Annotated in this window: 57 protein-coding genes, 1 pseudogene and 1 other annotated feature (2 of these 59 only partly in view); of the genes and pseudogenes, 3 read left to right on the top strand and 55 right to left on the bottom strand. The window is 51.7% G+C overall.

Annotated features, from left to right (window positions below; all coding sequences use genetic code 11):
* The 12 genes from ylqF to smc form a co-directional block, all read right to left on the bottom strand.
* A protein-coding gene (gene ylqF, locus ACTRXG_RS05450) for a ribosome biogenesis GTPase YlqF (protein ID WP_474284263.1) crosses the window boundary here: on the bottom strand, positions 1-431 show its 5' portion. The gene continues 433 nt to the left of window position 1, outside the view; 431 of the gene's 864 nt are visible here — the first part of the coding sequence; the start codon lies at positions 429-431; its stop codon lies beyond the left edge, outside the window.
* A gap of 19 nt (positions 432-450) precedes the next feature.
* Entirely contained in the window at positions 451-1,011 is a 561-nt protein-coding gene (gene lepB, locus ACTRXG_RS05445) for a signal peptidase I (RefSeq protein WP_474260464.1), read from the bottom strand.
* A gap of 85 nt (positions 1,012-1,096) precedes the next feature.
* A complete protein-coding gene (gene rplS / locus ACTRXG_RS05440; RefSeq protein WP_022792749.1) occupies positions 1,097-1,441 on the bottom strand; it encodes a 50S ribosomal protein L19 in 345 nt (114 codons plus the stop codon).
* A 125-nt stretch (positions 1,442-1,566) separates the two neighbouring features.
* Positions 1,567-2,265 (bottom strand): tRNA (guanosine(37)-N1)-methyltransferase TrmD, encoded by a 699-nt coding sequence (trmD, locus tag ACTRXG_RS05435; RefSeq protein ID WP_474284262.1) that lies wholly within the window; start codon positions 2,263-2,265, stop codon positions 1,567-1,569.
* The gene (gene rimM, locus ACTRXG_RS05430) at positions 2,262-2,786 is read right to left on the bottom strand and encodes a ribosome maturation factor RimM (RefSeq protein WP_474284261.1); all 525 of its coding nucleotides are present in this window, start codon (positions 2,784-2,786) and stop codon (positions 2,262-2,264) included. Before rimM ends, trmD begins: the two co-directional genes overlap by 4 nt.
* On the bottom strand, positions 2,773-3,201 hold the full coding sequence (locus ACTRXG_RS05425) for a YlqD family protein (protein WP_474284260.1): 429 nt from the start codon (positions 3,199-3,201) through the stop codon (positions 2,773-2,775). The genes rimM and ACTRXG_RS05425 overlap by 14 nt, the downstream gene beginning before the upstream one ends.
* Positions 3,202-3,246: 45 nt before the next feature.
* Positions 3,247-3,486 (bottom strand): KH domain-containing protein, encoded by a 240-nt coding sequence (locus tag ACTRXG_RS05420; RefSeq protein WP_462865291.1) that lies wholly within the window; start codon positions 3,484-3,486, stop codon positions 3,247-3,249.
* Between the two features lie 164 nt (positions 3,487-3,650).
* Positions 3,651-3,923 (bottom strand): 30S ribosomal protein S16, encoded by a 273-nt coding sequence (gene rpsP, locus ACTRXG_RS05415; RefSeq protein ID WP_079476141.1) that lies wholly within the window; start codon positions 3,921-3,923, stop codon positions 3,651-3,653.
* A gap of 90 nt (positions 3,924-4,013) precedes the next feature.
* A complete protein-coding gene (gene ffh, locus ACTRXG_RS05410) occupies positions 4,014-5,357 on the bottom strand; it encodes a signal recognition particle protein (RefSeq protein ID WP_474284259.1) in 1,344 nt (447 codons plus the stop codon).
* The gene (locus ACTRXG_RS05405; RefSeq protein WP_474260453.1) at positions 5,357-5,704 is read right to left on the bottom strand and encodes a putative DNA-binding protein; all 348 of its coding nucleotides are present in this window, start codon (positions 5,702-5,704) and stop codon (positions 5,357-5,359) included. The genes ffh and ACTRXG_RS05405 overlap by 1 nt, the downstream gene beginning before the upstream one ends.
* Positions 5,705-5,793: 89 nt before the next feature.
* The gene (ftsY, locus tag ACTRXG_RS05400; protein ID WP_474260451.1) at positions 5,794-6,873 is read right to left on the bottom strand and encodes a signal recognition particle-docking protein FtsY; all 1,080 of its coding nucleotides are present in this window, start codon (positions 6,871-6,873) and stop codon (positions 5,794-5,796) included.
* Positions 6,874-6,885: 12 nt separating this feature from the next.
* Positions 6,886-10,434, bottom strand: coding sequence for a chromosome segregation protein SMC (gene smc / locus ACTRXG_RS05395; protein WP_474284303.1), 3,549 nt, complete (start codon positions 10,432-10,434; stop codon positions 6,886-6,888).
* A gap of 250 nt (positions 10,435-10,684) precedes the next feature.
* Here smc and ACTRXG_RS05390 point away from each other — a divergent pair, with 250 nt between their 5' ends.
* Positions 10,685-10,909, top strand: a complete 225-nt coding sequence (locus ACTRXG_RS05390; protein WP_298784279.1) for a DUF1128 domain-containing protein — start codon at positions 10,685-10,687, stop codon at positions 10,907-10,909.
* 52 nt (positions 10,910-10,961) lie between these two features.
* Here the strand turns inward: ACTRXG_RS05390 and rnc are convergent, their stop codons facing one another.
* The 9 genes from rnc to ACTRXG_RS05345 all read right to left on the bottom strand — a co-directional run bounded on the left by rnc (position 10,962) and on the right by ACTRXG_RS05345 (position 19,681).
* The gene (rnc, locus tag ACTRXG_RS05385) at positions 10,962-11,645 is read right to left on the bottom strand and encodes a ribonuclease III (protein ID WP_474260828.1); all 684 of its coding nucleotides are present in this window, start codon (positions 11,643-11,645) and stop codon (positions 10,962-10,964) included.
* A 153-nt stretch (positions 11,646-11,798) separates the two neighbouring features.
* On the bottom strand, positions 11,799-12,029 hold the full coding sequence (gene acpP / locus ACTRXG_RS05380; protein ID WP_462865279.1) for an acyl carrier protein: 231 nt from the start codon (positions 12,027-12,029) through the stop codon (positions 11,799-11,801).
* 88 nt (positions 12,030-12,117) lie between these two features.
* Entirely contained in the window at positions 12,118-12,864 is a 747-nt protein-coding gene (gene fabG / locus ACTRXG_RS05375) for a 3-oxoacyl-[acyl-carrier-protein] reductase (RefSeq protein ID WP_474260446.1), read from the bottom strand.
* Entirely contained in the window at positions 12,861-13,808 is a 948-nt protein-coding gene (gene fabD, locus ACTRXG_RS05370) for an ACP S-malonyltransferase (protein ID WP_474277302.1), read from the bottom strand. The genes fabG and fabD overlap by 4 nt, the downstream gene beginning before the upstream one ends.
* An 11-nt stretch (positions 13,809-13,819) precedes the next feature.
* On the bottom strand, positions 13,820-14,800 hold the full coding sequence (gene plsX / locus ACTRXG_RS05365; protein WP_474260442.1) for a phosphate acyltransferase PlsX: 981 nt from the start codon (positions 14,798-14,800) through the stop codon (positions 13,820-13,822).
* Between the two features lie 13 nt (positions 14,801-14,813).
* On the bottom strand, positions 14,814-15,386 hold the full coding sequence (fapR, locus tag ACTRXG_RS05360) for a transcription factor FapR (protein WP_474284258.1): 573 nt from the start codon (positions 15,384-15,386) through the stop codon (positions 14,814-14,816).
* Between the two features lie 68 nt (positions 15,387-15,454).
* Positions 15,455-17,500, bottom strand: coding sequence for an ATP-dependent DNA helicase RecG (gene recG, locus ACTRXG_RS05355; RefSeq protein ID WP_474284257.1), 2,046 nt, complete (start codon positions 17,498-17,500; stop codon positions 15,455-15,457).
* Between the two features lie 132 nt (positions 17,501-17,632).
* Positions 17,633-19,285 carry a DAK2 domain-containing protein gene (locus ACTRXG_RS05350; protein ID WP_474284256.1) on the bottom strand — a complete coding sequence of 551 codons (1,653 nt, stop codon included), beginning with the start codon at positions 19,283-19,285 and terminating at the stop codon, positions 17,633-17,635.
* Positions 19,286-19,312: 27 nt separating this feature from the next.
* Positions 19,313-19,681 (bottom strand): Asp23/Gls24 family envelope stress response protein, encoded by a 369-nt coding sequence (locus tag ACTRXG_RS05345; RefSeq protein ID WP_322524635.1) that lies wholly within the window; start codon positions 19,679-19,681, stop codon positions 19,313-19,315.
* Positions 19,682-19,892: 211 nt separating this feature from the next.
* Between ACTRXG_RS05345 and rpmB the strand changes: the two genes are divergently transcribed.
* Complete coding sequence (gene rpmB, locus ACTRXG_RS05340; protein ID WP_022792731.1) at positions 19,893-20,081, top strand: 50S ribosomal protein L28; 189 nt, start codon at positions 19,893-19,895, stop codon at positions 20,079-20,081.
* 64 nt (positions 20,082-20,145) lie between these two features.
* On the opposite strand, the gene rpe is transcribed toward rpmB, so the two are convergent.
* The 12 genes from rpe to remA form a co-directional block, all read right to left on the bottom strand.
* A complete protein-coding gene (rpe, locus tag ACTRXG_RS05335) occupies positions 20,146-20,790 on the bottom strand; it encodes a ribulose-phosphate 3-epimerase (protein WP_474284302.1) in 645 nt (214 codons plus the stop codon).
* Positions 20,791-20,792: 2 nt separating this feature from the next.
* Positions 20,793-21,674 carry a ribosome small subunit-dependent GTPase A gene (gene rsgA / locus ACTRXG_RS05330; protein ID WP_474284255.1) on the bottom strand — a complete coding sequence of 294 codons (882 nt, stop codon included), beginning with the start codon at positions 21,672-21,674 and terminating at the stop codon, positions 20,793-20,795.
* Positions 21,653-22,873 (bottom strand): Stk1 family PASTA domain-containing Ser/Thr kinase, encoded by a 1,221-nt coding sequence (gene pknB / locus ACTRXG_RS05325; protein WP_474284254.1) that lies wholly within the window; start codon positions 22,871-22,873, stop codon positions 21,653-21,655. The genes rsgA and pknB overlap by 22 nt, the downstream gene beginning before the upstream one ends.
* Positions 22,861-23,601 (bottom strand): Stp1/IreP family PP2C-type Ser/Thr phosphatase, encoded by a 741-nt coding sequence (locus tag ACTRXG_RS05320; protein ID WP_474260827.1) that lies wholly within the window; start codon positions 23,599-23,601, stop codon positions 22,861-22,863. The genes pknB and ACTRXG_RS05320 overlap by 13 nt, the downstream gene beginning before the upstream one ends.
* 5 nt (positions 23,602-23,606) lie before the next feature.
* On the bottom strand, positions 23,607-24,704 hold the full coding sequence (gene rlmN / locus ACTRXG_RS05315; RefSeq protein ID WP_474284253.1) for a dual-specificity RNA methyltransferase RlmN: 1,098 nt from the start codon (positions 24,702-24,704) through the stop codon (positions 23,607-23,609).
* 2 nt (positions 24,705-24,706) lie between these two features.
* Positions 24,707-26,089 (bottom strand): 16S rRNA (cytosine(967)-C(5))-methyltransferase RsmB, encoded by a 1,383-nt coding sequence (gene rsmB, locus ACTRXG_RS05310; RefSeq protein WP_474284252.1) that lies wholly within the window; start codon positions 26,087-26,089, stop codon positions 24,707-24,709.
* On the bottom strand, positions 26,082-27,020 hold the full coding sequence (gene fmt / locus ACTRXG_RS05305; protein WP_474284251.1) for a methionyl-tRNA formyltransferase: 939 nt from the start codon (positions 27,018-27,020) through the stop codon (positions 26,082-26,084). Before fmt ends, rsmB begins: the two co-directional genes overlap by 8 nt.
* A gap of 72 nt (positions 27,021-27,092) precedes the next feature.
* Positions 27,093-29,501, bottom strand: a complete 2,409-nt coding sequence (priA, locus tag ACTRXG_RS05300; protein ID WP_474277276.1) for a primosomal protein N' — start codon at positions 29,499-29,501, stop codon at positions 27,093-27,095.
* A 2-nt stretch (positions 29,502-29,503) separates the two neighbouring features.
* A complete protein-coding gene (coaBC, locus tag ACTRXG_RS05295; protein WP_474284250.1) occupies positions 29,504-30,760 on the bottom strand; it encodes a bifunctional phosphopantothenoylcysteine decarboxylase/phosphopantothenate--cysteine ligase CoaBC in 1,257 nt (418 codons plus the stop codon).
* Positions 30,761-30,798: 38 nt separating this feature from the next.
* The gene (gene rpoZ / locus ACTRXG_RS05290) at positions 30,799-31,053 is read right to left on the bottom strand and encodes a DNA-directed RNA polymerase subunit omega (protein WP_474260418.1); all 255 of its coding nucleotides are present in this window, start codon (positions 31,051-31,053) and stop codon (positions 30,799-30,801) included.
* The gene (gene gmk / locus ACTRXG_RS05285; RefSeq protein WP_474260416.1) at positions 31,053-31,667 is read right to left on the bottom strand and encodes a guanylate kinase; all 615 of its coding nucleotides are present in this window, start codon (positions 31,665-31,667) and stop codon (positions 31,053-31,055) included. The genes rpoZ and gmk overlap by 1 nt, the downstream gene beginning before the upstream one ends.
* Before the next feature lie 26 nt (positions 31,668-31,693).
* Positions 31,694-31,957, bottom strand: coding sequence for an extracellular matrix/biofilm regulator RemA (remA, locus tag ACTRXG_RS05280; protein WP_022792719.1), 264 nt, complete (start codon positions 31,955-31,957; stop codon positions 31,694-31,696).
* A gap of 315 nt (positions 31,958-32,272) precedes the next feature.
* Between remA and ACTRXG_RS05275 the strand changes: the two genes are divergently transcribed.
* The gene (locus ACTRXG_RS05275) at positions 32,273-34,009 is read left to right on the top strand and encodes an Rqc2 family fibronectin-binding protein (protein WP_474284249.1); all 1,737 of its coding nucleotides are present in this window, start codon (positions 32,273-32,275) and stop codon (positions 34,007-34,009) included.
* A 54-nt stretch (positions 34,010-34,063) separates the two neighbouring features.
* On the opposite strand, the gene pyrE is transcribed toward ACTRXG_RS05275, so the two are convergent.
* The 22 genes and pseudogenes from pyrE to ACTRXG_RS05165 form a co-directional block, all read right to left on the bottom strand.
* Complete coding sequence (gene pyrE / locus ACTRXG_RS05270; RefSeq protein ID WP_474277267.1) at positions 34,064-34,690, bottom strand: orotate phosphoribosyltransferase; 627 nt, start codon at positions 34,688-34,690, stop codon at positions 34,064-34,066.
* On the bottom strand, positions 34,680-35,402 hold the full coding sequence (gene pyrF / locus ACTRXG_RS05265; RefSeq protein ID WP_474284248.1) for an orotidine-5'-phosphate decarboxylase: 723 nt from the start codon (positions 35,400-35,402) through the stop codon (positions 34,680-34,682). The genes pyrE and pyrF overlap by 11 nt, the downstream gene beginning before the upstream one ends.
* A 56-nt stretch (positions 35,403-35,458) precedes the next feature.
* Positions 35,459-36,310, bottom strand: a pseudogene (locus ACTRXG_RS05260) (dihydroorotate dehydrogenase); the annotation flags it as partial.
* Positions 36,307-37,089 carry a dihydroorotate dehydrogenase electron transfer subunit gene (locus tag ACTRXG_RS05255; RefSeq protein ID WP_474277262.1) on the bottom strand — a complete coding sequence of 261 codons (783 nt, stop codon included), beginning with the start codon at positions 37,087-37,089 and terminating at the stop codon, positions 36,307-36,309. The gene ACTRXG_RS05255 and the pseudogene ACTRXG_RS05260, both read right to left, overlap by 4 nt.
* Positions 37,086-40,301, bottom strand: coding sequence for a carbamoyl-phosphate synthase large subunit (carB, locus tag ACTRXG_RS05250; RefSeq protein ID WP_474284247.1), 3,216 nt, complete (start codon positions 40,299-40,301; stop codon positions 37,086-37,088). The genes ACTRXG_RS05255 and carB overlap by 4 nt, the downstream gene beginning before the upstream one ends.
* A gap of 13 nt (positions 40,302-40,314) precedes the next feature.
* Positions 40,315-41,403, bottom strand: a complete 1,089-nt coding sequence (locus ACTRXG_RS05245; RefSeq protein WP_474284246.1) for a carbamoyl phosphate synthase small subunit — start codon at positions 41,401-41,403, stop codon at positions 40,315-40,317.
* Positions 41,400-42,683, bottom strand: a complete 1,284-nt coding sequence (locus ACTRXG_RS05240; RefSeq protein ID WP_474284245.1) for a dihydroorotase — start codon at positions 42,681-42,683, stop codon at positions 41,400-41,402. Before ACTRXG_RS05240 ends, ACTRXG_RS05245 begins: the two co-directional genes overlap by 4 nt.
* Positions 42,680-43,603 (bottom strand): aspartate carbamoyltransferase catalytic subunit, encoded by a 924-nt coding sequence (locus ACTRXG_RS05235; RefSeq protein WP_474260826.1) that lies wholly within the window; start codon positions 43,601-43,603, stop codon positions 42,680-42,682. Before ACTRXG_RS05235 ends, ACTRXG_RS05240 begins: the two co-directional genes overlap by 4 nt.
* Positions 43,604-43,779: 176 nt before the next feature.
* The gene (locus tag ACTRXG_RS05230; protein WP_474280360.1) at positions 43,780-45,111 is read right to left on the bottom strand and encodes a solute carrier family 23 protein; all 1,332 of its coding nucleotides are present in this window, start codon (positions 45,109-45,111) and stop codon (positions 43,780-43,782) included.
* 92 nt (positions 45,112-45,203) lie between these two features.
* Entirely contained in the window at positions 45,204-45,740 is a 537-nt protein-coding gene (pyrR, locus tag ACTRXG_RS05225) for a bifunctional pyr operon transcriptional regulator/uracil phosphoribosyltransferase PyrR (RefSeq protein WP_022792708.1), read from the bottom strand.
* 218 nt (positions 45,741-45,958) lie between these two features.
* Entirely contained in the window at positions 45,959-46,861 is a 903-nt protein-coding gene (locus tag ACTRXG_RS05220; RefSeq protein ID WP_474284244.1) for an RluA family pseudouridine synthase, read from the bottom strand.
* Positions 46,842-47,339, bottom strand: a complete 498-nt coding sequence (gene lspA, locus ACTRXG_RS05215; protein ID WP_474260396.1) for a signal peptidase II — start codon at positions 47,337-47,339, stop codon at positions 46,842-46,844. The genes ACTRXG_RS05220 and lspA overlap by 20 nt, the downstream gene beginning before the upstream one ends.
* Before the next feature lie 148 nt (positions 47,340-47,487).
* Positions 47,488-50,262, bottom strand: coding sequence for an isoleucine--tRNA ligase (gene ileS, locus ACTRXG_RS05210; protein ID WP_474260394.1), 2,775 nt, complete (start codon positions 50,260-50,262; stop codon positions 47,488-47,490).
* Between the two features lie 54 nt (positions 50,263-50,316).
* Positions 50,317-50,548, bottom strand: a binding site (T-box leader).
* A 37-nt stretch (positions 50,549-50,585) separates the two neighbouring features.
* The gene (locus ACTRXG_RS05205) at positions 50,586-51,098 is read right to left on the bottom strand and encodes a DivIVA domain-containing protein (RefSeq protein WP_474260392.1); all 513 of its coding nucleotides are present in this window, start codon (positions 51,096-51,098) and stop codon (positions 50,586-50,588) included.
* Between the two features lie 109 nt (positions 51,099-51,207).
* Positions 51,208-51,996, bottom strand: coding sequence for a YlmH family RNA-binding protein (locus tag ACTRXG_RS05200; RefSeq protein ID WP_322524610.1), 789 nt, complete (start codon positions 51,994-51,996; stop codon positions 51,208-51,210).
* A 16-nt stretch (positions 51,997-52,012) separates the two neighbouring features.
* Entirely contained in the window at positions 52,013-52,285 is a 273-nt protein-coding gene (locus ACTRXG_RS05195) for a YggT family protein (RefSeq protein ID WP_022792702.1), read from the bottom strand.
* 18 nt (positions 52,286-52,303) lie between these two features.
* The gene (locus ACTRXG_RS05190; protein WP_474260390.1) at positions 52,304-52,732 is read right to left on the bottom strand and encodes a cell division protein SepF; all 429 of its coding nucleotides are present in this window, start codon (positions 52,730-52,732) and stop codon (positions 52,304-52,306) included.
* Between the two features lie 60 nt (positions 52,733-52,792).
* Positions 52,793-53,470 (bottom strand): YggS family pyridoxal phosphate-dependent enzyme, encoded by a 678-nt coding sequence (locus ACTRXG_RS05185; RefSeq protein ID WP_474260388.1) that lies wholly within the window; start codon positions 53,468-53,470, stop codon positions 52,793-52,795.
* Between the two features lie 19 nt (positions 53,471-53,489).
* On the bottom strand, positions 53,490-54,329 hold the full coding sequence (gene pgeF / locus ACTRXG_RS05180) for a peptidoglycan editing factor PgeF (protein ID WP_474284243.1): 840 nt from the start codon (positions 54,327-54,329) through the stop codon (positions 53,490-53,492).
* An 89-nt stretch (positions 54,330-54,418) separates the two neighbouring features.
* Entirely contained in the window at positions 54,419-55,594 is a 1,176-nt protein-coding gene (ftsZ, locus tag ACTRXG_RS05175; RefSeq protein WP_091610216.1) for a cell division protein FtsZ, read from the bottom strand.
* A 38-nt stretch (positions 55,595-55,632) separates the two neighbouring features.
* Positions 55,633-56,961: a cell division protein FtsA gene (ftsA, locus tag ACTRXG_RS05170; protein WP_322524604.1), complete on the bottom strand. Its 1,329-nt coding sequence runs from the start codon at positions 56,959-56,961 to the stop codon at positions 55,633-55,635.
* 210 nt (positions 56,962-57,171) lie between these two features.
* Positions 57,172-57,538, bottom strand: partial view of a cell division protein FtsQ/DivIB gene (locus ACTRXG_RS05165; RefSeq protein ID WP_474284242.1) — the final stretch only. Its footprint extends 533 nt past the window's final position; only the last 367 of its 900 coding nucleotides appear in the window; its start codon lies off the right edge, out of view — the gene reads right to left on this strand; the stop codon is at positions 57,172-57,174.

The following is a 57,538-nucleotide window of genomic DNA, read 5'->3' as shown; positions in this document are numbered from 1 at the left end:
TTTTTTCCGATCCACTGATTGATGAGCGTCGATTTGCCGACGTTCGGGATGCCGATAATCATTGCCCGTATAGCCCTTGGCTTAATGCCTTTTCTTTTCCACCTGGCCTGGAGCCGTTCCGTCTGCTGAAGTGCCGCTTCTTTAATCACATGCAGGCCCTTCTTGTGCTTGGAATCCACGTCCACCGCCTCAATTCCCTGGTCGCGGTAATACTGCTTCCATTCCTCGGTTACTTTCGGATCAGCCAGATCGGCTTTGGTTAATACGATCACCGATGGCTTATCCTGAATAATCGTTTCAAGCAGCGGATTCCGTGAGGACCGGGGGATTCTTGCATCTGCGAGCTCGATAACCACATCCACCTGCTTTAATTTGCTCTGCACTTCCTTTTGCGCCTTGTCCATATGTCCGGGATACCATTGAATGTCCATATCTCTGCCTCCTTTCAAATTAAAATGGCGATGGCCACATATGAGTAAGCGGCCAGAATGTTATTACCGCTTCCCCGACAATCTCCTCTTCTTCTACGAGTCCGATAGCCCGGGAGTCATAGCTGTTCGGACGGTTGTCGCCCATCACAAACACCTGCCCTTCAGGAATACGGCTCCGGCCCGTTTTCTCCTTCAGGGTGAAATCGGTTGTCGCCGGGATAGGGCCTGCTGCCAGGGTCTTTTTATCAAGAAACGGCTCATCCACCTGCTCCCCATTAATAAAAAGCTTATCGTTCCTGTATTCGAGCGTATCGCCCGGCAGTCCGATGATCCGTTTAATGTAATCATCTTTATTATTGGCGTGGAAAACGACCACATCAAACCGGTCCCACTCGTGCAGCCATTTGCTTGATTTATTCAACAGCATCCGGTCTTCGTCATGAATGGTCGGCTCCATTGATTCGCCTTTCACAACGACTGGAGCTACAAACAGCCAGCGTGCTGCCAATGCAATAAGTAATGCAATCATAATCACTGTCAGAAGATGCAGCCAATTGATGGGAAAACGGCGTTCATTCATGCGGTCGATTCCTTTCTTTATATAGTTTATCCGTATGAAAAAAGCTGCAGACGGAATACTCCGCTGCAGCTTTTTCTCCTGTGTCTTATCGAAGTTCTTTGATACGCGCAGCTTTTCCACGCAGGTTACGGAGATAGTACAATCTAGCTTGACGTACTTTACCGCGGCGTTTCACTTCAATCTTATCGATTCTTGGGGAATGAAGCGGAAGAGTTCTCTCCACACCAATTCCGTAGGAAACCTTACGCACGGTGAAAGACTCGCTGATGCCTCCGCCGCGACGTTTAATAACGACGCCCTGAAACACCTGTACACGTTCACGGGAGCCCTCGACAACTTTCAAGTGCACTGCTACAGTGTCACCTGGGCGAAAGTCCGGGAGATCCGATTTTAACTGTTCCTTCGTTATGTCGCGAATAAGTTGTTGCATTTGTATTCGCCTCCTTCTCTCGCATGCTCTTGTCCACGATGAAAACAGCGGAGCACCGTAATTGATGACTATTCAGTCACAAAATGAATCATAGCACATTCCACGGGTGGAATCAACCGCCGGATTTACGTCTGATCGGTATATTTTTCCCAAAGATCCGGCCGGCGTTCTTTTGTTCTCTTTATTGCCTGGCTTTGCCGCCATTCAGCGATTTTTCCGTGGTCGCCGGACAGCAGAATGTCCGGCACCGTCATGCCGCGGAAGTCCGCCGGACGGGTATACTGCGGATACTCCAGCAGCCCGTCCTCAAACGAATCTGTATGGGCGGACTGTTCATTGCCGAGCACTCCGGGTAAAAGGCGCGTAATGCTGTCTGCCATAACCATCGCGCCTAGTTCACCGCCGGTCAGCACAAAATCGCCGATCGAGTATTCATCCGTAATTAAATGCTCGCGGATCCGTTCGTCATAGCCTTCATAATGACCGCATATAAACATCAGCCGGTCTTCGCCGGCAAGCTCCCGGGCGTCCTCCTGCTTAAACGGCTTTCCCTGTGGGCAGAGAAGAATAACCCGGTCCGGCGGAGCATCACCTGCGCTTTTGACCTGGGCAGCAGCGTCAAATACCGGCTGCGGCTTCAATACGAGACCGGCACCCCCGCCGTACGGGTAATCATCCACCTTGTTATGCTTGTCGTCTGTATAGTCCCTTATGTCATGGGTGTGAAAGGAGACGTGCCCTCTCTCAGCAGCACGGGCAAGAATGGAGTGGCCGAACACACTTTCAAACATACCCGGAAACAAGGTTAAAAAATCCATTCTCATTCCGGCAGCATTCCCTTCATTACCCTTACGGTAATACGTTTTTCGGCAACGTCCACATGCCGGACGACTTCTTCAATATAAGGAAGCAGAATGTCCTGCCGCCCTTCTGCCGGCTCCACCACCCACACGTCATTGGCTCCCGGGGTCAGGATTTCTTTCACATAACCGAGGCGGGTGCCTTCTTCCGTATAGACGTCTGCATCGATGATTTCATGAAAATAATATTCCGTTTCTTCAAGCGGGGCAAGCGCCGTTTCCGGTACAAAAAGCGCCGCATTTTTCATCCAGTCCACATCATCAATCGAATGAAACCCTTCGAATGTGAGCAGAATAAACTGCTTATGCGGACGGGAGCTTTTAATGACCAGCGGTTCATGGTCTGCTTCTGCCTCCGGCTTCTCCACGTATACCTCCTGCCCGGGCTGAAAACGCTCCTCCTCAAAGTCGCTGACGGATTTTACCCTGACTTCCCCCCGTACGCCGTGCGTATTTACAATCGTGCCTATATTAAACCATTCCATCTTCGTCACTCGCTTTGTGTTTTGATCTGATTTCTTTTACAATGCCCTCTTCCACTACAATGGTCCCCCAGTGCTCGCCTTCATGCCACGCGCTCCCCACCTCGATATCAAACATCACTTCCGTCGTGCCAAATGAAAGCTCCGAGCCGATCGGAAGATGCTCGAGCTGGTTCTGCAAGAAATAAAGCTGCTGCAGCTCTTCCTTTCGTTTTTCAATTTCCTTGTTGAATTTATCCATGGCCGACCAGCGGCCGTTCTCGGTCTCCCGTTCCTTGTTCTGCTTCTGCTTTTGAAAACGAAGCTGCTCCGTTTCCTCCAGCAGCCGGGATTTCTGCTGCTCGTATTTTTCCTGCAGCTCCTCTTTCAATGTTTCCGTCAGAATATGGTGAACGTTCATTTTTTTTATTACACGCACTTTATCACCTCTTCAAGAGCCCCGAAGCGGCAGCTAAACAGGGAGCTATTTTTGATCGTTCAACAAGGTAAGACGGACGTTTTTTCCTTCAGCCGAGGCTTTCGCCTGCAGGAGCGTTCTCACCGCCTGAATCGTTTTGCCCTGCCTGCCGATTACTTTCCCCGCGTCCTCCGGATGAACCCTCACTTCAATAAGCACCCGTCCGTTCTCTTCCGATTCCGTCATATTTATATCATCCGGATAATCCACGATCCGCTCCAATATTATGTAGGCAAAAGATTTCATCCACTCATCCTTTCCTGATATGTATTATTTTATCACAAACAAGCGGCCCCCGGGTCTTTCTCCGCAGGCAGAGGGTATAAAGGCATGCCGCTGCATAAAAAAAGACCGCCTCGCCCTCTTCATTCCCTAAGGAAATGACGGGCACAGACGATCTTTTTAGCTTATTACTTTGCGTGCTTTTCGTTGTGCAGACGGGTCATAAGACCTTCCTGCGAAAACAGGTTACGAACAGTATCCGATGGTTTAGCACCGTCGAGCATCCACTTAAGAGCCTTCTCTTCGTTCACGTGGAACTCGGCAGGGTTAGTCAGCGGGTTGTACGTACCGATTTCTTCGATAAAACGTCCATCACGTGGTGCCCGGGAATCCGCTACTACCAAACGGTAGAAAGGACGCTTGTTCGAGCCCATGCGCTTTAATCTGATGCGCGTTGCCATATGCAAACACCTCCATTTTTTTCTCACATTTGCTTATTATAATAGCTTCTTTACGTGCTGTAAAGTGTTTTTCCTTGCCATACAAAAATTTTACATGAATGGCATCGAAAAATTGCCTTTTTTCTTGCCCTTCTGCTGCGAAGTCATCTGCTTCATCATTTTTTTCATGTCCTCAAACTGCTTGAGCAGACGGTTTACGTCCTGGATCGTCGTGCCGCTTCCTTTGGCAATCCGGCGCTTACGGCTTGCGTTCATCAAAGATGGATGCTGGCGTTCCTCTCTGGTCATGGAACGAACGATTGCCTCCACCCGTGTAATCTGATTGTCATCCATCTGGACATTTTTAAGGCCTTTCATTTTGCCGGCGCCAGGGATCATGCTCATAATATCTTCCATCGATCCCATGTTACGCACCTGGCCGAGCTGTTCGAGAAAGTCGTCGAACGTGAGATCCTGCGACCGCATTTTCTTTTCAAGCTCTTTGGCTTTGTCTTCATCCACATTGGTTTGTGCTTTTTCAATCAGGGAGAGCATATCGCCCATGCCGAGAATTCTTGAAGCCATCCGTTCCGGGTGAAACGGTTCAATGGCGTCAATTTTCTCTCCGGTACCGGCGAATTTGATCGGTTTATCCGTCACCGATTTAACCGACAGCGCTGCCCCGCCGCGGGTGTCCCCGTCAAGCTTCGTCAGCGTCACGCCGGTAATGCCGAGCTGTTCATTAAAGCTTTCTGCCACGTTGACAGCGTCCTGCCCGGTCATCGAGTCCACCACGAGCATGATTTCATCCGGATTGACTGCTTCTTTCATACGCTGCAACTCGTCCATCAAAGAATCATCCACGTGCAGACGGCCTGCTGTATCAATAAACAGATAATCGTAATGCTCTTCTTTAGCTTTTACGAGCGACTGTTTGGCAATATCAACCGGGTCTGCTTCGGTTCCGAGAGAGAAGACGGGCATGTTCAGCTGCCGGCCCAGCGTCTCGAGCTGATCAATCGCTGCCGGCCGGTAGACGTCCGCTGCCGCCATCAGAGGCTGGCGGTTTTTGTTTTTCCGCAAATAATTCGCAATTTTTGCGGATGTCGTCGTTTTCCCGGCGCCCTGCAGCCCGACCATCATTACTACCGTCGGCCCTTTAGCCGCTTTTGCAATTTCCGCCTGTTCGCCGCCCATCAGCTGGGTCAGCTCTTCGCTGACCACCTTGACCACCTGCTGGCCGGGCGTTAAGCTCTTCATCACTTCCTGGCCGGTCGCACGATCTTTTACGCTGTTGACGAACTGCTTTACGACTTTGTAGTTGACGTCTGCTTCAAGCAGCGCGAGCCGTACTTCGCGCATCATTGCTTTAACGTCTTCATCCGTAACTTTCCCACGGCTCTTCATATGGTCAAACGTGGACTGCAGACGTTCGCCTAATCCTTCAAATGCCATTACGAAACCCCTTCCTCTTCTAAATTTTCCAGCGTCTCTACCGCTTCAAGCAGCTGCGTTTTTTCCGGGAAATCGTCCGGAGCCAGCGCCTTTAACTGCTCGTACAGCGCCAGGCGCTTCTGGTATTTTTTATATAATCCAAGTTTTTCCTCATATTCCTCAAGCATCGTCTCGGTGCGCCGGATATTGTCGTACACCGCCTGACGGCTGACGTTAAATTCCTCCGAAATTTCACCCAGCGAAAAGTCGTCTAAATAATACCTTTCCAAATAGAGCCGCTGCTTGTTTGTCAGCAGCGGCTGGTAAAAATCAAACAGTGAATTCATCCGAACTGTTTTTTCGAGCATGCATACCACCTCTGGCGTTAAGTGCAATTACTTTACAGTTCATCTTACGAACCACAGCGGTTCTTGTCAAGAAATTGCGTAACCGGATGCTACCGCTCCTCTGCATCGGCCGGCGTCTGTTCAATCATATCCTTAAACAGCCCGTAAACGAAATCCTCCGCTTCGAATGGCTGCAGATCATCCAGCTTTTCCCCGAGCCCGACCATTTTTACCGGAATGTTCAATTCGTTGCGGATCGCCATTACAATACCGCCCTTCGCGGTACCATCGAGCTTCGTCAAGATGATGCCGGACACCTCCGTTGCCTCCCGGAAGGTTTTTGCCTGGCTCATGGCATTCTGGCCGGTGGTAGCGTCCAGGACGAGAAGCACTTCGTGAGGCGCCTCGGGAATTTCCCGCGTAATTACACGCTTTACTTTCGCAAGCTCATTCATTAGATTGACCTTGTTCTGCAGACGGCCTGCCGTATCGCAGAGAAGCACATCTGCCTGTCTCGATTTGGCTGACTTGATCGCATCGTAAATGACCGCCGCCGGGTCACTTCCGGCCTGCTGCTTGATAACGTCCACTCCGGCACGCTCTCCCCAGCCCTCGAGCTGCTCAATTGCTCCGGCACGAAACGTGTCCCCGGCTGCGAGAACAACTTTTTTTCCTTCTGCTTTCATTTGATGGGCCATTTTCCCGATCGTGGTCGTTTTACCTACGCCGTTCACGCCAACAAAAAGCATGACAGTCATTCCGTCCGGATTCATGTTCAGCTTGGAATCTTCTCCGGTGCGGTCCAGCTTTTCCGCCATTTTCTCTGTGATCAGCGGAGTGAGTTTTTCCGTCGTCCGGATATTTTTCAGGAGCGATTCGTTTCGCAGCTCGTCGATGATTTCCATCACGGTTTCCACCCCGACGTCTGAGCTGATCAAAATTTCTTCGAGTTCTTCAAAGAAATCTTCATTTACTTCGCGGTACTGGGCAAACAGTTCATTCATCGCTTCGGAGAAAGAAGATCTTGTTTTTGCCAGCCCTTCACGGAAACGGCTCGAAAGCGAGACGCGCCGTTCTTCTTCGGGCTCTTCTTTGCCTGATTCCTGTGCTTCCTGCTTCGCTTCTTCCCTGGCTTCTTCTTCCGCCGCTTCGCCGGCCATTCGTTTTTTTAATCGTTGAAAAAGACTCATGCTTTTCACTCCTTACACTTCCAGTAGTTCATCCGCTTCTTCCAGGCGGACAGATACCATTTTTGATACGCCTGATTCTTCCATTGTAATTCCGTAAAGTACGTCGGCTTCCTCCATGGTAGCCTTGCGGTGGCTGATCACAATAAACTGAGTCGTTTCACTGAACGAGCGCAGGTATTTCGCAAAGCGTACGAGGTTCGCTTCATCAAGAGCGGCTTCCACTTCGTCCAGTACGCAGAACGGAGCCGGTTTTACTTTGATAATGGCAAACAGAAGCGCTATGGCTGTCAGCGCCTTCTCCCCGCCGGATAAAAGAGACAGGTGCTGCCTTTTTTTACCGGGCGGCCGGGCGGAAATATCCACTCCCGTATGAAGCAGATTCTCCGGATCTGTAAGCACCAGATCCGCTTCCCCGCCGCCAAACAGCTTCGCAAAGACGTGCTGAAATTCTTCGCGGATCGCATGATACGTAGCGGCAAAACGCTCCGTCACTTCTGTGTCCATTTCATCGATCACATCCTGCAACGACTGTCTTGCCTCCATCAGATCCTCCTGCTGGCTGCTTAAAAACCGGTGACGCTCCGTGACCCGTTCGCATTCTTCAATCGCCCCGAGATTCACAGTTCCGAGCTCTTCGATGCCAAGCTGAAGCAGGTGCACTTCGTCTTTTGCCTGCTCCGGGCTTACGGACAGCGTATGCTTCTGTTTCGCCCGTTCAAACGATAATTCATATTCTGACTGCAGGTAGGTGATTTTATTTTCGAGCGTCACATCGAGACGGTTCATGCGCACCGTTGTTTCATGAAGACGGTCCCGGCTTTCCTGAAAGCGGTCATTCTGAACTGAGGCTGTTGCTTCGATTTGTTCTGCAGCACGGGCTGCACGATTCTTTTGTTCATTCAGCTGCTCCTGCAGCCGCTCAATCTTTTCCTTAGCAGCTTTCGCTTCTTCGACCAATTCATCCCAGTCCTGGCTGCTATGGTCGTTATTTAAATGCTCTTCCCAGGCAGCTGCCCGCTCTTTACGCGCGGAGACGACCTGTTCAAGTTCTTCTTTTTCCCTGTGCAGCCGTTCTTTTTCTTTATGCTGGGCAGAGACATTTTCCCGGAGAGCTGCCGTCTGCACTTTTCTTTCTGTCTCCTGCTCCCGGAGCAACGCCTCTTCCTCATCCCGCCTGGAATATTCCTGTTCGAGCGCGTCGATCGATGCTTTCAGCTCTGTAATGGCTTTTTCGACTCTTGCCCGGTTTTCTTCAAGCACCTGCAGACGCTCATCAAGACGTTCTTTCTCTTCCTCAAGCGAGGAATATTCCCGGTCAAACATGCCGAGACGGGAATCAAGGCGGTCGTGCTCCTGCTCACTTTTACGGCGTGCTTCCTTTTTCTCCTCAAGCTGCCCGGTATACTCCCGGGCTCTCTGCTGCTTATCGCTCGCAGCCGCTTTCTGCTTTTTTACAGCCTGCTTCGTCTGATCAACTGTTTTCTCCCAGGCTGCAGTCTTTTCTTCTATTTCCGATAAATTATTTCTTAACTCGCGAAGCTCACGCTGTTTTTCGAGAAGCGTGCCCTTCTGGTTCTGCGTTTTTCCTCCGCTCATCGAGCCCCCGGGGTTTACGACATCTCCTTCAAGAGTGACGATGCGGATTTTATAGCTGCACGCTGCCGCCAGGCGGTTAGCCGTTTCCAGCTGGTCCACTACAAAAATATGGCCAAGCAGCTGGTCACGGACATGCTCATATCCCTGGCGGACATGCACAAGCTCTCCGGCCGTGCCGACAAAACCGGTAAACGTCTGTGCTTTTTCATAGCTGGACCGGTCGGCCCGTCTTGGACGCACCGTTTCGGAGGGGAGCAGCGTCGCCCGCCCCTTCTGATGCTTGCGCAAATACGCAATTGCCTCGCGTGCGTCTTTTTCGGTCTGCGTCACAATATGCTGGAGGGAAGTGCCAAGCGCCGTTTCCATCGCCTCCACATATTCTCCCGGTACATCCATCAGCTCAGCCACCGAGCCGATAATGCCTGAAAGCTTTTGTTCCCGGGCCTTTAAAATTTCTTTGGCTCCCTGGTAATAGCCGGCATACTCCTCCTGCATTTCTTCAAGCATACGGATTTTTGATTTTTTTTCGTCAACGTACCGGTACGCTTTATACAGTTTGTCTTCCTGCTCTTTTAATTTTTCTTCCAGGCGCTCTTCTTCTCTGGTGGCTGCTTCAGCTTCCGAGCGCGCGTTTTCCGTTTGGCGGGAGAGCGCTTCCTCTTCTTTTTTCTGCTCCTTAACGAGCTGCGCGGAATTCCCGCGCTCTTCAAGAAACGATTGATTATCCTCTTTCAATGCTTTCATACGCCGCTCGAGAGAAGATTTCTGGTCTGTCACGTATCGGGTTTCGTTTCCTACAGACGCCTGTTCATTGAGTTTTTCAATGTATTCGCTTTTTTCTTCTTCAAGGTCTTTTCCGTTCATTTCCTGGTAGGAGCGCAGCTGCTTTTGAACCGAACGCAGTTCATTCATCCCGCTCGTGAGAGCTTCGTTTTCTTTTTCATACCGTTCTTTTTGCTCCCGGTAAGCGTTTGTTACGCTGCTCAGCTTTGCCTCGTCTTCCTCGAGTGCTTTTTTTTCTGCTTCTAGCTTTTCGGCTGCATGTTTTCCCTGTTCATTTGAAAGGTTACGGTCCCCTTCACGTTTTTCGAGATTTCTGGCCGCTTCCACATAGCCGTTCTGCACCTGCTGGTGGAACCGGGCAAGCAGCGCTTCGAAAGCCCGAGCTTTGCGGGCGGCCGCTTCCGTGTGTTCTTTTTTCTGCTTCCAGCGTCTGTTGTGCCGCTCTTCTTTTTTCTCCTGCTCCTGGGCTGCTTTCCAGTCGGTATGCAGTTCTTCAATTTCATGCACGAGCAGAGCCGATTCCAGCGCTTCAAGCTCTTCACGCTTGGCGAGGTAGTCCTTCGCTTCGGATGCCTGTATCTGCAGCGGCTCCATCTGCTCATTCAATTCATGCAGAATGTCTTTTACCCGGTGCAGGTTCGCCTCTGTTGATTCAAATTTTCTTTCAGCTTCCTGCTTGCGCTGCTTGTATTTCAATACCCCGGAAGCTTCTTCAAACATCGCCCGCCGCTCTTCCGGCCGGCTGTTTAACACCTCTTCGACCCGGCCCTGGCCAATAATCGAAAAAGATTCTTTTCCCATGCCGGAATCCATAAACAGATCAATAATATCTTTGCGGCGGCATTTTGTCCGGTTCAGCAGATACTCGCTTTCTCCGGAGCGGTACAAACGGCGTGTCACGCTTATTTCACTGTATTCATATGGAAGGCTTCCGTCTTCATTATCAAGCACGAGCGTAACTTCCGCAATATTCAGCCCACGCCGGGTATCGCTTCCGGAAAATATCACGTCTTCCATACGGGCGCCGCGCAGCGACCGGGCCGACTGTTCCCCGAGCACCCACCGGATGCTGTCGGAAATATTACTTTTGCCGCTGCCGTTCGGGCCGACGACGGTCGTAATGCCGGGGTTAAAATCAATATGTAAACGGTCGGCAAACGATTTAAATCCTTTAATTTCTATTCGTTTCAGGAACAAAGGTATGCCCCCTCTTATTTTATAGTATGTACTGACAGCGCCGAGCGCTGTCTTCTGCTGTTTATATTTTATCACAACACGCACGCCGGCAGAACTCGACCTAAATCCCCCTTTGTCAAACGCGGGAAAAACCACTACAATAATATTAACGTTGTCATTAAAACACCGTGGAAGCTTTTTAAAGAGATGAACCACGGGTTTTTAAACTGGACGGAGTGGAGGAGAAGAAATTCGCATGAGTTTAGAACAAGCAAGCCGTGATAACCTGGATTACATGATTACCGAACTGCAGAAAAAATTACAGATCGTCAATGTTTCTGTAATGCAGCCGGAGCATTATGACGTCGATCAATACCATGAGATTAAAGAAATCTACGACATGGTGGATTCCAAAAATAATATCAGCGTCAGCGAGATGCAGGCCATCGTTTCCGAGCTCGGCCATCTGCGCAAAGGCTGATCCGCACATTTAAACAACCGCCAGCGTTTGGCGGTTGTTTTTTTAATTTCGTTTATTCACGGCGCTGCAGCTGTTCAAGGGTAGCCTGGGCTGCCCGCTGCTCCGCTTCTTTTTTTGACCGTCCGCGGCCGGCACCGGCACGCGCGTCGTTTAAGGACACCGCCGAATGAAATTCCCTGTTATGGGCCGGCCCCTGCTCATCGGTGATTTCATAGGAAATCACGCCCAGGTTTTCCTTCTGGACGAATTCCTGCAGCTGGCTTTTGTAATCAGCTGTCACAGAAAACGCCCCTTCATCGAGCTTAGGAAAGACAAATCGTTCCAAAAACTGCTCCACGTTTGAAAGCCCCTGATCAAGATACATTGCTCCGACAAACGATTCGAATACGTCTGCGAGCAGCGCGGGCCGGGTGCGGCCGCCGGTCATTTCTTCGCCCTTGCCCATCAGGACCACATTTCCAAATTGCAATTCCTCGGCCAAGCTAGCTAGCGATGCTTCACATACCATTGCGGCGCGGAGTTTTGTCATATCGCCTTCCGTCATGGAAGGGAATTCGCGGAACAAATGATTGGAAACCGCCAGCTCCAATACAGCATCGCCGAGAAATTCCAAACGTTCGTTATCCCTTACGTGCTTCATACGATGTTCATTCACATAGGAAGAGTGCGTGAAAGCCTGTCGCAGCAGCTGCTCGTCTGCAAATGAAACCTGCAGCTCCTGGAGGATGGACTGCATAAGTTCATGCTGTCTGGCTGTAAATACTGCTTTCTCCCTGGACTGGCTTTTGGACGATGTAGGTTTTGGCAAAAATGAACCTCCCTTAAAATAATGTCGGGTATTACATAGAAAAGCCCAGCCCGCTTACACAGGACGTGGGCTTGCTTTCTACTACTGCTTCTCTATGTAATTGATTACATCACCGACTGTTTGAATTTTTTCTGCTTCTTCATCAGAAATTTCCAGATCAAATTCATCTTCCAGTTCCATGACTAATTCTACTACATCCAGAGAATCCGCGCCGAGATCTTCCTTAAAGGTCGCGTCTTTATTGACGTTCGCCTCATCCACCCCGAGGTGGTCTGCAACGATTTTTTTCACACGTTCGAGTGTTTCTGCCATTCCTTTCACCTCCTTTAAAGAATCGTTTCGGCTTCATTCCATTCTTTCCACTTCTGAGCGCGAATGAAACCGCTGTGTCACCGATATTTTATGGCATTACCATGCCGCCGTCAACATGCAGCGTCTGCCCGGTCATATATTTGGCGCTGTCTGAAGCGAGAAACAACACCGTATTGGCCACGTCTTCCGTCTCCCCGAGCTTTTGAAGCGGAATCTGCTGCATCATCTGCTCCTTCGTGTCTTCTTCGAGCTCGTCGGTCATTTCCGTGGAGATAAACCCTGGTGCGACAGCGTTCACCCGGATATTTCTCGAAGCAAGCTCACGGGCGAGCGTTTTCGTGAGCCCGACTACTCCTGCTTTTGATGCCGTATAGTTCGCCTGTCCGGGGTTGCCGGTCGTTCCTACGACAGAAGCCATATTGATGATCGTTCCGCCCCGTTTTTTCATCATCGGACGGGCCGCTGCCCGGGATGTTAAAAACACACTTTTTAAATTTGTATCAATGACGTCATCCCATTCGTCTTCTTTCATGCGCATTAACAGGTTATCCTTCGTGATACCGGCGTTATTTACAAGCACGTCAATACCGCCGAATTCCTCTGTCACCTGCTTGAGCATTTCTTTGACATCCGATTCATTCGATACATCCGCCTGGATCACAAGCGTCTTTACGCCGTGCTCTTTGCACTCCGAAGCGGTTTCCTCGGCTTTTTCCCTGCTGCCGGCGTAGTTGATCGCAACGTTCGCTCCCTGAGCGGCAAAGCCAAGGGCGATGGCTTTGCCGATACCTCTTGACGCCCCGGTTACAAGCACGCTTTGTCCTTCGAAATTCATGACGATGCACTCCTTTTTTCAAGCCATTTATCCAGCGATGCTTCGTCCTGTACTGCATGTACATCCAGGCCGCGGCGCTGAATCCTCCGGATCATTCCACTCAGGACGCTGCCAGGACCAATTTCTACAAATTCCGTTACACCAAGGTCAATCAGGCGGCGCACCGAATCTTCCCAGTGAACCGGGGAGGTTACCTGCGCAATCAGCTGCTGACGGATGGCGGATGGGTCCGAGGTTTCCTTGGCATCCACATTCGCTATGAGCGGGCGGCGCGGCCCGCGGATCTCAACGTTTTGCAGAGCATCCGCCAGCTTTTCCTCCGCCGGCTTCATAAACGAGGAATGAAAAGGACCGCTCACCTGCAGCGGCACCACTTTCTTCGCCCCGCGGTCCGGAGCGTGCTCCTCCACATAGCGCACGCCTTCCCGGCTTCCGGAGATAACAATCTGTCCGGGGGCGTTCAGGTTGGCCAGCTGTACTTTATCAGCGGCTTCTGTAGCTTCATCCACAAGCTCCTGCAGATCTTCACGCTCCATGCCCATAACTGCGGCCATCGTTCCTTTACCCTCGGGGTCCGCTTCAGCCATCCATTTTCCCCGTTTGGCCACAACAGCAGCGGCGTCTGCGAATTTGAGCGCGCCATTTGCCACCAGCGCCGAATACTCTCCGAGGCTGTGGCCGGCGGTGTAATCGGCCTGCACGCCCTTTTCCTCCACAAGCGCATGAAGGGCGGAGCTCATCGTAAGCAGTGCCGGCTGCGTGTATTCTGTCTGGGTTAATGTTTCTTCCGGGCCGTTAAACATAATATCGGTCAGGCTGTATCCAAGCGCTTCATCTGCTTCCTGAAAGACGGTACGGGCCGTCGGAGCGTTGTCATATAATTCTTTTCCCATTCCAACAAACTGGGATCCCTGACCGGGAAAGATAAAAGCCGTTTTTCCCATTGTAATGCCTCCTACTCTTCTAAGTGCTTCTGCATAAGGTGTGTCACGTTTTCCTGGGCCATCTGCCGGGCCTGGCGGATCGAATGATAGACGGAAATATGGTCGGATGACCCGTGACATTTAATCAGCGGCGCCTGCAGGCCCACAAGCGTAGCGCCGCCGTGATTGGAGTAATTCATTTTCTCACGCAGATGCGTCAGGCCTGTTTTCATCATGGCAGCAGCCAGCTTTGTCCGCAGACTTGCCATAAATTCTTTTTTCAGAAGAGAAAACAGGGTGGATGCAGTGCCTTCGATGGATTTTAACACGAGGTTTCCGGAGAAGCCGTCGCAGACCGCTACGTCACAGACACCATCGAGCAGATCCCTTGATTCCACGTTTCCGACGAAATTCACCGGAGCATGCTCGAGCAATTCATACGTCTCTTTCATTAAATTATTGCCCTTGCCCTTTTCTGTGCCAATATTAACAAGTCCGACCCGAGGGTTTTCAATGCCCCGTACCAGCTGCATATATGTACTGCCTAAAATCGCATGCTGGTACAGATGATTCGCCTTTGCATCCATATTCGCTCCGGCATCAAGCAGCAAAAAGCCTGTGCCGTCCACCGTCGGGAGTGTCGGAGCAAGTGCCGGCCGCTCCACGCCGTGTATTCTCCCAATATGCAGGAGCCCAGCCGTCATAAAAGCCCCGGTATTGCCGCAAGAAATACCTGCTGCTGCCCGGCCCTCTTTCACTTCCTGGACAGAAAGGACCATCGAGGACTGCTTTTTGCGACGGATGGCTTTGGTCGGGGACTCGTCCCCGTCAATCACTTCATCGGTATGCAAAATATCAATACGTTCTGTTTTGGATAAATGTTTTTTGATTTGAGGCTCAGAGCCCACCAGTGTAATCTCGATATCTTTAAAAGCTTGAACAGCAGCCATTGCTCCAGCCACCTGGGCTTTAGGAGAATGATCGCCGCCCATCGCATCGACTACAATTCTCATTTTTTTAGTCTCCTTATTCGTTCACCGAAGCAGCGTGGGAACGGTACATGACGAATTCGCCCTGAAACACTTCTTCCCCCTGCACGCGGCTTGTTACCGTAACATATGTTTTTCTTTCGGTCTTTTTTGTAACGACCGCTTTGGCAATAATTCGTTCTCCGAGAAGCACCTGCCGGTTAAATTCAAGCGAGGAGCGCATCGTAAGCGCCAGTTCATCGTTGATCACGGCTACAGCAAGGGAGTTGGCCTGCGCAAACAGATAATGCCCGCGCGCAATGCCGTTCCTTGAGAATACGTGATCCTCGGTAATTTCAAGTATGCTGATCGCCTCGTGGTCCAGATGGAGGTCAATAACCTCCCCGATCACTTCTTCGAGCGGCAGCGCCTTGACTTCGTCAAGCCTTTCTTTAGCAACGTGCTTGATTCTCTCCCGGTGCTCCGGGATCGAGAGCTCCAGGCGGTCCAGACGGACAGTCTGAACGCTCACCTGAAATGACCGGGCCAGTGCTTCGTCGGTAATAAAAGGATTAGAGGCAATAACAGTCTGAAGTTCTTCCTGCCTTGCCTTTTTATTTTTTCGGGCCATAATAATCATCCACTTCTATGAGTAGGTACTAATAGTAGTATATAGACCGATTTCTTTCATTTCAACCACTAATCCAGTTTATCTTTTTGAAAGGCCCCGGCTTCTTCAAGATATTCCCGGAGGGGCCGGTATTTCTCATCCTTCCAGAACACTTCGCTGCGTATTAATTTCGCCGCATCGTCCCGGGCGGTCTCGAGCGCTTTGAAGTCATGGACCACGTCCGCAATTTTAAAATCAGGCAGTCCGCTCTGCTTTTTCCCAAAAAAATCTCCCGGCCCGCGCAGCTCCAGGTCTTTTTCCGAAAGGACAAATCCATCTTCGGTTTCCTGCATGATATTCATCCGCTCCTGGCCGGTTTCGGATTTCGGGTCGGCCAAAAGCACACAATAGGACTGGTGCTCTCCGCGTCCAACACGGCCCCGCAGCTGATGCAGCTGGGAAAGGCCAAAGCGTTCTGCGTCATAAATCACCATCATCGTGGCGTTTGGCACGTTCACACCGACCTCTACGACCGTCGTCGAAACGAGAATATCAAGCTCATGGCTGGCAAACCGCTGCATGACGTCCTCCTTTTCCTCTGCCGGAAGACGTCCATGCATCAGGCCGACCTGATATCCCGGGAAGAACTGCATCAGCTGGGCATGCACGTCAATCGCGTTTTGAACATCGAGCGCTTCTGACTCTTCAATGAGCGGACAGATGACATAGGCCTGCCGGCCCTGATCGATTTCTTTCTGCACAAAACGAAGCACCCGCTCAAGCATCTGCGGCTTCGCCCAGTAAGTTTCAATCGGTTTCCGGCCCGGCGGCATTTCGTCAATCACTGACACGTCCATATCCCCGTAGACGCTGATAGCAAGCGTACGGGGGATCGGGGTGGCAGTCATAAACAATACGTCCGGGTCCTCCCCTTTTTCTTTAAGAATCCGGCGCTGGCCGACCCCAAACCGGTGCTGCTCATCAGTGATGACAAGCTTCAGGTTATTAAACTGCACCGGCTCCTGGATGAGGGCATGAGTGCCGATGATAATATCGATGGTGTCGTCAGTAATGCGTTCATAGACGTTCCGCTTTTCCTTCTGACGCATCGAACCGGTCAGCAGACCCACAGTCACCTCTGTTCCTGCAAACAGCTCCTGAAGAGACTCATAGTGCTGCTCGGCAAGAATTTCTGTCGGCACCATCAGAGCCGACTGGGCGTTTCCGGTAAATACGGCCTGCATGGCAATCGAGGCCACCACTGTTTTTCCGGAGCCCACATCCCCCTGCAAAAGCCGGTTCATCCGGATGGGAGCCTCAATATCCTCAAGGATTTCCTGCACTACTCTTTTCTGCGCATTCGTGAGCGGAAACGGCAGCTGCTTTTCAAAATCCGCCGTCGCCTCTGCATCATACACAAATGGCACCGCTGAGGCTGACTGGCGCTCCATTCGTTTAAACATCTGCATCTTCAACTGAAAAAACAGCAGTTCTTCATAGACGTAGCGCCTTCTTGCGTGCTTCAGCTGTTCCCGGCTCTCTGGCTGGTGAAGCGCCTGAAATGTTTCGGGTTTTCCCGGCAGGCGGTACCGTTCGCGGATTTCTTCCGGCAGGTTTTCAGGGACTACCTGCGAGACGTGTTTTACGGCTTCTGCCTGAATACGCTGCATCTGCTTGACCGTCAGACTCCCGGTCACGCTGTAGATTGGCTCAAGCTGCTTAGCCGGGTCGGGGGCGCCGGCCCGAAAATCCTGCACTGAGATGGTAAGTCGGTGCTTGTCCCACTTTCCGGTGATAGTCACCTGCCTGCCGACTTCTATCTGCTTTTTTAAAAACGCCCGGTTAAAAAACACCGCCGTTACCAGTAAATGATCAATTAATATCCGCACGGTCATCCGGGATTTTTTTTTGCCAAAAAAACGCACAGACGGCTCCGACTGCACTTCGCCGGTAATCGTTACTTTTTCCTGGTGCTTCAATTCTTCTATAGGAACCACTTCGTGGTTTTCATATCGATAAGGGAAATGATGAAGCAGGTCGTCAATCGTTGTAATACCAAGCTGCTCGAGCTCCCGCTGTTTTTCTTCTCCTACACCTTTTAAGTCAGAGACCGGTGATTGAAGCGTCGAATTCATAAACCGTCCCTTCCTTCCTGCTTTTGCTGTATTATACGAACGGTTGTTCACCTTTCATTATATACGTTTCCTTTTTCGCGCGAAAGAGTTACTCCTGCGCGTGAAACAAAAAAATAAGCCGCCCGGGGCAGCTTATTCCACAGAAACGATATATTGATACAGCGGCTGTCCGCCCGTGTGCATTTCTATTTCCACATCCGGGTATGCCTGCTCAAGCTCTGCGGCAAGTTCATCCGCCAGCTCTTCGCTCACATCCTCACCGCTGATCAGCGTAATAATTTCGCTCTCGCTGTCGACCATCCGTGCAAGCAGTTCCTGAAAAGCCTGTTTCATTTCCCCATGAACGGTAACAATATCTTTTTCCCAAATGCCCATAAAATCGCCTTCCTGAATCTTTTTTCCTTCGATGCTGGTTTCTCTTACGGCATGGGTGATCTGGCCGGATTTAACGTACCGGGTGGCTTCTTTCATTGCTTCTTCATTTTCCTCAGCCTCTTTTGTTTCGTCAAACGCAAGCATGCCGGCGAGACCCTGCGGAACCGTTTTCGTCGGAATAACCGTTACCTGCTTGTCACTAATGTCTGCTGCCTGCTCCGCAGCCATTACAATGTTGCCGTTATTCGGCAGTATAAACACATGCTCCGCCTGCACCCGGCTTATAGCCTCGAGAAGGTCCTCGGTACTCGGATTCATTGACTGTCCGCCGTGGACAACCTCCTGAACTCCAAGGCTTTCAAAGAGCGAGGCTACTCCGTCACCAGTCGTCACGGTCACAAAGCCGTAGGGTACAAGAGATGCGGAAGTCTCAGGCCTTTCTGACGTTCCTTCCTGCTGCAGGGCACGATTCTGCTCACGCATATTTTCAATTTTTATATGAATCAGCTCTCCGTAGCGCTGAGATTTTTCCAGAATTTTCCCTGGTTCTTCGGCGTGAATATGAACCTTCAGCAGTTCTTCATCACAGACTACTAAAAGAGAATCCCCGTGGGCCGACAGCTCTTCCCGGAATGCTTCTTCCTGAAAGGAAGGATCACTGTCTGCAAAGCGGACCATTACTTCGGTACAGTATCCGTACGTAATAGCTTCGGCTCCGACCTGGGCGGCCGGATCCTTATGGTGCTCGAGCTTCACAAGCTGGTCAAGCGAAGGCACAGATTCTCCTTCTTCTTCCTCCTGCCCGGTTAGCGCGTGCAGCATCCCCTCATATATGTGCACAAGCCCCTGGCCGCCCGAGTCAACTACACCAACCTCCTTCAAGACTGGCAGCTGCTCGGGCGTATAAGCAAGCGCTTCTTTAGCCGCCTTCAAAAACCGCCGCATCCATTCATCCAGCGCAAGCTCACTGGCGTTATGTTCATTTTTCATAGCAAGAGACGCTTCCCTGGCCACTGTGAGAATCGTTCCTTCCACCGGCTTCATCACTGCCCGGTAGGCAGCATCCACTCCCTGTTCAAAAGCTTCTGCAACGTCAGGAGTACGGAGCTCAGACTTTTTTTCCATAGATTTGGCAAAGCCGCGGAACAGCTGCGACAAAATAACGCCGGAGTTTCCACGCGCTCCCATTAACAATCCTTTGGAAAAGTGTTTGGCTGTCTCTCCGGCATGCTGGTTCTCCTTGAGCTGTTCGACGCCGGAACGGATCGTCAAACTCATATTGGTGCCTGTGTCCCCGTCCGGAACTGGAAACACATTCAGTGCGTCTACCTCTTTGCTGTGTTTTTGCAGTGCGGAAGCTCCCTGCTTCAGCATCCTTCCCAGTTCAGGACCGCGTACTAATTGATCCATTTTTCTCTCTCCTTCATCCGTCTCTTCCTATGGTGAGGCCGATTCAATCTGCACGCCCTGAACATAGACATTCACAGCGGACACGTCCAGCCCGAGCATTTTCTGCAGCTGATACTTCACTTTCCGCTGCACGTTGTGCGCCACTTCAGAAATTTTCGTACCATAGCTTACAATAATATACATATCAATATGGATAAGGCCGTCCTCTTCCCGGACGACTACTCCACGGGAATAATTTTCTCTTCGCAGCAGTTCCGATAGGTTGTCCTTGAAATGTTTCCTGGACGCCATACCTACGATTCCGTAGCAGTCCATGGCTGCCGCTCCCACGGCAGTGGCAAGCACTTCGAGTGTAATATCGACTGTTCCGTTTGATGAATATATTTCGAAACTCATGTCTCGTTTCCTTCCTTTCCGGACGCCGGCTGTATCCGGACGCTCCAGCTTCTTTTCAAAGTAACTATGCCATTATCACTATAACCACGTTTGCCTTAAATGAAAAGCATAATTGTATTTTTGGCGGATCAACATTGCGTGTGTACAGGCTCTGTGCTAATATATTTGAGTATGGGTAATTTTGTTTGATATTAATAAGGAGGTGCCGCATATGTCCCGCAAGTGCTATGTAACAGGGAAAGGCCCTAAAGCCGGAAATAACCGTTCTCACGCCAACAATGCAACGAAACGCCGTTGGGGAGCTAACGTGCAAAAAGTCCGCATTCTTGTAAACGGTAAGCCAAAACGCGTATACGTTTCCGCCAGAGCATTAAAATCTGGTAAAGTCACACGCGTATAAAGCAAAAAGCGGCCATAGAGCCGCTTTTTTTACGAGTGTTTTTTAGTTTACATAATAATATTATTTACTGCTTTAATTCTTCGATTGCCTTCGCTTTATCCTCCTGCTTAAACAGGGCCGAGCCCGACACAAGCACATTCGCCCCGGCTTCGAGACAGTCTTTGGCTGTTTCCCGGCTGACCCCGCCGTCCACTTCAATCTCGAGCTCTGGATTAACGACATCCGCCGCTTTTTTCACTGCTCTGATTTTGTCGAGTACGTTCGGAATAAACGCCTGGCCGCCAAATCCCGGGTTTACAGTCATTAAAAGCACAAGATCAACATCCGGCAGAATATGAGTGATCATTTCCACCGGGGTTGCCGGATTTAATACTACGCCCGCCCGGCAGCCGGCTTCTTTAATCTGCTGGACCGTACGGTGTATATGGGGACACGCCTCCACATGCACCGAAATAATGTCAGCTCCCGCTTTGGCAAAATCTTCAATGTAGCGTTCCGGCTTTTCAATCATTAAATGCACATCAAACGGTTTATCGCTGTACGGGCGAATGGCCTCGATGACCGGAAGCCCGAACGTGATATTCGGAACAAAGTGGCCGTCCATGACATCGATATGTATATAATCCGCCCCGGCTTCGTCAATTTCCTTCACCGCCCGGCCCAATTCCGCAAAATCAGCTGACAGGATGGAAGGCGCTATTTTTATCATCATTAATACCTCCTCGGAGTGGATGAAATTTCTTCGTGGAACTGTTTGTAATGCTCGTAGCGGTAAGACGGGATTCGTCCTTCCTCCACATCGAGCCTTATGGCACAGCCCGGCTCCTGCCGGTGGGAGCATCCGCGGAATTTGCAGTCGGGCATTCTTGCCCGCATTTCCGGAAAACAGATATCGAGGTCTTCGGCTGTAATCGAACCAAAATCAAGCGAGCTGAACCCGGGCGTATCTGCCACCCATCCGCCGTTAACCCGCAGGAACTCTACGTGCCTTGTCGTATGCTTCCCGCGCCCGAGAGCCCCGGAAATGTTCGCTGTCTCGAGATCAAGATCAGGCGCCACCGCGTTCAGGAGCGACGATTTCCCCACTCCCGACTGCCCGGATAAAAGAGAATACTTCTCCGGAAAATAAGCAGCGGCCTCTTCGATGCCTTCGCCTGTTTTCGTCGAGTAAAATTGGAACGGATAGCCGATATGCTCATAATCCTTCTGTGCGGCCCGCAGTGTCTCTTTTTTTGCTTCATCTGCTTTGTCCCATTTACTTACTAAAATCACCGGTCTAATTTCTTCGTTTTCCACATGCACAAGAAAACGGTCGAGCAGCCAGGTGGAAAAATCAGGCTCGACAGCGGAAAATATGAGCAGTGCCTGGTCAATGTTTGCGACCGGCGGGCGCACCAGTTCATTGCTTCGTTCTTTAATTTCTAGTACGTATCCGTCTGTATGATTTTCTGCTTCAAACCGCACAAAGTCACCTACAAGCGGTTTGATTTTCTGTTTGCGGAACAGTCCCCGGCCCCGGCACTGAAAATATCCTTCTTCACTGTCCACATAGTAGAACCCGCTGACTGCTTTTACAATTCGACCTGTTGCCATACCTTCGCCCCTTCTTGTAATATTGGGCTCTCTCCTGCCCAGTCCGCATCCCACACAGCTGTCTGCGCTGCGGGAAAGACGTGCGGAATTAATTCCGTTGAGCCACTCACAACAAACATTTCTGGAAGCAGCCAGTAAAAAAATGCCGCTCCTGAAAATACGAGTATACAGGCCACAACATACGGCCATTTTTTAGTTTTCTCCGGCTGCCGGTCGGCCTTTGTTTCCAGGGCGGAATCCTGCTGCTCATCTTCCTGAACAGCCGGCGCTGCTACCATCGTGTCTTCTTCGGCCACCTGGGGGTCCGACCATTCCCGCTCCCGGGCATTGGTGTGGCCCTCCTGGATGAAATAAGGGCGTTCGTTTCTTCTCTCCTCCGACAGCGCGGAACGGATGTCCTCATACATTTCTTCGGCGCTCGCGTAACGGTCATCCGGACTTTTGGCCGCAGCTTTTAGGATAACGTTCGACAGACTCTGCGGCAGACCCTGCCGCAGCTGCATCGGGTCCGGAAGCGGCTCCTGAATATGCTTTAAAGCAATACTTACAGCGGATTCTGCATCGTAGGGAATCACCCCGGTCACCATTTCAAACAAAACGATACCGGCAGCATAAATATCTGAGCGTGCACTTACCACTCCGCCTCTCGCCTGCTCCGGCGAAATATAATGGACGGAGCCCATCATCGTATTGGTTTGTGTGATCGTGGAAGCAGACGCAGCACGGGCAATGCCGAAATCAGCTACTTTTACTTCCCCGCGGTCGTTGGAAAGAAGATTGTGGGGCTTGATGTCCCGGTGGATGATGCCGTGACTGTGCGCCTGCATCAGCGCCTCAAGCAGCTGCCTGGTCATATGTACCGCCTGTGCAAGCGGCAGCGGTCCATGCAGGCGGATCATTTCCTTCACCGTCTGGCCCTCCACGTATTCCATAACGATATAATGCAGCTCCCGCTCTTCGCCAACGTCATAAATATTGACCGTGTTTCTATGGCCCAAAATAGTGGCTGCCCGGGACTCGCGGCGGAACCGCTGCAAAAATTCCTCGTCGCCGTTAAACTGCGGCTGAAGAATTTTAATTGCCACCAGCCGTTCCAGAATCATATCCTCTCCGAGATACACGTACGCCATACCGCCGCTTCCAAGGAGGCGTTTAATATGATAACGGTCACTGATACGGCGTCCGATCAGTTGGTCCATACCTCTTCCTCCCGCATTACCACCGCAATCGTAATATTATCTTCGCCTCCGCGGTCGTTGGCTGCCTGCACCATCGCTTCCACACCTTCGCGAAGGTGCTTGTGAGAAGCAAGCATCCCGGCCATATCTTCAGCGCCAAGCTTATTCGTCAGCCCGTCGGTACAAAGAAGCACGCCGTCCCCTTCGCCCCATTCATACGTATAGATGTCAGGGGAAAGGCCGCGGTCCGTGCCGAGTGCTTTCGTTAATATATTTTTCTGCGGATGCGACTCCGCTTCGAGTGCTGAAATCTGTCCTTTATTATACAGCTCCTGCACAAGGGAATGGTCTTCACTCTGCTGCTGAACCGTACGGTCCGTCCAGATATAGCTGCGGCTGTCACCGATATTTCCGGTAACGGTAAACGACGGGTGGCAGATGGCTGCGACAAGGGTCGTTCCCATTCCCGCATGCTCCGGATAATGATGGGCGTGGCGGATGATGGCTTCATTTGCTTTCATCATGTTGTCAGTCAGCCACTCCGACGCCTCTTCAATTGAATTGACAGACGGATTTTCCTCCCACGCGTCCTTTAACGTCTGATAAGCCATGGCGCTTGCCACGTCTCCGGCCGAATGTCCGCCCATTCCATCGGCAACGACGGCTAAAATAATGCCGGAAGCATGCGTGACGATGCCTCCGGTATCTTCATTATGAGGACGGATTTTGCCCCGGTCTGTTAAAAACATATGGTTCACTGGGAATTAGCCTCCGTTTCTTCTTTCCGCTGGTTGGCACGCAGCTGTCCGCAGGCTGCATCGATATCGTGTCCCTGCTCACGCCGGATCGTTACGTTCACCCCGCGGTCTTTTAATGCTTTTTCAAACGCAAAAATGTCGTTTCTTGTGGTACGCACGTAGTTTCTTTCCGGCACATCGTTCACAGGAATCAGATTGACGTGGCATTTCAAATCACCGATCAGGTCGGCGAGCTCTTCCGCGTCCTCTTTCTGGTCATTTACCTGGCCGAACAGGCCGTATTCAAATGTGACTCTTCGGTTCGTTTTCTTCTGGTAGTAGCGGATGGAATCCATCAGCTCCGAAACATCCCAAGCGCGGTTAATCGGCATCAGCCGGCTGCGGGTCTCTGTGTTTGCTGCGTGGAGAGATACTGCGAAATTGATCTGCATGTTTTCGTTGGCAAAGTCATAAATGCGCGGAACAACCCCGCTTGTAGAAACGGTAATGTGGCGTGCACCAATATTTAAACCATCGTTGTGATTGACTACGCGCAGAAAGTTCATCAGACCGTCGTAGTTATCGAACGGCTCACCGATTCCCATAACAACGATAGAGCTTACACGTTCATCTCTTTCGTCAAGCAGACGCTGGGACTCAAGCACCTGGGCGGTAATTTCGCCACCTTCAAGGTTTCTTTTCAGGCCGCCAAGTGTGGAAGCACAGAAGGTACAGCCGAGCCGGCAGCCTACCTGGGTGGTTACACAAACGCTGTAGCCATAGTCGTGCTTCATCAGTACGGTTTCGATCGTATAGCCGTCCTGCAGTTCAAACAAAATCTTAATGGTGCCGTCCTGGGACTGCTGATGGATGACCTCTTTCAACGTCGTCAGTGTAAACGTGCTTTCGAGCTTTTCGCGAAGCGTTTTCGGGATGTTGGTCATTTCCTCAAATGAGGTCACGCGCTTTTGATACATCCATTCAAACAGCTGCTTCGCACGGAATGCCGGCTCCCCGTTTTCTTTTAACCATTGTTCAAGTTCCTCGTATTTCAAGCTGTACATGGAGGGGCTGTCCGTTTGCGGGGCAGGCGCCTCCTTTTTTAAAATCTGCATGCTTATGCTCCTTCCGTTTCTTCCTTATTATTTTTTACCGCCGCAGCAATGAAAAATCCATCTGTGCCGTATCCATGGGGAAGAATCGTGCACCATCCGTATTCGCTGGAAAAATGCTCTATTTCTGAAAGTTTTAGTTTGTCGGTCAGTTCATGGTCTGGCGATAGTTCTGGATGTCGGTGCAAAAACGCTTCCCACACCTGTTCGTTCTCCTCTGGACGAATTGTACATGTGCTGTACACAATCCTTCCATTAAATCGTAACATACTTACAGCTTCATTCAATATTTCGTGCTGTATCTCCGGCAGGCGTTCAAAATCCTCTGCTTTTTTGGCCCATTTCTGCTCGGGCTTTTTCCGAATAACGCCAAGTCCGCTGCACGGAGCATCGACGAGCACCCGGTCAAATGTACGCGCCGAAAAAGTTGTTGTCAATTGACGTGCATCCCCGGCGGCGGTTTCAATATTTTCAAGCCCAAGTCTTGCTGCCTGTTCTTCAATTTGGGTAAGCTTTTTTGCACTCAGGTCATGGGCTGCCACGCTTCCGCCCGGGCCGGTCCGTTCGGCAGCATCCGTTGATTTTCCGCCCGGGGCCGCGCAGGCATCGAGAACGTTCATGTTTTCTTCAACCATCAGTGCTTCGCCGGCTTTCATGGAGCTTTCATCCTGCACCGTTATATAGCCGTTCTGATACGCTTCGGTGACGAGAACATTTCCTTTTTCTACAATTAATGCTTTCTCTGCAATAATACCCCGGGTTGTCTGCATTCCTTCCTGTTCGAGCATTTCCTGCACGTCTCCGAGTTCAGCTTCAGAGGAGACCCGCACGTTTGTTTTTGGCGTGACGTTATTTGCTTCGGCAATACGGAGGGCTGTGTTTTCCCCGTAGGCCGCCTGCCATTCCCGAAGCATCCATGCCGGATGGCTGTAGTCGACCGCCAGACGTTCCTCTGTGTTTTTGATAGCGGTAGTGTCGGGAAATCCTTTGCGCTGCAAGGAGCGGAGCACCCCGTTTACAAAACCGCTCACCCCTTTATTGCCTCGCTGCTTCGCAATTTTTACCGCCTCATCCACCACGGCGTGGTCCGGCACCCGGTCAAGGTAACGCATCTGGTACACACTCATTCGCAGCAGCACGCGCACCCAGGCGTCAAGCTTCGTTAGCGGCTTGTTCACAAAAACCCCAAGCACGTAGTCGAGGGTGTTCTGGCGGCGGAGAGTGCCGTAAACAATTTCGGTCAGAAGACCGGCATCCTCTCTCGACCATGCTTTTCCGGCGAGCTCGTGATGAAGCAGCAGGTGGCTGAAGGCCTGGCCGGTCTCCACCCGCTCGAGCAGGGAAGCAGCTGTATACCGGAGGGAATAGGAAGGCTCCGTTTTATTCATTAAAACTCTCTCCTTTGGACCAGCCGTGGCTTCCCCGCAAAAACTCGGCCGTTTTCATTCTTTTTTTACCAGCCGGCTGAATCTCCAGCAGCCGAACCATTGTGCCGTCACCGGCTGCCACATCAATGTAGTCATCTGTTATCGCAGTAATAGTGCCCGCTTCAGCACTGGCGGAAGCATCCACCCATTCGGCACGCCAAAGCTTAATCGACTTTCCGTCTTTCTCTGCATAGGCCACCGGCCATGGATTCATTCCGCGGATCTGGTTATAGATCGAACGGCCGCTCTGCTTCCAGTCGACCTTTTCCTGGCCGCGCTGGATGTTGGATGCAAACGTTACTTTCTCTTCATTCTGCGGAGTCCGTTCCGCCGTGCCGTCGATTACTGACGGCAGCGTTTCGATCAAAAGATCTGCTCCGACGGCGCTCAGTTTGTCATGCACATCTCCGACCGTATCCTCCCATTCAATGGGTACTTCCTGCTGACGGATGATGTCGCCGGCGTCCAGTTTTGCCACCATGTCCATGATCGTGACGCCTGTTTTTTCCCGGCCATCGATGACCGCCTGGTGAATCGGGGCGCCGCCGCGGTATTCCGGAAGCAGGGAAGCGTGCACATTCACCGCTGCAATGGAAGGGGCTTCGAGAAGCTTTCTCGGCAGAATCTGTCCGAACGCCGCTGTAATAATTAAATCCGGCTTCTCTGCCAGCACTTCGTTTAAGGAGGCTTCGTTTTTCAGCTTTTCCGGCTGCAGTACAGGAAGCTTCCACGCTTCGGCTTCAACTTTGACCGGCGGCGGGGTCAGCTCTTTTTTTCTTCCCTTCGGGCGGTCAGGCTGAGTGACCACCGCCGTTACCGGATAGCCCTCTTCAAGCAGACGCCGCAGGACCGGGACCGAAAAGTCCGGCGTCCCCATAAATAAAATGTTCATATTTAACCCTCTTTTCACAATACACAGCCCCGTGCGTCGGTCACTATCGAAGCAGCGGGGCTGGTGTTTACCTTATAGAAACAACTGCGGATACATATCAATCGTAATAAACAGCTTATCCTGAGCTGTCTCTTTTTGATAATGTACAGCAATATCATTCAGGATTTTCGTTAATTCAGGCTCATCCCTGTATTTTATCATGCATTGGTACCGATATCTATCCTTGATCCTTGCAATCGGAGAAACAGTTGGTCCGAGAATTTTCGCCTGCGGTGATAATTCCTCCCGCAGCCGGCTCGTCACTTTTTCAGCGGTTTTCAGCGCTACGCCGATCTCTTCATGAGAAACGTTGACCATCGTTAAATAATAATACGGCGGGTACCCACCGCGCTTGCGCTGGCCCATTTCATGCCGGCTGAACGATGGATAATCATGATTTTTAGCGAACTGGATACTGTAATGATCGGGGCTGTAGGATTGAATCACTACTTCGCCCTGCAGCTTGTCCCGGCCGGCCCGGCCGCTCACCTGAGTAAGCAGCTGAAAGGTCCGCTCCGGCGCCCGGAAATCAGGCAGATGCAGCATCGTGTCCGCTGCCAGTACACCGACCAGCGTAATCATAGGGAAGTCCAGGCCTTTGGCAATCATCTGGGTGCCGAGCAGAATGTCCGCCTCTCCGTTTCCAAACCGGCGAAGCATCTGTTCGTGGGAGCCTTTTTTCGTCGTGGTGTCCATATCCATCCGGATAATCCTGGCCTCCGGCAGCACCTTCGTCAGCTCTTCTTCCACCTTCTGGGTGCCTGTGCCAAAGTAGCGGATCTGTTCGCTTTCGCAGGACGGGCACGTTGCAGGCATCGCTTCTTCATAGCCACAATAGTGGCACTTCAGCTGATGCTTTGTCTGATGGTATGTGAGCGTGATTTCACAGTGCGGGCATTCAGCAGTATAACCGCATGAACGGCACATGACAAACGAAGAGTAGCCTCGCCGGTTTAGAAACAAAATACTCTGCTCCCCTTTTTCCAGTCGGTCCTTCAGCTTTTCAAGCAGCGTTTCGGAAAATACGGAGCGGTTGCCTTTATGAAGCTCGTCCCTCATATCCACCACATCGATGGCGGGCAGCTGTTTCTGGTTGATTCTCTCCGGCATTTCAAGCAGCTGATAAACCTCCCGGCCGGCACGGGCATATGATTCCAGCGACGGCGTGGCGCTCCCTAATACGACCGGAGCCCCGTGATACCTGCCTCTCCAGATCGCTACCTCCCGGGCGTGATAACGGGGGTGGTCCTCCTGCTTGTAGCTGCCTTCGTGCTCTTCATCAATGATAATCAGGCCGACATTTTTGAAGGGGGCAAAAACCGCCGACCGTGCTCCGACCGCTACTTTTGCGTCTCCGGCATGCACCCTGCGCCATTCGTCGTACCGTTCGCCTCTTGAGAGAGCGCTGTGCATTACCGCCACCTGGTCCCCGAACCGCCCTTTAAAGCGTTCCACCATTTGCGGGGTAAGTGAAATTTCCGGTACGAGCACAATCGCTTCCCGTCCCTGCTTCAGCACACGGTCAATGGCCTGCAGATACACTTCTGTCTTTCCGCTTCCGGTGACCCCGTGCAGCAAAAACGTATGATGCTCATGCCGCGACGTTTTTTCTGTAATCGGATCAAGTGCCCGCTGCTGGTCCGGGGTGAGCTCCTGCGGAGGAGTGGCTTCAAATGATCGGTCTTCAAATGGATCCCGGTACGACTCCTGGTCCCGCTCCATAAGAATGTTTTTCTCCACGAGGCCCTGAATAACCGCCCGGCTCGCCGTCTGCTCATGCAGCAGCTGGGCCGCAGGGACAGCCACTTCTTCGTCTCCGATCGAAAGAAACCAGTCGTACAGCTCCAGCTGTTTTTTCGCTTTCGCCGTAAGAGAAGCTGCATGCGTCCGGTGCTCCGGATGAAGCCGCAGCATCCGCTTCGTCTGTTTTTTCGTCTGGTCCTTCACCTGATAATCGATCCGGATCTGTTCACGATGGACAGCTTCCTGCACGTGCTGCATCACTGCTTTATCGTCCGGGAGGTCCTTCCAGTCGATTGTCGTCTGCTTCTGAAACACTGCCTGCAGTACCGGCGGCAGTGTCTCCGGGGGCACGAGCAGCTCAATCTTCTTTTTTGGTTTTGCCCGAATGGCTGCCGGAATCATCGACTGATAGGCCGTAATTAAAAAACAGACCGTTTCCACAGCCAAATACTCTCCGAGCTCAAGCAGCTCCTGCGTAAGCACCGGATGAGGATCGAGCACATCTGTAATCGGCTTAACCCGGGCAAGCTCTGTATTGTCTTCGATCCGCCAGATAAATCCCTGAATCTTCCGGGCACCAAACGGCACCGTCACTCTCGATCCGGGGCGCGCGAGCATTTCGAGTGAAGCCGGAATCTGATAATCAAAAGCCCGGTTCGTCTGGCCGGTCGCTATATCCACAATTACCTTGGCGTACATATTTACGCGTCTCCTATTCGTTTCTGCAGCCAGGACATAATTTCTGCCGCTGCCTCGTGCTTCGACTGGGTGGGAAAAGAAACAGCTCCGTTTTTATCCACGAAGGTAATAGTATTTTCATCGGCCCGAAAGCCCGAACCCGCTTTCCCGATTTCATTGGCTACAATTAAATCGGCATTCTTACGCTGCCGCTTGCTTTCTGCATATTCCTCGAGGCGTTCCGATTCTGCAGCGAAGCCGATCAAAAGCTGATGCTTCTTTTTCTCTCCGAGCTCCTGGAGAATATCCGGTGTTTTCACCATCGGCACTTCAAGACCGTCGTCCTTTTTCTTCTGCTTTTTTTCATGCACGGTCTCCGGCCGGTAATCGGACACAGCAGCTGCTTTAATTACCACATCCGACGTATCGTAGTGGGTGAGCACGGCTTCGCGCATATCATCCACGCTTCCGACGTCGATTCTTGTCTGGACGCCGCCAGGCGTGGAGAGCGTCACCGGTCCTGCAACCAGCGTCACTTCTGCTCCCCGCCGGGCTGCTTCCTCAGCGATCGCAAACCCCATTTTTCCGCTGGACGGATTGGTAACGACCCGGAAGGGATCGATATGCTCATGCGTCGGACCAGCAGTCACAAGCACTCGTTTGCCGGTAAGCGGAGTGCCGACATCTTCGGCATCCTGGACAAACTGCATAATGTCCTCGGGCTCAGCCATCCGGCCTTTGCCAATCCAGCCGCAGGCAAGATAACCCTCTCCAGGTTCAATGAACCGGTAGCCGTCCTGCTTTAACGTTTCCTTATTGCGCTGAAAGCTCGGATGATTATACATGTTTACGTTCATCGCCGGTGCAACGTATACGTTGGCCAGTGTCGCCATCATTGTGGTGGTGAGCATATCATCTGCGAGTCCGTTCGCAAGCTTTCCGAGTGTGTTGGCCGACGCAGGCGCTACGATAAATACGTCTGCCCAGTCCGCCACATCAATATGGGAAACGACTGAAGGGTCGGCTTCTGCAAACGTGTCGTCGTACACTCTTGATCGTGTCAGTGCCTGAAATGTGAGCGGGGTAATAAACTCTTTGGCTTCCGGCGTCATAATAATGCGCAGCTCCGCCCCCGCCTGGTACAGCTTACTTGCAAGCGCCGCGGCTTTAAAGGCAGCTATTCCTCCTGTGACACCGAGTACAATTTTTTTGCCTTTCACAGCTTTGTCCTCCTTTAACAGGCGCTTCCAGGCTAAAAAAAGCAACCTACGTAATCCCATAGGTTGCTTCTTCTTATCTGGTGCCCGTTCCTTTTCGGTTATTCTTCGTAGTCGTGTTCTTCGTAGTCACCCTGGCGGTAGCCGAGCACGCCTGCCTGGATTTCTTCGAGAGCGATGCCTACTGCCTTCACAGATTTTGCATTATCGATCATTGGGAGCGCCCCGTCGATTTCTTCGAGGTCTCTCGCGCGCCGTGCTGAGACGGATACTAGCGTATATTTGGAATTGATATGACCGAGCAGCTGGTCAATGGACGGATACAGCATTCCTTCGTCGTTTCTGTTTGAAGCCATTATTCCACCTCCGCTAATTCTTTATATTTTTCAATCAGGCGTTCCTGCTTGCAGTGTTCTGCAGTGACAATAGAGCGGATGCGGGAGACCGCTTTTTCAATTTCATCGTTTTCCACTACATAGTCATACATCTGCATCATGTCAATTTCATTTTTGGCCACAGTCATCCGTTTGTCAATCAACTCGGATGTTTCCGTCCCACGTCCGACGATCCTGCTGCGGAGCTCGGCAAGACTTGGGGGCATTAAGAAAATAAACGTGCCTTCCGGGTAACGCTCCTTCACCTTTTCTGCGCCCTGCACTTCAATCTCGAGAATAATGTCTTTGCCGCGTTCAATGGTTTCCTGAACGTAATCAAGCGGGGTCCCGTAGTAGTTGTCTACATACTGCGCCCACTCAAGCAGCCGGCCTTCCTCGATCATTTTTTCAAACTCTTCCTTCGAATGAAAGAAATAATTTACTCCGTGCTCCTCCCCGGGACGCGGGGCCCGGGTAGTAGCGGATACGGAATACTCAATATTCGTATCCTCTTCGCGCAGCGCTCCGCATACCGTACCTTTTCCTACACCGGCCGGGCCGGAAAGAACAATCAATAATCCCTTATCATCTTTCATAGGTTGACACGCCTCATTTCACAATCTTATTCGTCCGATGAATCATCATCTTTTGTATGCAGCCGCTGGGCGACTGTCTCCGGCTGAACCGCAGAAAGCACAACATGGTCGCTGTCTGCAATAATAACCGCTCTCGTCCTTCGGCCATAGGTGGCATCAATCAGCATGTTACGGTCCCTGGCTTCCTGAATAATCCGTTTGATTGGTGCTGATTCCGGGCTGACGATAGAAATAATCCGATTTGCCGACACAATATTTCCAAATCCGATGTTGATTAGCTTAATGCTCAAAACTACCCCTCCTGGTCGGACCATCCCTCTAGCTGCTGCCTGAAAAAATGGTTCATATATGTTTTCTTCTGCGGTTCCTGACGAGTTGTTCTCCTGCTTCAGTATAGCACGATTATTTCAAGCGTCACAAACGATGCTTCGCGGCGAGGCCCGAACATTATGTACTTCTATATTGTAAACAATATCTCTTCAGCCCACAACCAATGTTTATTCAGCAGACAAGACGGCGCGCTTTTCATTATGCTATAATCCACCGTACAGAACGCAAGCAGCAGAAGAATTTCTCCTGCTTGTACGAGTAAAGGATGATCGAACGTGAGCTTTGACGGAATCATGACCCAGGCCGTTGTCCAGGAGGTCCAGCAGACACTCCAAAACGGCCGGATCACAAAAATACACCAGCCCTACAAAACCGACCTGGTCATTTCAGTGCGGGCGAACCGCAAAAACCACCAGCTGCTGCTGTCGGTGAACCCTTCCCTGTCAAGAATGCATCTGACAGACGAAAAGTACCAGAATCCCAAGGAGCCTTCCATGTTCTGCATGCTGCTGCGCAAGCACCTGGAAGGCGGTTTCGTGCGGGAAGTGTCACAGCAGGGACTTGAGCGGATCGTTTCGCTACGCATTGAAAACAAAGATGAAATCGGTGATCTTACGGAACGGACCCTGGTTATGGAAATTATGGGTAAGCACAGTAATGTCGTGCTTCTTAATGAGGACCGTACGCATATTCTGGACAGCATGAAGCATATTTCCCCGGCCCAAAACACCGTCCGCACGATTCTTCCCGGTCAGGAATATGTTGGACCACCGTCCCAGCATAAGGCGAACCCCCTCGAAGCTGAAGCCGGTGACGTGCTGAGAGCACTCGACGCCAACCAGGGCAAGCTCGACCGCCAGCTGATGCAGGCATTTGAAGGAATTTCTCCCCAGAGCGCCAAAGAGGCCGCGCATCGTGCTGGTCTCGGTTCGCTCCAGAAGCTGGCCGATACGTTTACTTCGCTCATGAACGACGTTAATAACGGGAATTTTCAGCCGCAGATTGTGACCACCGAAGCCAATAAAGAATATTACAGCGCCATTGACCTTACTCATGTGGATGGTTCGAAGGAAAGTTTTGACTCGGTGAGCGCCATGCTCGACCGCTACCATAACGGCAAAGCCGAACGTGACCGGGTGCATCAGCAGGCCCATGATCTCGAACGTTTTCTGCAGAACGAGCGCGAAAAAAACGAGCGCAAGCTGAAAAAACTGCGCCAGACGATTACGCAGGCCGAAAACCGGCTCGTCTATCAAAAATACGGGGAGCTGTTAACCGCCCATATGCACCAGATCCGCGGCGGTGAAAACGAAATCGAAGTAACGGATTACTACGATCCGGAAGGCGGCACGCTTACCATTGAGCTTGAGCCTGAACTCTCGCCGTCAGATAATGCCCAGCGGTATTTTAAACGCTACAACAAAGCTAAAACCTCACTATCCGAGGCGAAAAAACAGATTAAGCTGACCCGTCGCGAGATTGATTACCTCGACCGGCTAATTCAGCAGGTGGAAACGGCTGCCCCATCCGACATTGACGACATACGTGAAGAATTGTCGGACGGCGGCTATCTGAAAAAGCGTGTTCAAAAGAAAAAGCAGAAAAAAAGCACGAAACCGCAGGTTGAGCAGTACGTTTCCTCGGCCGGCACACTTCTGCTTGTCGGAAAAAACAACCGCCAGAACGAATACGTCACCAACCGGGTGGCAAACGCCGGAGACACCTGGCTGCACACGAAAGATATCCCCGGATCCCATGTGGTGATCCGCTCCACAGACGTAGACGAGGAAACGTTAAAGGAAGCGGCTGTCCTTGCCGCCTATTTCTCCAAAGCGCGCTCCTCGTCCTCGGTGCCGGTCGACCACACCCTGATCCGTCACGTACGAAAACCAAACGGCGCCAAGCCCGGGTTTGTGACCTACGATCAGCAGTCCACCCTGTTTGTCACTCCGGAGGAAAGCCTTGTCCTTGAAATGAAAAACCGGGCCAAAGCCCAGACCGCTGCAAAATAAAAAAGCTCCCTCCGACACAGCCCAGCTGTCCGGAGGGAGCTTTTTAATTCGTATTTACGCCCAGGATGCCGGGGCCTGTTTCCATTCCTGCAGACGTTCGATATCGTTTTCCTGCACGTAGCCTTCCTCAGCTGCAATCTGAATCAGGGCAGAGTAATTAGTCAGTGTTTTCACCGGCAGCCGCGCTTCTTTAAGCTGCCTTCCGGCTTCCTCCAGCTCATACGTGAAAATCGCAGCCGCTCCGAGTACGTCGGCTCCTGCGTCCAGAAGAGCCTGCTGGACCGTGATCATGCTTTGACCTGTGGAGATTAAATCCTCAACAATTACGACTTTATCCTCCGGAGTGACCCGGCCTTCAATCTGATTGCCTTTACCATGGGATTTGGAGGAACCGCGCACGTAGCACATCGGCAGGCCGAGCCTGTCTGCTGCAAGCGCCGCATGAGCTATCCCGGCCGTGGCAGTGCCGGCAACGATCGTAGCATCAGGGTAATTGCTCCGGATAAGCTCCGCCAATCCTTCTGCCACCCGGGTCCGTACGTCCGGATAAGAAAGAGTCAGCCGGTTGTCGCAGTAAATCGGGGAGCGTATACCGGAAGACCAGGTAAACGGTTCATCCGGGCGCAGTGTCACTGCTTCAATGGTCAGCAGATCCCTGCTGAGAAGTTCTTCATTCTGCATTGGGCATTCTCCATTCCTGTTCCATTTGTTCGTAAGCCGAAGCCGGATCAGCAGCTTTTGTAATGCTGCGTCCGACGACGATCGCGTCACTGCCAAAATCTGCGGCGGCCTGTGGTGTCACTACCCGGGCCTGGTCCCCCGCCTCCTCACCTGCCCCGCGAATTCCCGGGGTCACGGTAATAAAAGAGCGGCTGCGGGTGCTTTTAATGAGCGGCACCTCCCCGGCAGCGCAGACAACGCCGTCCTGCCCCGACCGTTCGGCAAGATCCGCGTAAGCCGCCACTGCTTGATTCATCGAAAGTGGTATGCCAAGCTCCTCCTTCAGCATCGTTTCAGAGGTGCTCGTCAGCTGAGTGACCGCTATGCAGGCAGGTCTCTTCTGCCCGGACCGGGTGCCCTGCTCCAGGCCTTCTACAGCACCCGCCATCATCCGGCTTCCGCCAGCAGCATGAACCGTGACAAGATCCACCTGCAGCCGGGCAAGCTGAGCGGCTGCCCGCTGGACCGTATTGGGTATATCATGCAGCTTCAAGTCAAGAAATACCCGGTGTCCTTTTGCTTTCCATTCCTCCACAAGCGCTGGGCCTTCTTTATAAAATAATTCCATGCCGACTTTTAAAAACAGTGATTTCTGTCCGAATGAAGCGAGCAGGGCATCCGCCTCCGGTTTATCCGGCACGTCCATGGCAATGATCAGGGGACGGCCCTTCATGCTTTCACCCCGCCCCGCTTCCAGCCGGCCCAGTCCGCAGCCGTCTCAGAGCCGGCCCAGTCTGTCAGCTCCTGAATGATTTCCGGGCAGGCAAACGGGTTGCTGATGTTTGCTGTTCCGACAGCGACCGCATCAGCTCCAGCCATCATAAACTCCAGCACGTCCTCCATGCCCATAATGCCGCCCATGCCGATAATAGGCAGTTCTGTTACCTGCCGCACCTGATATACCATCCGGATGGCTACCGGCTTAATGGCCGGACCCGAAAGGCCCCCGATTTCATTAGCGAGCAGCGGCTTGCGCGTCACCGGATCAATTTTCATCCCCGATAATGTGTTAATCAGCGACAAACCGTCCGCGCCGGCATGTTCCACCGCTTTGGCAATTTCGGTAATATCCGTCACGTTGGGCGACAGCTTGACATAAACCGGCACATCAGACACGTGCTTCACCCTTTTCGTCAGCTCTGCCGCAAGCTTCGGGTCGGTGCCAAACGTAATGCCGCCTTCTTTCACATTCGGACAGGAAATATTGAGCTCCAGCGCTGCCACCATACCGGATTCCGACAGTCCGGCCGCCACCGCTTCGTAGTCCTCCATTTTTGTTCCCGCAACATTTGCAAGCACCGGTGTATCCAACTGCTGGAGCCACGGCAGTTCGTGTTCCGTTACTCCTTTAAGCCCCGGGTTCTGCAGACCGATAGCGTTCAGCATGCCTGCTTCTGTTTCTGCCACCCGCGGTGTTTCATTACCGAACCGCGCTTCTTCGGTGGTCGCTTTAATCGCAATGGCTCCGAGGTCATTGAGATCATACAGCTGGGAAAATTCTTTTCCAAAGCCAAAGCATCCGCTTGCCGGCATAACCGGGTTTTTCATTTCAAGCCCGGGCAGGCTTACATGCAGTTTCATGACAGCACCACCTCTCCCCACGGGAAGACCGGGCCGTCGCTGCAAACCTTCCGGTAGCTTGTCCCGTCAGGGTCGTCTGTAGTGTGACACACACAGGCAAAACAGGCGCCGATGCCGCAGCCCATACGTTCCTCAAGGGAAAGCTTCCCTTTTGCGGCCGCATAGGAGCTGTCGAGCGCACGAAGCATTGGCAGCGGTCCACAGGCGTAAATAGCATCGTAGGAAAGCCCCTGGCGGTCAATCACATCTGTGACAAAGCCGGCCTCCCCTATACTTCCGTCAATGGTACTCACAAAGCAGTCCCCGAGCGCGCCGAACCTATCCCGGAAGAACGCACTGGATTCATCGGCAAAGCCGAGCACGGTCTGCACCCGGACGCCCTGGCCAGTCAGCTGTTTAGCTAGACCGAGCAGCGGCGGAACGCCGACGCCGCCCCCGACAATCAGCGCCTTTTCTCCTTCGCCCACGTCACTCGTATCAAAACCGTTGCCGAGCGGCCCGAGCACATCCACTTCGTCGCCTTCACGCCAGGCCGCCATCCGGCTTGTACCTTCCCCTTCGGCCCGGAAAACAAGCGCCATCCGCCGCTGGTCAGGCCAGTATTCACTAATACTGACCGGACGGCGCAGAAGCGGAGCGACATGCGGGGACGTTTTCACATGCACAAATTGTCCCGGTGCCTGGATACGCCCCGGCATATCACCTTCGAGCACAACTTCAAAAATCGACGCTGCGATTTCGTCGATGGAAACGACGCTCATCCATTCTTTTTGAATCACGCCATCACCTCGTTTGTACGATCTTCTTTCATCGCAGGCATGGCTTCTGTGGAAAAGGTAATCATCTCAAGCACCTTCAACAAGGCTCCGGCCGTGTCGAGGGATGTGAGACATACTACTTCATTTTCCACCGCTTCCCGCCGGATCCGGAAGCCGTCCGCCGCCGCTTTTTTCTGTTTTTCCATCGTGTTAATGACAAACTGGGCTTTGCCTTCCCGGATAAAGTCCAGAATGTTTGGCGATTCTTCTTCCACCTTTGCGACCGAGGAAGCCGGAATGCCTTCCTTGTTCAGCCACGCAGCGGTTCCCTGGGTCGCTGTAATCGTATAGCCGATCGCATGAAACCTCCTGGCAAGCGCAAGCGCCTCCTTTTTCCATTCATCGGCAATAGTAAACAGCACGGTGCCGTGATTTGGAATTTTCATCCCGGAAGCGATCAGACCTTTATACAATGCTTTCTCGAGCGTCTGATCCCGGCCCATCACTTCACCTGTCGATTTCATTTCCGGGCCGAGAGATATTTCCACCTGGCGGAGCTTGGCGAAGGAAAAGACCGGCACCTTGACCGAAACGCCTTCCGCTTCCGGAAGCAGACCGCTTTCGTACCCAAGGGCAGCAAGGCTTTCACCGACCATGACCCGGGTGGCAAGCTTTGCAATCGGACATCCGGTAATTTTACTTAAAAACGGCAGGGTGCGGCTTGCCCGCGGATTCACTTCAAGCACATACACTTCATCTTCGTGTATAACGAACTGAATGTTCAGCAGTCCTTTGATGTTCAGACCTTTTCCGATAGCGATTGTCCGCTCGGCAAGTGTTTGCTTCGTCTGCTCTGAGAGCGTCTGCGATGGATAGACCGCAATCGAATCGCCCGAATGCACGCCGGCGCGTTCAATGTGCTCCATGATCCCCGGAATAAGCACCGTCTCTCCGTCTGAAATCGCGTCGACCTCCACTTCTTTTCCGACCATATAACGATCGATCAGCACCGGGTGCTTGCGGTTGACGCGTACGGCCCGCTCCATGTAATTAAGCAGTTCTTTTTCACTGCCGACGATCTCCATCGCCCGTCCGCCAAGGACATACGACGGGCGGACCAGAACCGGATAGCCGATATCAGCAGCCACCACCCGTGCCTCTTCGGTGCTGACCGCTGTACGGCCGAGCGGCTGAGGAATTTTCAACGACTGCAGCGCCGCTTCAAATTTATCCCGGTCCTCTGCCCGGTCCATGTCCTCAAGTGTAGTGCCAAGAATCTTCACGCCGTGCTCAGCGAGACCATCCGCCAGGTTAATGGCGGTCTGACCGCCGAATTGAACGATGACGCCCTCCGGCTGTTCTACATCGACTACGTGCATTACATCTTCCACTGTAAGCGGCTCAAAGTACAGCTTGTCTGACACGCTGAAGTCTGTCGACACCGTTTCCGGATTGTTGTTGATAATAATCGCCTCGTATCCCGCTTCCTGCAGCGCCCAGACGGTATGCACCGTCGCGTAGTCAAATTCAACTCCCTGCCCGATCCGTATCGGGCCGGAACCGAGGACGACGACAGACGGACGCCCGGTTTTGCTGCTTTCGTTTTCTTCTTCATAGGAGGAATAGTAATACGGCGTTTCGGACTCAAATTCCGCCGCACACGTGTCGACCATTTTATACACCGGCGTAATACCCAGCTCGAGGCGCTGGCTGCGCACCTGTTTCTCTGTCGTATTCCAGTAGGCCGCAAGTGTTTCGTCAGCCATGCCGGTTGTCTTTGCCATCCGCAGTATTTCTTCATCATTTGGATAGGAGCGTGCCATTTCTGCAACCTTGACAATACCCGCGAATTTTTCAAGGAAAAACAAATCAATTTTTGTCCATGTGTGCAGCTGTTCGAGCGAGTACCCGCGCTTCAGCGCTTCCCCGATGTAAAACAGCCGCTCATCGTCCGCGCGAATAAGTTTATCTATCAGTTTTTCCTCGGATGCCTCTGCGTAATCCGGATGCGTCAGAAAAGCACGTCCGAGTTCCAGTGACCGGATGCCTTTCAAAATGGACTCCTCAAATGAGCGTCCGATGGCCATCACTTCTCCGGTCGCTTTCATCTGCGTACCGAGCCGGCGGTTCGCTGCTTCAAATTTGTCAAACGGCCAGCGCGGGATTTTTGTTACCACATAGTCAAGGGCCGGCTCAAAGCTTGCGTACGTCGTCCCTGTAATCGGATTCTTTAACTCATCGAGCTTATAGCCCGCCGCAATCTTTGCTGCCAGCTTGGCAATCGGATAGCCGGTCGCTTTGGACGCAAGTGCCGACGAACGGCTCACCCGCGGATTCACCTCGATGATGTAATATTCAAAGCTGTCCGGAGACAACGCAAACTGCACGTTGCAGCCGCCTTCAATTTCAAGCGCCCGGATGATTTTCAAAGACGAGTCGCGGAGCATATGGTACTCCCGGTCGGCAAGTGTCTGACTCGGGGCGGTTACGATCGAATCCCCGGTATGAACACCGACTGCGTCAATATTTTCCATGTTACAGACAACAATTGCCTGCCCGGAGCTGTCGCGCATTACTTCGTATTCAAGCTCTTTAAATCCGGCAATGCTTTTTTCAAGCAGGCACTGGGTTACCGGGCTGTATTTGAGCCCGGAGCCGACGATTTCCACCAGCTCATCATGATTGTCCACCAGGCCGCCGCCGGTGCCGCCCAGCGTATAAGCCGGCCGTACGATAACCGGATAACCGATTTCCTCCACAAAGGCTTCTGCTTCCTGCAGGTTGTGTACGATGGTGCTTTCCGGAACCGGCTCATTCAGCTCATACATCAGGTTCCGGAAGGACTCCCGGTCCTCTGCCTGCTCAATGGCAGACAGCTCGGTGCCAAGAAGGGAAATATCATACCGCTCGAGCAGCCCGTGGCGGTGCAGCTCCATCGCCATATTCAGGCCGGTCTGACCGCCAAGGGTCGGCAGAATGGCGTCGGGCCGTTCTTTACGGATTACCCGGTCGACAAACTCGAGGGTGAGCGGCTCCATGTAGACCTGATCGGCAATGTTGGTATCCGTCATGATGGTTGCCGGGTTGGAATTAATTAGAATGACCTCGTATCCTTCTTCCTTTAACGCCTGGCACGCCTGGGTGCCGGCATAGTCAAACTCCGCCGCCTGGCCGATTACTATAGGGCCGGAGCCAATCACTAATATTTTTTGAATATCTGTACGTTTTGGCATGGTGACTCCCCTTTTACATTCGAGTAGGTACTTTTTCGTAACGGTTCATTAGACGGACAAACTGGTCGAACAGGTCGTTGGCATCGCTCGGTCCCGGGCATGCTTCCGGATGGTACTGAACGCTGAATGCCGGATATTCCCGGTGTTCGACGCCTTCAACTGTGCCATCGTTGACGTTGACATGCGTCAGGATCAGGTCCGTTCCCATCAGCGAATCCCGGTCCACCGTATAGCCATGGTTCTGGGAAGTTATATCCACCCGCCCGGTTTTTACCTGCTTGACCGGATGGTTGCCTCCGCGGTGGCCGAATTTAAGCTTGGACGAGGTGGCCCCGCAGGCGAGACTCAGCAGCTGATGTCCGAGACATATCCCAAACACCGGTACTTCCCCGATCAGGTTACGGAGCGTCTCCACGGCCTCCGGCACGTCTTCAGGATCTCCGGGGCCGTTACTGAGCATTACTCCGTCCGGGTTCAGGGCAAGCACTTCTTTCGCCGTGGCGTTGTATGGGAGCACAAACACATCGCAGCCGCGGCTGAGCAGATTCCGGGTGATGCCGTGTTTAGCCCCGTAATCCATCAGAACCACCCGTTTGCCGTTGCCGGGTGCATGATAGGCATTTTTCGTACTGACCCGGGACACCTGATCCCGGGGATCAATCCACTGCTGCAGCTCCCGGACGATTTCCTCTTCTTCCGCTTCTTCTGCGCACAGTCTGCCGCGCAGTGTACCGGCGGTCCGGATCATTTTCGTCAGGCGGCGTGTATCAATGCGGCACAGGCCGGGAATATCCTTTTCGTAAAGCCATTCGCTGAGCGTGCCGATGCTTCGGAAATTACTCGGGTGCGAAGCTGCTTCCTTGACGATCAGTCCGCCGGCAGAGGGATGCATCGTTTCGAAGTCATCCCGGTTAATACCGTAGTTGCCGATCAGCGGGTACGTCAGTGTCACCAGCTGATCGCAGTAGGACGGGTCGGATAAAATTTCCTGATAACCGGTCATTCCGGTGTTAAATACGACTTCCCCTACAGTTTCCCGTTCGCTTCCAATGCCTTCTCCGTGAAAAACTGCTCCATTTTCCAGTATTAATTTCCGCTTCATTGCTGCACCTCTTCCTTTTCATACACTGTCTTCCCGTCTACGATCGTGAGAACTGGCCAGCCCTTCAGCTTCCAGCCGGTAAATGGTGTGTTTTTTCCTTTTGACACAAATTGAGCAGGATCGACCGTTTCCTCGTCCTCCAGGTCTATGAGCGTCAGGTCTGCAGCAGCACCTGCGGTAAGCGTGCCGGCAGCGAGTCCGAACACTTTGGCCGGACGCCCTGTCATTGATGCGAGCAGATATTCCAGAGTACATACTCCGTTTAATACCAGTTCGTTATATAAAAGCGGAAAGGCCGTTTCAAACCCTGTAATGCCAAACGGAGCTTCGCTTATCGGCCGTGCCTTTTCTTCTGCAGCGTGAGGGGCGTGGTCGGTCGCTATAAAATCAATGGTCCCGTCGAGCCAGGCTTCAAGCAGCGCCTGCCGGTCGCCGCGGGAGCGAAGAGGCGGGTTCATTTTATAGTTCGTATCCACCTCCGGAATGTCGTCTTCGCTTAGCAGCAGATGATGTGGTGTGACTTCGGCTGTTACATGGATGCCGGCACGTTTTGCATCGCGGATCAGCCGCACAGATTCCTTCGTGCTCACGTGACATACGTGATAGTGGCAGCCGGCCGCTTCAGCAAGCAGAATGTCACGGGCGATATGAACGGATTCAGCTACCGCCGGTATGCCCTTGAGTCCGTTTTTTTCCGCAAACCTCCCGGCGTGCACGCTGCCGCCGTACACGAGCGTATTTTCTTCACAGTGCGCCACCACCGGCATATCGAGCGCTGCGGCGTCCTGCATGGCTTCGTACATGACAGAGGCATCCTGCACACCCACTCCGTCATCTGTAAAAGCAAAGGCCCCATGCTCTTTCAGAGCTTTCATGTTCGTACGTTCGGCCCCCTGCTGTTTTTCTGTGATGGAGGCGTAGGGAAGGACACGTACCACAGCCGTGGCTTCGATACGCTCATACAGCAGATCAAGCTTTCCTGCGGAGTCTGGCACCGGGTACGTGTTCGGCATTGGACAAACGGTAGTGAATCCGCCCTTCGCTGCCGCCTTTGTACCTGAATAAATCGTTTCTTTGTGCTCGCCTCCCGGCTCACGAAGATGCACATGCACGTCAACCAGGCCCGGACTGAGCAGCCTTCCTTTCGCATCGAGTACTACTTCAGCCTCCTCCGGCGCCCTGCCGATTTCCTGGATACGCCCATTTTCAATCAGTACATCCTGTGGTTCGATGGTTTCCCCGGAGGTGAACACCTGCGCATTGATAATCCATCCGTTCATTTCCAATCTCCTCCTTTAGCCTGTCTTAATACATGGTCAAGCACAGCCATCCGGATAAAAACACCGTTTGTCATCTGCTTGAATATTCTTGAGCGGCCGCCCTCCACGAGCTCGTCCGCGATCTCCACTCCCCGGTTGATCGGGGCCGGGTGCATAATAATGCTTTTATTGTTCATGCGCTGCGCACGCTCTATGGTGAGCCCGTATGCTTCGTGATAATCGTTCGGTCCGGCTATCAGCTGGACCGTATGCCGTTCATGCTGAATGCGGAGCATCATCATAACGTCCGCCACCTCCACCGCTTCATCCATTGGTATAAAGCGGCTGCTCATGGCTTCATCCATCCATTCTTTTGGTCCCGATACATATACCTTCGCTCCAAGACGCTCCAATACCTCCACGTTTGAACGGGCAACCCGGCTGTGCCGGATATCGCCGGCAATGACAACCTTCACGCCGGCAAACCGTCCAAATTCCTGCTGAATCGTCATTAAATCCAGAAACGACTGGGTCGGGTGGTGCCCACAGCCGTCCCCTCCATTAATAATGGGGATGCTGATAGAGTCCCGCAGTTCATCAAAGTACCGTTCCTGCTCGTGACGGATAACGACCACGTCAGCCCCAATGCTTTCGATTGTGCGCACCGTATCGTACAGACTCTCTCCCTTTTTTACGCTTGAGGTGGCAGCATCGAAGTGAAGAATTCCGAGACCGAGGTTCTGTTCGGCCGCTTCAAAGCTGAGCTTGGTCCGGGTGCTGGGCTCAAAAAATAAGTTCGCTGCGTACAACGGAAGGCTTTTCCGTTCCCGCTCCGTGTCTGCAAATGCATTCGCCCTCGCCAGCAGCTCATGGATCTGCCGCACATCCCATTCCTCCATCGTCAGCACGTGCTGGACTGCTGCTGTTTTTGAAGATTTCATATTCATCATCGTTTCCGCTCCTTTTTAAGCGCCTCGATCCTATATAAAAAACCCGGAGTCGGAAAGACTCCAGGTGTACGGGTATGAAGAAACGCCCCGCGCAGGATAGTCTGCTGACGGAAGTGTTTTCATGCCGTTCAACCTTGGATGTCTCTCTGTACTTCCTTAAAGGATGATCAAGCTGCCTTATTTTTTGAGGTAGATGTACTTACGGATTCAAACATCGACCGGTTGCCGTAGGAATCTTCCTTTCCCGGCAGCACTGCGTGCAGCACCATGCCGATCACGGTGGCAAGCGCCATGCTTGATATTTCAAAGTATTCCCCGATTTCGATGAACGCTCCTCCGATACCGGTCACCAGAATGACGGAGCTGATAATCAGGTTCCGCTTAATGCCGAGGTCAATGTTGTTATCAATCAGCATCCGGAGGCCGTTCGAGGCAATGATACCAAACAGCAGGATCGAAACGCCTCCCATTACGGCTCCGGGGATGCTTGCGATAAAGGCTTCCACCTTTCCGATAAATCCAAAGCTGATAGCAAGCACGGCGGCCCCGCCGATCACGTACACGCTGAATACGCGGGTGATGGCAAGCACTCCGATATTTTCCCCGTAGGTCGTGTTCGGCGGTCCCCCAAGCACGGCGGCAAACATGGTTGCCACCCCGTCGCCCATGATGGAACGGTGAAGCCCCGGGGACTTGAGGAAGTTTTTTTCCGCTACTTTGCTTAATACGAGCTGGTCGCCGATATGTTCAGCAATGGTCACCAGCGCAATCGGTGCCATGATCGCGATAACGCTCCAGCTCCAATCCGGGCTGTACGTGGCAAACGGTACGGAGAAATCCGGCACCTGAATCCAGGCAGCCTCTCCGATGGCGCCTGTATTTACCATTCCGGCAGCAAGCGCCGTCAAGTAGCCGCCTATAATGCCAAACAGCACGGGAATGATCCGGAAAAATCCTCGGAAGAATACCGAAGCGACAATGACAATTGCAAGTGTTACGGCGGCTACGCTCATATGGCGCATCGGTTCATTGTAGTTTCCGGTGTCTGCGTTGTAGTTCATCGACATTTCGATTGCTGTCGTCGCAAGGCCAAGGCCGATGACCATAATGACCGGGCCGACTACTACCGGCGGCAGAATGTTCATCAGCCAGCCTACACCGGCTTTTCGGATAACCAGCGCCGTAATGCCGTAAACAAGCCCTGCAGCGAGCGAGCCGAGCATAACGCCGCCCGGGCCCCCGATGGATAAAGCGGCAATGATTGGGAAAATAAAGGCGAATGACGAGCCGAGATAAGCCGGTATCTGTCCTTTGGTGATTGCCAGATAGGCAAGTGTTCCAAGACCGCTGGATACAAGAGCTACGGCTGGGCTGAGTCCTGTAAGCGCCGGCACGAGTATTGTTGACCCGAACATGGCGAACAGGTGCTGCAGGCTCAGAATCAGCCACGTAGCCGGGGCCGGTCGGGTCTGGATATGGATATCTTCGTTATTTTTCATGATAAACCTCCATTAATATTGGCATGGAGGGAAGAAACGCTTTCGTCTCATCCCTTTTTGAACTCACTGGTTCAAATTAAAGAGAAATCTTGTTACGCAGAATGGATACTCACCTGGTCTTCGCCGTCTTCTTCTGCCATGTTGACAGCGATAATTTCTTCCCGGGAGGTCGGTACGTTTTTGCCGATGTAGTCCGGTCGAACGGGAAGCTCCCGGTGCCCACGGTCCACGAGCACTGCCAGCTGAATCTGTGCCGGACGGCCGCTGTCCATCATGGCGTCCATGGCTGCCCGCACGGTCCGGCCGGTATATAACACATCGTCCACCAGAATCACTGTCTTTCCGGTAATCTCTCCGGGAAGCACAGCCCCGTGCAGCTCCGGCTCCTGGCTGTTATTGTTGTGGGATAAATCATCGCGGTACATCGTAATGTCCACTTCGCCAATCGGAATCGCGTTTCCTTCAATCCGTTCGATACTTTCCGCTAGCCGGTTGGCAATGTAAATGCCCCGCGTTTTGATTCCAACCAGGATACAGTCTTCCACGCCTTTGTTTCGTTCAATAATTTCGTGCGATACCCTCGTCAGAGCTCTCCGGATTGCCTGTTCATCCAAAAGCACCCGTTCCATCTGCACCATCCTCCTTTACTTCATAAAAAAAGCCCCCATCCCGTAAGGATGAGAGCTTGCGGATCCGGGCACATTCACCCGCAGGCCGGGTATTACACATACGCCGCCCTGGGTACTTCTGCGCTCAGTCACCACCTCTTCTCAGCCTCACGGGACTGTGTTAAAAAGGCATTCGTTTTTTTCGTTATTACGTATTATGACAGTCTTTTTTTGTGCGGTCAACTAGTTTTGTTAAGTTCATCAATAGCAGCCTGCATCTCCTCCGGCAGCTCCGCCTCCAATTCAATCCACTTTCCATTCACAGGATGCTCAAAGCGGAGCCGGTACGCATGTAGCGCCTGCCCCGGAAGAGAAAGAGTCTTTCGGCGTCCGTACTTCGGATCAGCGGCCACCGGATGGCCGATCTCGGCAAAATGCACACGGATCTGGTGCATCCGTCCGGTTTCGAGCTCACACTCCACAAATGTGTATTTGTGCCACCATTGGAGCACCTGAAAGTGAGTGACTGCCGGCTTCGAGTTTTCGCGCACCGCCGCCATTTTCTGACGGTCATGGGGATCACGGCCGATCGGCATATCAATTTTCCCTGTTTCGTGCGGCACCTCTCCGTGCACAATTGCTTTATATTTCCGCTCTATTTTCCGCTCCTTCATCTGAGCGGATAACTGCTCGTAAGCCTCAGGATGCTTGGCTGCTATAAGGAGGCCGGACGTATCCTTATCCAGGCGGTGAATCAGCCCTGCCCGGGCTTCGGGGTGGTCCTGCCATACCGGATAACGGTGCAGCAGCCCGTTCATCAATGTTCCGCGGGTGTGCCCCGGTGCCGGATGCACAACCATCCCCCTCGGTTTGTAAATCACCACCACATCGTCATCCTCATAGCGTATGTCAAGATCGATCTCTTCCGGCGTCATTTCTTCATGATTTTCTTCAGGTACAGTGACGTCGATCCGGTCGCCGGCCTGCAGCTTGTAATTATTTTTCACACGGCCGCCGTTGACTGTGACCCATCCCTCTTTCACCCATTGCTGAATGACTGAACGCGACTCTTCCAATTCGTCTGTCATCAAACGGTCGATTCTTGTTCCCTGCTCTTCTTCGTCAATAATTCGTGGATTCATGTGCTTCTTCCTTCTTTCGTGATCTTTCATCTAAAAACATACCGATAATCAACCAGATTACACCTACTGTCAGGGCAGCATCTGCAACGTTGAAAATAGGGTAATTATAAGCGAACAGGTAGACATCAACAAAATCTACAACTTCACCAAAAAGCATACGGTCAATGAAATTTCCAACAGCTCCTCCAAGAACGAGGGCCAGCGGGATGCCAAAAGTAAATGAGAGCGTACCATACTGCTGCATGTAATACACCACTACTGCTATCACGACGATCGTAATAATTAAGAAAAACCAGCGCTGCCCCTGCAGTATACCAAAGGCCGCTCCTGCGTTCCGGTGAGAGGTCAGATATAAAAAAGACGGGATCACTTCAATGCTTTCTCCAATGCGCATGGAGGCAGCTACTATGTATTTGGTTACCTGATCGAAAATAATAATCAGCGCAGCCAGCAGATAATGCCACTTAATGATTTTCATACGGACTCTTTCATCCTCTCTTGCGGTATGCGTTCCATCCTTAGCATTTTAGCATATATTCGCCGGTGCGAACAGCGCCCGGGTCGATCCTTCCGGGCTTTACGTTCCATAAAAAAAGAGCCCCTGCTAAAAAGGGGCTCCTCACATGCTATGACTGACTGACGTTCTCTTTTTGATGCATGACCGAGGCACAGCGGCTGCAGAGATCCGGATATGCCGGGTCTTCTCCCACCGTTTCGGTCACTTCCCAGCAGCGTTCGCAGCGTTCACCTTCCGCTGCTCCTACAACAACGCTTACTTCGTCGAGCTTCGCTGCTTCCGCCGGGGCCTCTGACGCTGAACCGGCAATTTCTGCCTTCGAAACAATAAATAGCGTTTTTAAACGGGTTACGCTCTGCAGCATATCCTTTACTTCCCCGTCTGCGTAGATATCTACCGAGGCTTCAAGCGACTTGCCAATCACTTTTTCTCCTCTCGCTGTCTCAAGGGCCTTTAATACATCGTCCCGGACATCCATGAGACGATCCCACTTCCTGCGGAGCTCTTCATCCTCTGTCGAACGGTCCGCCTGCGGCATATCCGTCAGTTGTACGCTGTCAGCTTCTGTTTGAGGGATGAATTCCCATACCTCTTCGGCCGTATGCGGAATGATCGGTGCGATCATCTGCACGAGAGCTGTTAACGTGTCATACAGCACCGTCTGCACAGCCCGGCGGCGGACATCGTCTTCATGCTCGACATAGAGCGTGTCCTTGGCGATATCAAGATAAAATGAGCTCAGATCCACGGTGCAGAAGTTGTGGAACGTTTGATAAACGTTCACAAACTGGTATTCTTCATAGCCGGCACGGATTTTTGCAACCAAATCCTGCAGGCGCAGATGCATATACTGATCAAGCTCGCTCCAGTCCGACGGCTCAACCCGGTGCTTATCCGGATCAAAATCGCTCAGGTTTCCGAGCATGAACCGGAACGTGTTACGGATCTTGCGGTACGCTTCAGCGATCTGCTTTAAAATGTTGTCCGAGAGCCGGTGATCCGCCTGATAGTCAACGCTCGACACCCAGAGCCTTAGAATATCTGCGCCGAGCTGCTTTGTGATGTCGTTTGGTGAAATTGTATTACCGAGCGATTTGCTCATTTTTTTGCCTTCTCCGTCCATCGTAAAGCCGTGGCTCAGTACGGAACGGTACGGCGCTTTTCCGGTAACCGCAACACTTGTTGTAAGAGAAGAGTTAAACCAGCCGCGGTACTGATCGGAGCCTTCAAGATACATATCAGCCGGACGCTGCAGAAGCGGAGATGCCTCAAGCACTGACTGATGGGACGAGCCGCTGTCGAACCAAACGTCCATAATATCCATTTCTCTTGTAAAAATGCCGTTTGGACTGTGTTCCGACGTAAAGCCTTCCGGCAGCAGATCGGCTGTCTCCCACTCAAACCATACGTTGGAGCCATGGCTGCGGAACAGCTCGGCTACGTGCTGGATGGTCTCATCGTTAATAAGCGCTTCGCCGTCCTCAGCATAAAAGACCGGAATTGGCACGCCCCAGGCACGCTGTCTTGAAATACACCAGTCGCCCCGGTCACGCACCATGTTGTACAGTCGCGTTTCTCCCCAAGCCGGAGTCCATGTCACCTGGCTGATTTCGTCTAAAAGCTCGCCCCGGATGTTTTCGATCGATGCAAACCACTGGTCAGTCGCCCGGTAAATCACCGGCTTTTTCGTTCTCCAGTCATGCGGATAAGAGTGGCTGAAGAAGTTCAGCTGCAAAAGCGCCCCGAGCTGATCGAGGTTATCCGTAATCGCTTTATTCGCCTTATCGTAAAACAGTCCTTCAAAGCCCGGGGCTTCGTCGGTAAATACTCCTTTATCGTCGACGGGACAAAGTGTTTCCAGACCGTACTGCTGTCCTACCACAAAGTCTTCCTCCCCGTGGCCCGGAGCTGTGTGCACGCAGCCGGTACCTGCATCAAGCGTTACGTGATCGCCGAGAATGACGAGGGAATCCCGGCCGTAAATAGGGTGCTCGGCCATGACGTATTCCAGATCGCTGCCCTTCATGCGCTTTGTAATCTCATAGCCGTCCCACTCAAGCTTTTGTTCAAGCTCCTCTAGCAGTCCTTCGGCTACAACATACTTTTCTCCATTCGCCTTCACGACGACGTAGTCAAGCTCTGGATGAACAGTGATCGCCAGGTTTGCCGGGATCGTCCACGGAGTCGTCGTCCAGATGATAAATTTTTCATCGCCCTCGAGAACGTCCTTGCCGTCTTTAACCGCAAACGACACGTAAATCGACGGAGAGCGCATATCGTGGTATTCGATCTCTGCTTCTGCCAGGGCCGATTCCGAGGATGGCGACCAGTAGACCGGTTTTTTGCCTTTATAAATATGGCCGCGCTTGGCCATTTCGCCGAATACCTGGATCTGCTGGGCTTCGTATTCATGATGCATCGTCACATATGGGTTCTCCCAATCGCCTCTTACTCCGAGACGTTTAAACTGCTCCCGCTGCCGGTCAATTTGTTTTTCCGCATATTCTTCACACGCGGCACGGAACTCAGCTGTCGTCATTTTTTTCCGGTCGACTTTTTTGTTTTTCGAAAGCGCCGTTTCTATCGGAAGCCCGTGAACATCCCAGCCCGGCACGTACGGCGCATGGTAGCCTGTCATTGATTTATAGCGGACGATAAAGTCCTTGAGTACTTTATTCAGAGCGTGCCCCATATGGATATCCCCGTTGGCATAGGGAGGTCCGTCGTGCAGCACAAACAGCGGGCGGCCTTCAGTGCGGGCCTGCACCTGCTCATAGATGTCCTGCTCGTTCCACATTTTCTGGCGTTCCGGTTCTTTATTTGGCAGATTGCCGCGCATTGGAAATTTGGTTTTTGGCATTAACAGCGATTCTTTGTAACTCATTTCCGCATCCTCCTTTTTTTCTTACAACAAAAAGAGCCATTCGGAGCCCCTGTGCATAGGGGCGAGAATGACTCGCGGTACCACCCTGATGAGCGCAGGAGGCCATACGGCTCCCTGCCTGTCTCTTCATTGGCAATAACGGCTTTTTCAAAGCCGCCTTAACTTACTGCTTTGTTCAGTTAAGGAACTCCGGGGTGATAACAAAAATGCCCTGGTTCTGCGCTTACACCAACCGCAGATCGCTGAGACCGGTACATTACTGCCTGCTCCCCTTCAACGTTTATCGAATATGATATTGCAAAAGTATAATCTAGTTGCTGGTGTTAGTCAAGACGTTCGCCGTCGCCTGCATAAACGTCCGCCTCAGCCGGTTCTTCCTCGGAAAGATTCAGCCATTCATCCGAATGAAGCATTTCCATCTGGGCTTCGAGCAGCATTTTAAATTTAGTCTGGTAAACAGAAGCCTGCTTTTTCAATTCTTCAATTTCAAGCTCGATCCGGCGGGATTTGTTCAGGGCATCGTTGATAATCCGGTCCGCATTTTTCTCCGCTTCCTTCACCGTCAGCTGCCCTTCCTTCTCGGCATTTTTCCGCACTTCTTCTGCCGATTCCTGGGCTACATAAATCGACTTGTTCAGCGTTTCTTCAATGCTTGAGAAATGATTAATCCGGTCTTCGAGCTCTTTTGTACGGTCATACAGCTCGTCACGTTCACGAATCACATCTTCAAAATCCTTAATGAGCTGCTTTAAAAAATCGTTTACTTCATCTTCGTCGTATCCCCGGAAACCTCTTGTGAATTCCTTATTATGAATATCCAGTGGTGTTAAAGGCAAAGTCTTTCACCCTTTCTACAATTCAAGTATGTATACCGGCCCGAAAGCCTGCTGCCTTTTACTGCATTCGCGGCGAAAAAGGCAGTTCCTTCCTTCAAAAGAAAAAAAGTTATTTCTTTCTTTTCTGCTCTTTAATTCCGTACACAATCCGCTGCTTATCTTTTTTCGTGCGTCCGAGCACCTCCATCAATTTGGAGCGGCCAAGCCCGCGTACCGAAACATAATCCCCGGGGCGCAGCATATAGGAGGACTGGTCGACCTTTTTCCAGTTCACGCGCACCTTCGCTTTTTCTATGAATGGGAGCGTTTTGCTTCTTGAAAGCCGGTATGCTTCTGCCATAAATGTATCAAGCCGAAGCGAAGAAACCGTCGTTTCGCGTTCCACCCACTGCTCTTCTATCGGCAGCATAGCGGAAAACGGTTTTTCCACCGGCGTTACGGAAACGTTGGCGATTTTGGGAAGGTTCAGCTCAATATAGCTGCGGACTTCGGCAGCTGCTACGAATTGAAAGCATCCTTCCCCTTCCAGAATATCACCGAACTTCTCCCGTTTTAACCCGATGCCCATCAGGGCCCCGAGAACATCCTTGTGTTCAAGAGAAGCGAATTTCTGCGGATAGGATATTTCAAACAATATCAGCTGAAAATCCTCCTGCTCCGGCTGTTCGTAAAACGGGTAAATCAGCGCCCGCTTTCGCTCAGCATCATCGTTTCCCCCGGCAAAAGCATAATGGACAGTTTCATCTTTTCCGATGACTGACGCTAAAATATCCCGCTCCCGCGGATCAAGAAAATCGGTCAGCCGTCTTTCGAAGTTTGTTTCCACTGCTTCTTTCCAGTCTGATGCCTGTTCCACCCAGGCTCTTTCTTCCGGCCGGAAGTGTTCGAGCATATTCATGTTGTATTCACCTCAATTAGAACAACGCCCCGGCATTGAAAAACAGCGCCCGGATGCCGGATTCTGCAAAAAAGAGTACGATGATTGCCACAATCGGCGAAATATCAAGCGGGCCGAGCGGCGGAATAAATCGGCGGAACGGCTCCAAATACGGTTCACAAATCGAACCGATAAACTGGCCGATCGTAGATTCTCTCGCGTTCGGGAACCAGGACATGAAAATATATACAATTAACACAATCCGGTAAATACTGATTAAACTAATCAGCAAAGAACCTATAAGCTGCATAATCTCTCTCCTTTCTGTCTAATAATGTTCATCCCGTTCGGACATAATATCTGTAATAGCTCCAGAAATATCCACATTGTCAGGTGCGCAGAAAAAGATGTGGCTGCCAACCTTCTGAATGTCCCCGCCGATGGCATAGACAGTACCGCTTAAAAAATCAACGATACGCCGCCCCTGCTCCTTTGGCACCCGCTGCAGATTAATGATCACTGCTTTCCGGCTGCACAGGTGATCGGCGATATCCTGCACTTCTTCGTAGCTGCGCGGCTCTAAAAGCATCACCTTCGAGGACTTCTGTACACTCTGCAGGCTCACCACGTTGCTCGGCGCTGCCCCCTGCCTGTTTTCATACTGGGCATATTGTTCTTCTTCAGAAAGAGGAACCTCCTGTTCGACCACATCGTCGTCCATTTCAAAAAAACGCCGGAACTTCGAACGCAAACTCATCTTCTCCTCTCCTTTTTACACAGAGATACCAGCTGTTTTGTTACTTAACGCCGGATTCTTTTATTCACCTACAAGCGAAGTACCGAGACGAATATGAGTAGCGCCTTCCTCAACAGCTACCATATAATCGTTGGACATTCCCATGGACAAATAACCGCAGGGAGCATGCGCCCAGTTTTTTTCCTGGATACGCCTGCGCATCTCATTCATCTGCCGAAAAACCGGGCGGGTTTTTTCAGCGTCCTCTTCAAATGGAGCGAGTGTCATTAATCCTACGATCCGAAGGCCGGGAAGTTTCACCAGTGATTCGATAAACGGCTCCACTTCCTGAAGCCCAAGCCCTGCTTTGCTCTCTTCCCCGGAGACATTCACCTGCACAAAGCATTCGGTGACTGTTTCCCCAGAGCGTTTATTGATTTCCTCTGCCAGGCTCCAGCGGTCCAGCGAATGAATGTATGCACACTTGCCGATGATCTTTTTCGCTTTTTTTGACTGCAGGGTGCCGATAAAATGAATATCCGCCCGTCCGGAAACAGCTTCGTATTTTTCAAGAGCTCCTTCCACACGGTTTTCCCCCAAATTGGTTATTCCAGCTTCTACTGCCTCTACCGCCCGCTCCGGAGACACGTACTTTGTAACAGCAATGCATGTCACATCCTCCGGGTCCCGGCCGGATGTTTCACAGGCGAGGCTGATGTTACGCTTTATCACTTTCCAGTTGGATTCCACCGTGTTCAAAGTGCAGCATCCTCCCTGTCTATATAATATAGATATAACTCATCATTCGTCCAGTTTTCCCGTTCTCACGACGGTGGGAGAAAAACAGTTTTTCTTCAGCATAAGTACAGTAACCGCTGACAGCAATACGTTCAGGCGGCAGGCCTGCCTGTTCAAGCAGGAGTTTGTTGGCTGTTTTTAAATCAAGCGCGTACCGCCCGTTTGCCTTTTGGACCCACGGCTTTCCGCTGGAAAAATCCTGTTGATTCTTAAGCGCTGAGAGAACTGTTTCATCCACTTCATAATTAGCTCCGGATATAGCCGGGCCAATGGCGGCATATATTTGTTCAGGCGGGATGCCTTTATCTGCAAAAGCCCGGATCATTCCAGCTCCGATGCCAGCTGCAGTGCCTTTCCATCCTGCGTGGGCGAGCCCTGCAACCCCGGAGTTTTCTGCATAAAAGAACAGAGGAACGCAGTCAGCATAAAAACTGACAAGCGTTACTTCCTTTGATTGGGTAATCATGCCGTCAGCTTCTGCCACAGAGGTTTCCCTCTGCTCACTTCCTTTGCCGGCGTCATTGCGGCCGACTTCTACGATACGGCTGCCGTGCACCTGTTCTTCAGCAGTCCAGGTAGAAAAGGGCCGCCCGATATGTTCGGCAGTGATCATACGGTTGTTTATCGTTATATTCCTGTCTTCCCCTACATGAAAAGCTGTGTTACGACTCTCGTAGGGAGGCTTTCCCGAACCGTTTACTCTTGTGGTAAAGCCGGCGGCCACTGCTTTGCTGTTCATTTCCAGCTCGAGAATGCCGTTTGTTAAAAGGTGAAACGGCTCAGGCTGCATGCCATCACGACCCTTCTGCTTATTGATCAATTATACGGCTTCATATAGATTACCTCAGCCTTAGCGAAGAAAAGCGGGCCGTATCCGGCCCGCTTTTTTCTTCTATCACCTGCCCGCGCTTAACGACGGCGCCGGTTGCGCAGGAACGTTGGAATATCGAGTCCTTCATCTTCTTCCTGTCCATCTCTGGACGGTTCGTTTTCAGATACAGGCTCTTCCTTCCAATCCTGCTGAGGCGCAGGCTGCTGTGGCTGCTGCGGCGCCTGCTGTCTTGTCGGCTGCTGACGGGAAACAGTCTGGCGGCCTCCGCCGCGCGTCCCCTGCGCACTCCGCTGATCCTCACTATCCTGAAACCCTGTAGCAATTACTGTAACTACGATTTCGTCCTTCAGGTTCTCGTTAATAACCGAGCCAAAGATCATATTAACATCCGTGTCCGACGCTTCAGATACGATCTCAGCTGCTTCGTGCACTTCAAACAGGCTCAGGTTGGATCCGCCGGTAATGTTCATCAGCACGCCCTGAGCGCCCTCCACGGACGTTTCAAGAAGCGGACTTGATATGGCTTTTTTCGCCGCTTCCACAGCACGGTTTTCTCCGGTGGATATACCAATACCCATCAACGCAGATCCTTTTTCGCTCATGATCGTTTTTACGTCGGCAAAGTCAAGGTTAATAAGCCCTGGTACCGCGATCAGGTCACTAATGCCCTGGACGCCCTGGCGAAGAACATTATCCGCTTCACGGAACGCTTCAAGCATCGGTGTGCTTTTATCCACAATTTCAAGCAGACGGTCGTTTGGAATAACAATCAGCGTATCCACTTTTTCCTTTAAAGAAGAAATTCCGTTGGAGGACTGCACCGCACGCTTTTTACCTTCAAATGTAAACGGGCGTGTAACGACGCCTACGGTAAGTGCCCCAATTTCTTTGGCTACTTCAGCAATAACGGGAGCAGCACCTGTGCCTGTGCCGCCGCCCATACCGGCTGTAATAAATACCATATCAGCACCGGTCAGCGCTTCTTCGAGCTGCTCTTTGCTTTCTTCTGCAGCTTTTTTACCAATTTCGGGGTTCGCTCCAGCCCCCAGGCCTCTTGTCAGCTTTCCGCCTAATTGAAGCTTTGTTTCTGCTTCTGATAATTTCAGCGCCTGAGCGTCTGTGTTTACCGCAATAAATTCTACTCCCTGTAAACCGTTCTCAATCATACGGTTCACAGCGTTCGAACCGCCACCGCCGACACCGATGACTTTAATCTGGGCTAGCTGGTCCATATCCATTTCAAATTCCAACATATGTGGTCCTCCTATATAGTCGTTTTATCCTTCGTTACTTATTCAAAGAAAGATTTAAATACGCTTCGCATACGCTCTTTAAATCCAGGCTCCTCCGGATCTTTTTCTTTCGTCCGGTTTTGCTGGCGCGTGTTTGAACCATTACGGTAATTAGCTTCTCCTGCTGAAGCCGGGCGGTCTGATTCTGCATACTTCTCAGAGCGGCCCGCTGCTACAACGGACTCCTCTCCACTATGAACCTTCATGCTTTTATATGCAAATTCAATCAAGCCGATACTGGCTGTATACGTAGGTTCACGTACGCCGATGTAGTCCGGCATTGCAAGACGGACGTGCTGCTTCCAAATGTCCTGGGCAAGCTCGAGCGTCCCCGGCATCATGACCGCACCTCCGGTTAATACATACCCGCCCGGAAGATCATGATAACCCATGCGGTTGATTTCCTGCTGCACTAATGTAAGAATCTCTTCCATTCTCGGTTCAATAATTTCTGCCAGTTCGAGCTGCGTGAATTTTTTCTGATCATTATTTCCAAGCGTCTGAATGGAAAATGACAAATCATCAGAAGCATCATCAATAAAGGCATGACCATGCTCAAGCTTCAGGCGCTCGGCCTCTTCAGCGGTCGTTCTGATACCGACAGAAATATCATTTGATATATGGCTGCCGCCAATCGGAAGAAAGGACATTGTCTGCAGCTGGCCTTCCTGGAATACAGAGACCGTCGTCGAGCCGCCGCCAATATCAATTAAGGCTACTCCAAGAGAACGCTCGTCCTTTGAAACAGCTACACTCCCTGAAGCCAACGGCTGAAGAACAATGTCTGCAATTTCCAGTCCTGCTCGCTCCACACAGCGTAGTAGGTTATGTAAAGCGGTTTTAGCTCCTGTAATAATAGTGCCTTCCATCTCCAGACGGGTACCGAGCATGCCGCGCGGATCTTTAATTCCATCCATTCCGTCTACAATAAACTGGGCTGGAATAATATCAATAATTTCTCTGTCGGGAGGAATACTCATCACATGTGCCGCATCGATTACTCTTTCTACATCCTCATCCTGAATTTCACGATCGGTGCTTGATACGGCCACTATTCCATTACACGCCCGCATTTCCACCTGATTACCATTAATTCCTACAATGACCTGCTTTACTTCTAAATCAACCATTCGTTCCGCCTGGTCCACGGCCTCTTTAATCGCTTTAACCGTTTCATCGATATCGACGATCGCACCTTTTCTCATGCCGATAGACGGCGCCCGGCCGACTCCGATAATTTTCAAGGCACCACCGCTCATATCTCCGATAATCGCTCGGACAGACGATGTGCCGACATCAAGACTGACATACAAATTTTCACTGTTCAAGGTTGGGCACCCCCTTATAGATCTATTTTCGTTTCGGTTTTACAGTTGTTTTGCGCTTTATATTTCCATACGCACCAGAATTTTTCCGGTTGCGCTTCCATTAATAATATGCGGCAGTATTTTTGTTTAGGTTAAGAAAATACGCCTTCTTTTCAGTCTACAACAACTATCTTCAATGGAAAAGGCAATTTTCAAACAATATTCATTCTTTTATTGGTCAGTTCCATTGGCGCTATCGTTTTCTTCTGTATCAGAAGTTCCGTTTTCTGCCCCTTCAGGAGTATCATTTCCTTCAATGAAGCTTTCCTCAGGCATTTCCTGCGTGCCTTCCATTTCTTCCCCAGAGCCTTCCTCCGGGTCTGCTGCTTCAAAATAAGGCGCCCTCATCATATAAAGCACCCCGTTTTGGCTGGGATCAATATTTCTTGCAATGGATGGATACGAGCCCATATACTCCGAGAATCCAGATACAGAACTGCGGACCTCAAGACCGTCGTTCATGTAAAGAGTGATATTATCCTCCTCATTTTCAGAAGGATCGAAATATACTTCTGAAATCCGGTTGGTCACCCCTTCA

Source organism: Marinococcus sp. LNSP9103-4 (genome assembly GCF_056034345.1).
Note: the sequence above shows the minus strand (reverse complement) of the source record. Positions and strands in the feature narration are given on the sequence as shown.

Bases quoted from the DNA above. Each gene is read 5' to 3' on its own strand.
- rlmN (WP_474284253.1), bottom strand. From the start codon at position 24,704: ATGCAGATTTTAAAAAAGGAGGCGCCTGCCCCGCAAACGGACAGCCCC.
- ACTRXG_RS05350 (WP_474284256.1), bottom strand. From the start codon at position 19,285: ATGGATCAATTAGTACGCGGTCCTGAACTGGGAAGGATGCTGAAGCAG.
- lspA (WP_474260396.1), bottom strand. From the start codon at position 47,339: ATGAAAATCATTAAGTGGCATTATCTGCTGGCTGCGCTGATTATTATT.
- ACTRXG_RS05200 (WP_322524610.1), bottom strand. From the start codon at position 51,996: ATGAATATGCTCGAACACTTCCGGCCGGAAGAAAGAGCCTGGGTGGAA.
- ACTRXG_RS05390 (WP_298784279.1), top strand. From the start codon at position 10,685: ATGAGTTTAGAACAAGCAAGCCGTGATAACCTGGATTACATGATTACC.
- coaBC (WP_474284250.1), bottom strand. From the start codon at position 30,760: ATGGGATTACGTAGGTTGCTTTTTTTAGCCTGGAAGCGCCTGTTAAAG.
- ACTRXG_RS05220 (WP_474284244.1), bottom strand. From the start codon at position 46,861: ATGAATCCACGAATTATTGACGAAGAAGAGCAGGGAACAAGAATCGAC.
- pyrF (WP_474284248.1), bottom strand. From the start codon at position 35,402: ATGAAGGGCCGTCCCCTGATCATTGCCATGGACGTGCCGGATAAACCG.
- pyrR (WP_022792708.1), bottom strand. From the start codon at position 45,740: ATGGAACGGGTGCTTTTGGATGAACAGGCAATCCGGAGAGCTCTGACG.
- ACTRXG_RS05420 (WP_462865291.1), bottom strand. From the start codon at position 3,486: ATGAAATCTTTTGCCTACATAATATTGGAGCGGATCGTGGATTATCCG.
- ACTRXG_RS05235 (WP_474260826.1), bottom strand. From the start codon at position 43,603: ATGAAATCTTCAAAAACAGCAGCAGTCCAGCACGTGCTGACGATGGAG.
- rimM (WP_474284261.1), bottom strand. From the start codon at position 2,786: ATGGAATGGTTTAATATAGGCACGATTGTAAATACGCACGGCGTACGG.
- lepB (WP_474260464.1), bottom strand. From the start codon at position 1,011: ATGAATGAACGCCGTTTTCCCATCAATTGGCTGCATCTTCTGACAGTG.
- recG (WP_474284257.1), bottom strand. From the start codon at position 17,500: ATGAATTCGACGCTTCAATCACCGGTCTCTGACTTAAAAGGTGTAGGA.
- acpP (WP_462865279.1), bottom strand. From the start codon at position 12,029: ATGGCAGAAACACTCGAACGTGTGAAAAAAATCGTTGCAGACCACCTC.
- priA (WP_474277276.1), bottom strand. From the start codon at position 29,501: ATGTACGCCAAGGTAATTGTGGATATAGCGACCGGCCAGACGAACCGG.
- ACTRXG_RS05345 (WP_322524635.1), bottom strand. From the start codon at position 19,681: ATGAGTTTCGAAATATATTCATCAAACGGAACAGTCGATATTACACTC.
- ftsY (WP_474260451.1), bottom strand. From the start codon at position 6,873: ATGAGTCTTTTTCAACGATTAAAAAAACGAATGGCCGGCGAAGCGGCG.
- ACTRXG_RS05230 (WP_474280360.1), bottom strand. From the start codon at position 45,111: ATGAAAAATAACGAAGATATCCATATCCAGACCCGACCGGCCCCGGCT.
- gmk (WP_474260416.1), bottom strand. From the start codon at position 31,667: ATGAAAGATGATAAGGGATTATTGATTGTTCTTTCCGGCCCGGCCGGT.
- ACTRXG_RS05320 (WP_474260827.1), bottom strand. From the start codon at position 23,601: ATGTTTTTAACAGACCGGGGCAAAATCCGTCCTCATAATGAAGATACC.
- rpe (WP_474284302.1), bottom strand. From the start codon at position 20,790: ATGATAAAAATAGCGCCTTCCATCCTGTCAGCTGATTTTGCGGAATTG.
- ftsZ (WP_091610216.1), bottom strand. From the start codon at position 55,594: ATGTTGGAATTTGAAATGGATATGGACCAGCTAGCCCAGATTAAAGTC.
- rpmB (WP_022792731.1), top strand. From the start codon at position 19,893: ATGTCCCGCAAGTGCTATGTAACAGGGAAAGGCCCTAAAGCCGGAAAT.
- fabD (WP_474277302.1), bottom strand. From the start codon at position 13,808: ATGGGAAAAACGGCTTTTATCTTTCCCGGTCAGGGATCCCAGTTTGTT.
- ACTRXG_RS05240 (WP_474284245.1), bottom strand. From the start codon at position 42,683: ATGAACGGATGGATTATCAATGCGCAGGTGTTCACCTCCGGGGAAACC.
- fabG (WP_474260446.1), bottom strand. From the start codon at position 12,864: ATGAATTTCGAAGGACAAAGCGTGCTTGTAACCGGGGCGTCAAGAGGT.
- ileS (WP_474260394.1), bottom strand. From the start codon at position 50,262: ATGAGTTACAAAGAATCGCTGTTAATGCCAAAAACCAAATTTCCAATG.
- trmD (WP_474284262.1), bottom strand. From the start codon at position 2,265: ATGAGAATGGATTTTTTAACCTTGTTTCCGGGTATGTTTGAAAGTGTG.
- pyrE (WP_474277267.1), bottom strand. From the start codon at position 34,690: ATGCAGAATGAAGAACTTCTCAGCAGGGATCTGCTGACCATTGAAGCA.
- ACTRXG_RS05195 (WP_022792702.1), bottom strand. From the start codon at position 52,285: ATGCAGCTTATAGGTTCTTTGCTGATTAGTTTAATCAGTATTTACCGG.
- ffh (WP_474284259.1), bottom strand. From the start codon at position 5,357: ATGGCATTTGAAGGATTAGGCGAACGTCTGCAGTCCACGTTTGACCAT.
- rplS (WP_022792749.1), bottom strand. From the start codon at position 1,441: ATGCAACAACTTATTCGCGACATAACGAAGGAACAGTTAAAATCGGAT.
- rnc (WP_474260828.1), bottom strand. From the start codon at position 11,645: ATGCAGTCCATCCTCCAGGAGCTGCAGGTTTCATTTGCAGACGAGCAG.
- ACTRXG_RS05190 (WP_474260390.1), bottom strand. From the start codon at position 52,732: ATGAGTTTGCGTTCGAAGTTCCGGCGTTTTTTTGAAATGGACGACGAT.
- carB (WP_474284247.1), bottom strand. From the start codon at position 40,301: ATGCCAAAACGTACAGATATTCAAAAAATATTAGTGATTGGCTCCGGC.
- plsX (WP_474260442.1), bottom strand. From the start codon at position 14,800: ATGAGAATTGTAGTCGATGCGATGGGCGGCGATCATTCTCCTAAAGCC.
- rsmB (WP_474284252.1), bottom strand. From the start codon at position 26,089: ATGAATAAAACGGAGCCTTCCTATTCCCTCCGGTATACAGCTGCTTCC.
- pknB (WP_474284254.1), bottom strand. From the start codon at position 22,873: ATGGACCAACTGATCGGACGCCGTATCAGTGACCGTTATCATATTAAA.
- fmt (WP_474284251.1), bottom strand. From the start codon at position 27,020: ATGAACATTTTATTTATGGGGACGCCGGACTTTTCGGTCCCGGTCCTG.
- rsgA (WP_474284255.1), bottom strand. From the start codon at position 21,674: ATGGCAACAGGTCGAATTGTAAAAGCAGTCAGCGGGTTCTACTATGTG.
- fapR (WP_474284258.1), bottom strand. From the start codon at position 15,386: ATGGCCCGAAAAAATAAAAAGGCAAGGCAGGAAGAACTTCAGACTGTT.
- ACTRXG_RS05405 (WP_474260453.1), bottom strand. From the start codon at position 5,704: ATGCTCGAAAAAACAGTTCGGATGAATTCACTGTTTGATTTTTACCAG.
- rpsP (WP_079476141.1), bottom strand. From the start codon at position 3,923: ATGGCAACGCGCATCAGATTAAAGCGCATGGGCTCGAACAAGCGTCCT.
- ACTRXG_RS05245 (WP_474284246.1), bottom strand. From the start codon at position 41,403: ATGAAGCGGAAATTAATACTGGAAAATGGAGCAGTTTTTCACGGAGAA.
- rpoZ (WP_474260418.1), bottom strand. From the start codon at position 31,053: ATGGCTTCAAACAGAAACGACGAAGGAATGCTGTATCCGTCCATTGAC.